The 57,671-nt window shown below is 32.1% G+C and carries 62 protein-coding genes, 5 tRNA genes and 1 other RNA gene (2 of these 68 cut by a window edge); 41 read left to right on the top strand and 27 right to left on the bottom strand.

Annotated features, from left to right (window positions below):
• The 3 genes from K345_RS0107320 to K345_RS0107310 all read right to left on the bottom strand — a co-directional run.
• Positions 1-62: transfer RNA gene (locus tag K345_RS0107320), tRNA-Gly, on the bottom strand; it reaches 10 nt to the left of the window's first position.
• Between the two features lie 18 nt (positions 63-80).
• Positions 81-152 (bottom strand) — tRNA-Gly (locus tag K345_RS0107315).
• Between the two features lie 19 nt (positions 153-171).
• Positions 172-243 (bottom strand) — tRNA-Gly (locus tag K345_RS0107310).
• A 146-nt stretch (positions 244-389) separates the two neighbouring features.
• Here K345_RS0107310 and K345_RS0107305 point away from each other — a divergent pair.
• The 16 genes from K345_RS0107305 (at position 390) to K345_RS20150 (ending at position 11,028) form a co-directional block, all read left to right on the top strand.
• Positions 390-623, top strand: coding sequence for a DUF3276 family protein (locus tag K345_RS0107305; protein WP_028973603.1), 234 nt, complete (start codon positions 390-392; stop codon positions 621-623).
• A 35-nt stretch (positions 624-658) separates the two neighbouring features.
• Complete coding sequence (locus tag K345_RS20160; protein ID WP_053228132.1) at positions 659-3,442, top strand: chromosome segregation SMC family protein; 2,784 nt, start codon at positions 659-661, stop codon at positions 3,440-3,442.
• A 53-nt stretch (positions 3,443-3,495) separates the two neighbouring features.
• Positions 3,496-3,840, top strand: a complete 345-nt coding sequence (locus tag K345_RS0107295; protein WP_156888339.1) for a hypothetical protein — start codon at positions 3,496-3,498, stop codon at positions 3,838-3,840.
• Between the two features lie 17 nt (positions 3,841-3,857).
• Complete coding sequence (locus K345_RS0107290; RefSeq protein WP_156888338.1) at positions 3,858-4,718, top strand: hypothetical protein; 861 nt, start codon at positions 3,858-3,860, stop codon at positions 4,716-4,718.
• Positions 4,719-4,781: 63 nt separating this feature from the next.
• Positions 4,782-6,116: a signal recognition particle protein gene (gene ffh / locus K345_RS0107285; protein ID WP_028973600.1), complete on the top strand. Its 1,335-nt coding sequence runs from the start codon at positions 4,782-4,784 to the stop codon at positions 6,114-6,116.
• A gap of 26 nt (positions 6,117-6,142) precedes the next feature.
• Positions 6,143-6,388 (top strand): 30S ribosomal protein S16, encoded by a 246-nt coding sequence (rpsP, locus tag K345_RS0107280; RefSeq protein ID WP_028973599.1) that lies wholly within the window; start codon positions 6,143-6,145, stop codon positions 6,386-6,388.
• A gap of 8 nt (positions 6,389-6,396) precedes the next feature.
• Positions 6,397-6,630 (top strand): KH domain-containing protein, encoded by a 234-nt coding sequence (locus K345_RS0107275; RefSeq protein ID WP_028973598.1) that lies wholly within the window; start codon positions 6,397-6,399, stop codon positions 6,628-6,630.
• The gene (gene rimM / locus K345_RS0107270; protein ID WP_028973597.1) at positions 6,630-7,136 is read left to right on the top strand and encodes a ribosome maturation factor RimM; all 507 of its coding nucleotides are present in this window, start codon (positions 6,630-6,632) and stop codon (positions 7,134-7,136) included. The genes K345_RS0107275 and rimM overlap by 1 nt, the downstream gene beginning before the upstream one ends.
• Entirely contained in the window at positions 7,133-7,861 is a 729-nt protein-coding gene (gene trmD / locus K345_RS20155; RefSeq protein WP_037571573.1) for a tRNA (guanosine(37)-N1)-methyltransferase TrmD, read from the top strand. Before rimM ends, trmD begins: the two co-directional genes overlap by 4 nt.
• Positions 7,854-8,231, top strand: a complete 378-nt coding sequence (gene rplS, locus K345_RS0107260) for a 50S ribosomal protein L19 (protein ID WP_028973596.1) — start codon at positions 7,854-7,856, stop codon at positions 8,229-8,231. The genes trmD and rplS overlap by 8 nt, the downstream gene beginning before the upstream one ends.
• Positions 8,231-9,022, top strand: coding sequence for a hypothetical protein (locus tag K345_RS0107255; RefSeq protein ID WP_028973595.1), 792 nt, complete (start codon positions 8,231-8,233; stop codon positions 9,020-9,022). The genes rplS and K345_RS0107255 overlap by 1 nt, the downstream gene beginning before the upstream one ends.
• On the top strand, positions 9,019-9,276 hold the full coding sequence (locus K345_RS0107250; protein WP_028973594.1) for an EscU/YscU/HrcU family type III secretion system export apparatus switch protein: 258 nt from the start codon (positions 9,019-9,021) through the stop codon (positions 9,274-9,276). The genes K345_RS0107255 and K345_RS0107250 overlap by 4 nt, the downstream gene beginning before the upstream one ends.
• A gap of 7 nt (positions 9,277-9,283) precedes the next feature.
• Positions 9,284-10,138, top strand: coding sequence for an HD-GYP domain-containing protein (locus K345_RS0107245; protein WP_028973593.1), 855 nt, complete (start codon positions 9,284-9,286; stop codon positions 10,136-10,138).
• 9 nt (positions 10,139-10,147) lie between these two features.
• Entirely contained in the window at positions 10,148-10,483 is a 336-nt protein-coding gene (locus K345_RS0107240) for a YraN family protein (RefSeq protein ID WP_028973592.1), read from the top strand.
• Between the two features lie 3 nt (positions 10,484-10,486).
• On the top strand, positions 10,487-10,633 hold the full coding sequence (locus K345_RS23110) for a hypothetical protein (RefSeq protein ID WP_156888337.1): 147 nt from the start codon (positions 10,487-10,489) through the stop codon (positions 10,631-10,633).
• Positions 10,634-10,635: 2 nt separating this feature from the next.
• Complete coding sequence (locus K345_RS20150; RefSeq protein WP_053228131.1) at positions 10,636-11,028, top strand: hypothetical protein; 393 nt, start codon at positions 10,636-10,638, stop codon at positions 11,026-11,028.
• A gap of 24 nt (positions 11,029-11,052) precedes the next feature.
• Here K345_RS20150 and K345_RS0107225 read toward each other — a convergent pair whose 3' ends face one another.
• Both K345_RS0107225 and K345_RS20145 read right to left on the bottom strand, forming a co-directional pair.
• Positions 11,053-11,757 (bottom strand): HEAT repeat domain-containing protein, encoded by a 705-nt coding sequence (locus K345_RS0107225; protein WP_028973591.1) that lies wholly within the window; start codon positions 11,755-11,757, stop codon positions 11,053-11,055.
• 34 nt (positions 11,758-11,791) lie between these two features.
• The gene (locus tag K345_RS20145; protein ID WP_053228130.1) at positions 11,792-12,364 is read right to left on the bottom strand and encodes a hypothetical protein; all 573 of its coding nucleotides are present in this window, start codon (positions 12,362-12,364) and stop codon (positions 11,792-11,794) included.
• Positions 12,365-12,448: 84 nt separating this feature from the next.
• On the opposite strand from K345_RS20145, the gene coaD reads away from it, so the two are divergent.
• From coaD to rnc, 4 genes are read left to right on the top strand one after another with little or no spacing between them, the layout of a single operon-like run.
• A complete protein-coding gene (gene coaD, locus K345_RS0107215) occupies positions 12,449-12,931 on the top strand; it encodes a pantetheine-phosphate adenylyltransferase (protein WP_028973590.1) in 483 nt (160 codons plus the stop codon).
• Positions 12,932-12,990: 59 nt separating this feature from the next.
• Positions 12,991-13,179 carry a 50S ribosomal protein L32 gene (gene rpmF, locus K345_RS22870; protein ID WP_083963680.1) on the top strand — a complete coding sequence of 63 codons (189 nt, stop codon included), beginning with the start codon at positions 12,991-12,993 and terminating at the stop codon, positions 13,177-13,179.
• 27 nt (positions 13,180-13,206) lie between these two features.
• Positions 13,207-13,440: an acyl carrier protein gene (acpP, locus tag K345_RS0107205; RefSeq protein WP_028973589.1), complete on the top strand. Its 234-nt coding sequence runs from the start codon at positions 13,207-13,209 to the stop codon at positions 13,438-13,440.
• A 17-nt stretch (positions 13,441-13,457) separates the two neighbouring features.
• Entirely contained in the window at positions 13,458-14,201 is a 744-nt protein-coding gene (gene rnc / locus K345_RS0107200) for a ribonuclease III (protein ID WP_245584608.1), read from the top strand.
• Between the two features lies 1 nt (position 14,202).
• Here rnc and K345_RS0107195 read toward each other — a convergent pair whose 3' ends face one another.
• Positions 14,203-15,543 (bottom strand): CCA tRNA nucleotidyltransferase, encoded by a 1,341-nt coding sequence (locus K345_RS0107195; RefSeq protein ID WP_028973587.1) that lies wholly within the window; start codon positions 15,541-15,543, stop codon positions 14,203-14,205.
• 56 nt (positions 15,544-15,599) lie between these two features.
• Between K345_RS0107195 and K345_RS0107190 the strand changes: the two genes are divergently transcribed.
• Both K345_RS0107190 and K345_RS0107185 read left to right on the top strand, forming a co-directional pair.
• Positions 15,600-16,217 (top strand): thiamine diphosphokinase, encoded by a 618-nt coding sequence (locus K345_RS0107190; protein WP_083963679.1) that lies wholly within the window; start codon positions 15,600-15,602, stop codon positions 16,215-16,217.
• A 92-nt stretch (positions 16,218-16,309) separates the two neighbouring features.
• Positions 16,310-17,842 carry a hypothetical protein gene (locus tag K345_RS0107185; protein ID WP_028973585.1) on the top strand — a complete coding sequence of 511 codons (1,533 nt, stop codon included), beginning with the start codon at positions 16,310-16,312 and terminating at the stop codon, positions 17,840-17,842.
• Here K345_RS0107185 and K345_RS0107180 read toward each other — a convergent pair.
• On the bottom strand, positions 17,820-18,647 hold the full coding sequence (locus K345_RS0107180) for a hypothetical protein (protein ID WP_028973584.1): 828 nt from the start codon (positions 18,645-18,647) through the stop codon (positions 17,820-17,822). The two genes, K345_RS0107185 and K345_RS0107180, sit on opposite strands and share 23 nt — an antisense overlap.
• Positions 18,644-19,519, bottom strand: a complete 876-nt coding sequence (locus K345_RS0107175) for an HAD family hydrolase (RefSeq protein ID WP_028973583.1) — start codon at positions 19,517-19,519, stop codon at positions 18,644-18,646. The genes K345_RS0107180 and K345_RS0107175 overlap by 4 nt, the downstream gene beginning before the upstream one ends.
• Before the next feature lie 445 nt (positions 19,520-19,964).
• Here K345_RS0107175 and K345_RS0107165 point away from each other — a divergent pair.
• The 17 genes from K345_RS0107165 (at position 19,965) to K345_RS0107090 (ending at position 39,708) form a co-directional block, all read left to right on the top strand.
• A tRNA-Thr gene (locus K345_RS0107165) sits at positions 19,965-20,038 on the top strand.
• A gap of 13 nt (positions 20,039-20,051) precedes the next feature.
• Positions 20,052-20,132, top strand: a tRNA-Tyr gene (locus K345_RS0107160).
• Positions 20,133-20,176: 44 nt separating this feature from the next.
• Positions 20,177-20,617 carry a YkgJ family cysteine cluster protein gene (locus K345_RS0107155; protein ID WP_037571570.1) on the top strand — a complete coding sequence of 147 codons (441 nt, stop codon included), beginning with the start codon at positions 20,177-20,179 and terminating at the stop codon, positions 20,615-20,617.
• 46 nt (positions 20,618-20,663) lie between these two features.
• Positions 20,664-20,858: a hypothetical protein gene (locus tag K345_RS0107150; protein ID WP_028973580.1), complete on the top strand. Its 195-nt coding sequence runs from the start codon at positions 20,664-20,666 to the stop codon at positions 20,856-20,858.
• 2 nt (positions 20,859-20,860) lie between these two features.
• Positions 20,861-24,859, top strand: coding sequence for an OmpA family protein (locus tag K345_RS0107145; protein ID WP_028973579.1), 3,999 nt, complete (start codon positions 20,861-20,863; stop codon positions 24,857-24,859).
• A gap of 6 nt (positions 24,860-24,865) precedes the next feature.
• Positions 24,866-25,888, top strand: coding sequence for an endolytic transglycosylase MltG (gene mltG / locus K345_RS0107140; protein WP_028973578.1), 1,023 nt, complete (start codon positions 24,866-24,868; stop codon positions 25,886-25,888).
• On the top strand, positions 25,885-27,678 hold the full coding sequence (gene dnaG / locus K345_RS0107135) for a DNA primase (RefSeq protein WP_028973577.1): 1,794 nt from the start codon (positions 25,885-25,887) through the stop codon (positions 27,676-27,678). The genes mltG and dnaG overlap by 4 nt, the downstream gene beginning before the upstream one ends.
• Positions 27,659-29,593, top strand: a complete 1,935-nt coding sequence (gene rpoD / locus K345_RS0107130; RefSeq protein ID WP_028973576.1) for an RNA polymerase sigma factor RpoD — start codon at positions 27,659-27,661, stop codon at positions 29,591-29,593. The genes dnaG and rpoD overlap by 20 nt, the downstream gene beginning before the upstream one ends.
• A gap of 14 nt (positions 29,594-29,607) precedes the next feature.
• Positions 29,608-30,399, top strand: a complete 792-nt coding sequence (locus K345_RS0107125; RefSeq protein WP_028973575.1) for a zinc ribbon domain-containing protein — start codon at positions 29,608-29,610, stop codon at positions 30,397-30,399.
• Between the two features lie 5 nt (positions 30,400-30,404).
• An RNA gene (gene rnpB, locus K345_RS22365) (RNase P RNA component class A) lies at positions 30,405-30,738 on the top strand.
• Positions 30,739-30,752: 14 nt separating this feature from the next.
• Positions 30,753-31,667: a tetratricopeptide repeat protein gene (locus K345_RS0107120; protein WP_028973574.1), complete on the top strand. Its 915-nt coding sequence runs from the start codon at positions 30,753-30,755 to the stop codon at positions 31,665-31,667.
• Between the two features lie 26 nt (positions 31,668-31,693).
• Positions 31,694-32,734, top strand: coding sequence for a rod shape-determining protein (locus tag K345_RS0107115; protein WP_028973573.1), 1,041 nt, complete (start codon positions 31,694-31,696; stop codon positions 32,732-32,734).
• Positions 32,735-32,739: 5 nt separating this feature from the next.
• A complete protein-coding gene (gene mreC, locus K345_RS20140; protein ID WP_053228129.1) occupies positions 32,740-33,591 on the top strand; it encodes a rod shape-determining protein MreC in 852 nt (283 codons plus the stop codon).
• Between the two features lie 2 nt (positions 33,592-33,593).
• Complete coding sequence (gene mreD / locus K345_RS0107105) at positions 33,594-34,100, top strand: rod shape-determining protein MreD (protein ID WP_028973572.1); 507 nt, start codon at positions 33,594-33,596, stop codon at positions 34,098-34,100.
• Positions 34,097-35,932 (top strand): penicillin-binding protein 2, encoded by a 1,836-nt coding sequence (gene mrdA, locus K345_RS0107100; RefSeq protein WP_053228128.1) that lies wholly within the window; start codon positions 34,097-34,099, stop codon positions 35,930-35,932. Before mreD ends, mrdA begins: the two co-directional genes overlap by 4 nt.
• A gap of 12 nt (positions 35,933-35,944) precedes the next feature.
• A complete protein-coding gene (gene rodA, locus K345_RS0107095) occupies positions 35,945-37,252 on the top strand; it encodes a rod shape-determining protein RodA (protein ID WP_028973570.1) in 1,308 nt (435 codons plus the stop codon).
• Complete coding sequence (locus tag K345_RS0107090) at positions 37,252-39,708, top strand: TIGR03936 family radical SAM-associated protein (protein WP_053228127.1); 2,457 nt, start codon at positions 37,252-37,254, stop codon at positions 39,706-39,708. The genes rodA and K345_RS0107090 overlap by 1 nt, the downstream gene beginning before the upstream one ends.
• Here K345_RS0107090 and mazG read toward each other — a convergent pair.
• The 13 genes from mazG to recA all read right to left on the bottom strand — a co-directional run bounded on the left by mazG (position 39,671) and on the right by recA (position 52,359).
• The gene (gene mazG, locus K345_RS0107085; protein ID WP_028973568.1) at positions 39,671-40,468 is read right to left on the bottom strand and encodes a nucleoside triphosphate pyrophosphohydrolase; all 798 of its coding nucleotides are present in this window, start codon (positions 40,466-40,468) and stop codon (positions 39,671-39,673) included. The two genes, K345_RS0107090 and mazG, sit on opposite strands and share 38 nt — an antisense overlap.
• Positions 40,469-40,542: 74 nt before the next feature.
• Complete coding sequence (locus K345_RS0107080; protein ID WP_028973567.1) at positions 40,543-40,818, bottom strand: hypothetical protein; 276 nt, start codon at positions 40,816-40,818, stop codon at positions 40,543-40,545.
• A 9-nt stretch (positions 40,819-40,827) separates the two neighbouring features.
• Positions 40,828-41,652 carry a hypothetical protein gene (locus K345_RS0107075; RefSeq protein WP_028973566.1) on the bottom strand — a complete coding sequence of 275 codons (825 nt, stop codon included), beginning with the start codon at positions 41,650-41,652 and terminating at the stop codon, positions 40,828-40,830.
• Positions 41,627-44,029 (bottom strand): CHASE2 domain-containing protein, encoded by a 2,403-nt coding sequence (locus tag K345_RS0107070; protein ID WP_028973565.1) that lies wholly within the window; start codon positions 44,027-44,029, stop codon positions 41,627-41,629. Before K345_RS0107070 ends, K345_RS0107075 begins: the two co-directional genes overlap by 26 nt.
• A gap of 45 nt (positions 44,030-44,074) precedes the next feature.
• The gene (locus K345_RS0107065; RefSeq protein ID WP_028973564.1) at positions 44,075-44,743 is read right to left on the bottom strand and encodes a tetratricopeptide repeat protein; all 669 of its coding nucleotides are present in this window, start codon (positions 44,741-44,743) and stop codon (positions 44,075-44,077) included.
• A gap of 14 nt (positions 44,744-44,757) precedes the next feature.
• Positions 44,758-46,275 carry a sigma-54-dependent Fis family transcriptional regulator gene (locus K345_RS0107060; RefSeq protein WP_245584606.1) on the bottom strand — a complete coding sequence of 506 codons (1,518 nt, stop codon included), beginning with the start codon at positions 46,273-46,275 and terminating at the stop codon, positions 44,758-44,760.
• Positions 46,276-46,285: 10 nt separating this feature from the next.
• Positions 46,286-47,983: a 30S ribosomal protein S1 gene (locus tag K345_RS20135; protein ID WP_037571567.1), complete on the bottom strand. Its 1,698-nt coding sequence runs from the start codon at positions 47,981-47,983 to the stop codon at positions 46,286-46,288.
• Positions 47,984-48,005: 22 nt separating this feature from the next.
• On the bottom strand, positions 48,006-48,650 hold the full coding sequence (cmk, locus tag K345_RS23580) for a (d)CMP kinase (RefSeq protein ID WP_028973562.1): 645 nt from the start codon (positions 48,648-48,650) through the stop codon (positions 48,006-48,008).
• Complete coding sequence (locus tag K345_RS20130; RefSeq protein ID WP_245584605.1) at positions 48,650-49,435, bottom strand: pseudouridine synthase; 786 nt, start codon at positions 49,433-49,435, stop codon at positions 48,650-48,652. The genes cmk and K345_RS20130 overlap by 1 nt, the downstream gene beginning before the upstream one ends.
• Positions 49,416-49,958 (bottom strand): SMC-Scp complex subunit ScpB, encoded by a 543-nt coding sequence (gene scpB, locus K345_RS0107040; RefSeq protein ID WP_028973561.1) that lies wholly within the window; start codon positions 49,956-49,958, stop codon positions 49,416-49,418. Before scpB ends, K345_RS20130 begins: the two co-directional genes overlap by 20 nt.
• Positions 49,927-50,691, bottom strand: coding sequence for a segregation and condensation protein A (locus tag K345_RS0107035; protein ID WP_028973560.1), 765 nt, complete (start codon positions 50,689-50,691; stop codon positions 49,927-49,929). The genes scpB and K345_RS0107035 overlap by 32 nt, the downstream gene beginning before the upstream one ends.
• A 35-nt stretch (positions 50,692-50,726) precedes the next feature.
• Positions 50,727-51,221, bottom strand: a complete 495-nt coding sequence (gene folK, locus K345_RS0107030) for a 2-amino-4-hydroxy-6-hydroxymethyldihydropteridine diphosphokinase (RefSeq protein WP_028973559.1) — start codon at positions 51,219-51,221, stop codon at positions 50,727-50,729.
• Between the two features lies 1 nt (position 51,222).
• Positions 51,223-52,359: a recombinase RecA gene (gene recA / locus K345_RS20125; RefSeq protein WP_037571564.1), complete on the bottom strand. Its 1,137-nt coding sequence runs from the start codon at positions 52,357-52,359 to the stop codon at positions 51,223-51,225.
• Positions 52,360-52,439: 80 nt separating this feature from the next.
• Between recA and K345_RS0107020 the strand changes: the two genes are divergently transcribed.
• Entirely contained in the window at positions 52,440-53,033 is a 594-nt protein-coding gene (locus tag K345_RS0107020) for a hypothetical protein (protein ID WP_028973558.1), read from the top strand.
• Here the strand turns inward: K345_RS0107020 and K345_RS0107015 are convergent.
• Genes K345_RS0107015 through K345_RS0107000 form a run of 4 tightly spaced genes read right to left on the bottom strand, consistent with a single transcriptional unit; the run spans position 53,020 to position 55,372 of the window.
• A complete protein-coding gene (locus tag K345_RS0107015) occupies positions 53,020-53,391 on the bottom strand; it encodes a MazG nucleotide pyrophosphohydrolase domain-containing protein (protein ID WP_028973557.1) in 372 nt (123 codons plus the stop codon). The genes K345_RS0107020 and K345_RS0107015 overlap by 14 nt on opposite strands.
• Positions 53,392-53,439: 48 nt before the next feature.
• Positions 53,440-53,790 carry a DUF4180 domain-containing protein gene (locus K345_RS20120; RefSeq protein WP_053228126.1) on the bottom strand — a complete coding sequence of 117 codons (351 nt, stop codon included), beginning with the start codon at positions 53,788-53,790 and terminating at the stop codon, positions 53,440-53,442.
• A gap of 51 nt (positions 53,791-53,841) precedes the next feature.
• Positions 53,842-54,417 carry a pentapeptide repeat-containing protein gene (locus K345_RS0107005; protein WP_028973556.1) on the bottom strand — a complete coding sequence of 192 codons (576 nt, stop codon included), beginning with the start codon at positions 54,415-54,417 and terminating at the stop codon, positions 53,842-53,844.
• A 31-nt stretch (positions 54,418-54,448) separates the two neighbouring features.
• Positions 54,449-55,372, bottom strand: coding sequence for a LysR family transcriptional regulator (locus tag K345_RS0107000; protein ID WP_211227846.1), 924 nt, complete (start codon positions 55,370-55,372; stop codon positions 54,449-54,451).
• Between the two features lie 86 nt (positions 55,373-55,458).
• Here K345_RS0107000 and K345_RS0106995 point away from each other — a divergent pair, with 86 nt between their 5' ends.
• Complete coding sequence (locus tag K345_RS0106995) at positions 55,459-55,851, top strand: rhodanese-like domain-containing protein (RefSeq protein ID WP_037571561.1); 393 nt, start codon at positions 55,459-55,461, stop codon at positions 55,849-55,851.
• A gap of 19 nt (positions 55,852-55,870) precedes the next feature.
• Here K345_RS0106995 and K345_RS0106990 read toward each other — a convergent pair whose 3' ends face one another.
• Together K345_RS0106990 and K345_RS0106985 are read right to left on the bottom strand one after the other, a co-directional pair.
• Complete coding sequence (locus tag K345_RS0106990) at positions 55,871-56,266, bottom strand: DUF2785 domain-containing protein (protein ID WP_028973553.1); 396 nt, start codon at positions 56,264-56,266, stop codon at positions 55,871-55,873.
• Between the two features lie 50 nt (positions 56,267-56,316).
• A protein-coding gene (locus K345_RS0106985; RefSeq protein WP_037571559.1) for an ATP-binding cassette domain-containing protein crosses the window boundary here: on the bottom strand, positions 56,317-57,671 show its 3' portion. The gene runs 100 nt beyond the window's last position; only the last 1,355 of its 1,455 coding nucleotides appear in the window; the start codon falls outside the window, past its right edge; its stop codon occupies positions 56,317-56,319.

Raw genomic sequence — 57,671 nt, 5'->3', positions numbered from 1 at the left:
CGGAATCGAACCGACATCATCAGCTTGGAAGGCTGAGGTAATAGCCATTATACGACAGACGCAAAAAATAAAATAAAAAGAGCGTCTGATCGGAATCGAACCGACATCATCAGCTTGGAAGGCTGAGGTAATAGCCATTATACGACAGACGCAAAAAAATAAAATAAAAAGAGCGTCTGATCGGAATCGAACCGACATCATCAGCTTGGAAGGCTGAGGTAATAGCCATTATACGACAGACGCACATCTCAATGACAGGAGGAAATATATCAAAAGGCTTTTATTTGGTCAATAACTAAATTGATTACTTATATCTCAAGGTTTAATTGTTGCCAACATTAAGAAAATAAGATAAAAATACCATATATTCAAAGATACGGAGTTACGGTATGGGAATCAGGGGAGAGGTGTTTTCAACAAAAACCTCGACGGGGAAGAGAACGTATTTCTTCAACATAAAAGAAAATCGACACGGTGATCTTTTTTTAAACATGGTAGAAAGTAAAAAACACGGTGATGAAAGTTTTGAAAGACATTCTATAATTGTATTTAAAGAAGATCTAACAGCATTTATGGATGGTTTTCAAAAAGCTATCTCATATATGGAAAAAGAGGAAGATTAATACATAAATAGATCTATAAAAATCTGGAGAGTTATTTGTTTTTAAAGCACGTTGAATTATTCGGTTTCAAATCATTTGCTGACAGGACAAAAATCGATTTTGCAGATGGTATTTCTGCATTATTAGGTCCTAATGGTTGTGGAAAAAGTAATGTAGTAGATTCTATAAAATGGGTTTTGGGTGAGCAATCATACAAAACCCTGCGTGCTTCAAAAATGGAAGACGTCATTTTTAATGGTACTCAAGATCGAAAAGCTCTTAATATAGCAGAAGTTACACTTACTATTTCTAATGATGAAGGCATATTAGACCTTGATATGCCTGAAGTTGCTATAAAGCGAAGACTTTATAGGAGTGGTGAAAGTGAATACTTTATTAACAATACCCCTGTCAAGCTCAAAGAACTAAGAGAGCTCTTTTTTGATACAGGGGTGGGTAAATCTGCTTATTCCATAATGGAGCAAGGAAAAATAGATCAGATATTAAGTAATAAACCAGAGGAACGAAGATATATTTTTGAAGAAGCAGCTGGTATTACAAAATATAAAATAAAAGGATCTGAAGCTGAAAGAAAGCTTCAACGTACCAATGATAATATTAAGCAGGTTGAATCTATAATATCGGAGGTTAAAAGGTCTCATGATAATTTAAAGATTCAGTCAGATAAGACTATTGAGTACCGAAAAGCGAAAGATAATATATTTTATCTAGAGTTGGACATACAATTACTTAGGCTACAAAAATTTTTGGAAGAGAAAAATAGCAAAGAGCTACAGCTTGAAAAAATATCAAAATTAAGAACTGATCTTAAAGATAAGATTATGAAATTAAGTGAGAATTTACAAAGTAATCAAGGATTAGTTAGTAAATTAGAAAATGACCTCATACAAAGCCAAAAAGAGTTATATGGTATAGATCTCGAAAAAAATAACATAGAAGCTCAAAAGAAGTACTTACAGGAAGAGCAGACGGATTTATTAAGGCGTTTGAGGCAACAAGATCTAAAAATCCAAGAGTATAATGATAAGTATTTAGAAATAAACAATGAGATCACAGCCAAAAATGAACAAGAGAAGTCTTATAAGGCAAGAATAGACGAAATACAAAAAAACATTCTATCATATCAGGAAAGTATTAATCAAAGTCTGCAATCAATCGAATTAAATAAAAATAAAATAAACGATGGTGAGAAATCTATTGTTAAGTTTGAAGATGATTTAGTTGAAAATGAAAATCGTCTTAGAACAATTACTGATAACATTGTGGCTAAATTAGAAGATGAACTCAACCAATCAGGTTATACTAGGGATTTGAAGCAAAACAAGCAAGAAGATGTTATAAAATCCATACAATCTTTGAGATTGAAATTAAAGTCAAGTATCGAAAAATTTTGGGATCAAGTTCGATTTAATAATATAAGTAATCAAAATGTTGAAGAGTTTGTTGGTACACTAAGAGAGCAAATTAATTTATTTGATCAAATTTATGATTCCTTTAATGCATATATTGCGATAGAACCATCATTGATTGATGATTTTTTATCACCTGAAAGTATATTTCATAGAAAAAAAGATTTAGATAATCTTATTTTTCAGATAAAAGACACAATTAATCAATTAAGAACTAATAATAAAAGCTTGGCAGAGCAAAATGTTATTCTATCAGAGCGCATTCTTAAAAATAGAAGTACTTTGGAAGAACTTAAGGTTAATCAAGCAAAAATTATAACCCAATCAAATTCATTAAAAGAAATAAGAGTAAATCTCGAACGTGATAGTGAGGAAACTTTAGAAGCACTAAATGAATCAAAAAAAATTAAAGGCACGGAACAGACAAAATATGAGTCTATAAACAATAAAATTGAAGAGCTTAATAAAAAACAACAAAAGGCATATGAGGATGAAAAAAAACTAAAGGATTTATTATTAACGCTTGAAAAGAAAATATCTCAACAAAATAGTGAATTGGAAGGCCGAGAGAAAGAATTAAATGATTGCAACATTGAATTAGCAAAGAATCAATCAAAATACGATCAAATATCAATGAGTCTAACACAAAATGCAACTGAAATTCGGAATTTAAATGATAATTTTAGAGAGCGATATTCCAGGGATTTGGATGACTTTACTTCTCGTCTTATAAATGAAATAAAAGATATGCCTAATCAACTCAAAGAACGGCTGGCAAATGAAAAAAATCATTTAAAAAGTTTAGGTCAGGTTAATTTGATGGCACCTGAAGAGTTTATAGAAGTTAAAGAACGGTATGATTTTCTAAATAGTCAAATTAATGATCTTATCAATGCTCAAGAAGATTTGAAGAGAATTACTTCAGAAATTCATAAAGAGTCTACACAAATGTTTCTCAGAACATATAAGGAAATAAAAAAGAACTTTCATCATATGTTTAGACAACTATTTGGCGGAGGCAGGGGAGAGTTAAAGCTAACTGATGAAGATAATCCTTTAGAGTCAGGCATTGAGATGTATTGTCAACCTCCTGGTAAAAAGTTAGAAAGTATAGATTTATTATCAGGTGGAGAAAGGTCCTTAACCGCTGTCGGATTACTTTTTGCTACCTACCTGGTAAAACCTAGTCCTTTTTGTATCTTAGATGAGATTGATGCAGCTCTTGATGAATCGAATGTTGGACGGTTCGTTAATATGTTAATGGAGTTCGGACAAACTAGCCAGTTTATTGTAATAACACATAATAAAAAGACTGTAGCTGGTGCAAAAACCCTATTAGGTGTTACAATGGAAGAGTCTGGTGTGTCAAAAACCATTGCAATAAGAATAGAAGGTGCTGAGGTCAGTTAGTGTTTAATATATCTAATGTCTTTAAATCTAAAGCTTTCAGGATATATGTTATTGTGGTTTTATCTGTTTCTGTAATTGCTTCAGTAATTACAGCATTTGTTATTATTATTGGTAGAGAAGAACAATCTAAGAATACAATAGTACAAAAGGACTTTAATAATCCTTTTTCTGCTGAGGAACAAGTTGTTCCTCGGGCTATAGTTTTATCGGATCTATATTTACCAAAACAAGAATCACAATTCTCATTAAGAAATCTTAAAGAATTCAGAGAACCTCATTTGCCATGGTCTAAGATAGAAACAGATCTGTATTGGATTGATCCAAGAGATGTGGGAAAAGATTATCTAGAAAAGGATTTTGATGAACAATGGCAAAACTACTTAAATGCTATTCCTTGATTTATTTAGCATTGTTGATGAGTGCATGTACCTCAGTTCCTATTGTTAGTGATACTATAATGTATGAAAGTATTGAATTAGGCACAATTAAGCTTACCCCTTGTCCTGTTCCACCTGTTGAAATTAGTGAAAATATTTATCCTGCTTCTTTTCCTTGGAATATCTTTGATCCCATTCTAATTCCATTTGAAGAAAATAATGTAATTGCTTTAAAAGATGAAAAGCATTTAAAGCAACAGCCTATGTTAACGAAAGTTCCCTATATAGCTGAATCTCCCGATAGTGGGGGCAACTCAAAGGTTTTGAAAACAGTAACTACTCAAATTACAGATCCTGTATCAATTACTTTAGAGGGGGAGGCTTGGACAATTTCAGATTTAGATGGGGATAATGACGGATTGGTCTATGATAATACCAGGATACAGAATGGTAAAACAAGTTTTAACTTCTTACCTAAAAAGGTCGGACAATACAAATTAAGCTTTCAGCAACAAGATTTGTCTACAGGAACCATAACTGTTAAAGACTTTGAAATAATCGTGATAAGATCTACGGATAATTCCAATGACCGTTTTAATAATGATACTACAAAAGTGAAAACATCAGTACTTCTATTCAGTAGTACTGATGAAAAGAACTTAATAAATATCAGTGATCAGTATCCAATAGTTGTAAATATCTCAATAATTGGAATGGAGAAAGATAGCACCGTGTATTATTATGCTAAATATCTTGAAGAAAATGATAAACTAAGAAATATATATTTATCTTATGCCTTATATGGTCATCTCGTTAAAACTTTTCCTCAGTCACAATACTATTTTCAATCAAAGGAAAGAGTTAACTATCTAGAGCAACATTATTTCATGATTAGATAGTGTTGACACTATGGTGTTAAAAAGTCTATAAAGTCACTAAAACTTTTTGGGATTCAGGGGATAATGTTAGAACGCTTAACTGATAAATTTAATAGTCTAGTTCGAGATCTTAGTGGTAAGTCTAGTATTACTGAGAAAAACATTGAAGATGCCGTAGAGGAAATTAAAATAGCTTTATTAGAAGCTGATGTTAATCTTCGGGTTGTTAGACGCTTTGTTAATAGAACTATAGAAGAAGCTAAAGGTGAAGCTGTTCTTAAGTCAGTTAATCCTGGACAACAATTTATTAAAATTATTCATGACAAAATAGTGTCTTTTCTTGGAGACTCTAAACAGGATCTTGAACTTAAAGGTCCAGATACACTTTCTGTTGTCTTGTTTTTGGGTTTACAAGGTGCTGGTAAAACTACAGCGACTGTTAAACTAGCTAAACGTCTAAAGACTGATAAAAATAGAAAGGTCCTAATTATAGCAGGTGACCTAGTAAGACCAGCAGCAGTTGAACAACTTAAAACATTAGCTTTTTCAGTTGGAATAGATGTTTATAGTGAAAATGGTAGTACTGTTAAAAAAGTCGTGACTAATGGTTTAAAGTTTGCCAAAAAAGAACTATATAATACTGTGATTATTGATACATCAGGTCGACAACAAATTGATTCATCCATGATGAGAGAACTGAGTGAAATAAAGAAGATCTCTAATCCTGATGAGTCTTTATTTGTCGCTGATGCAATGACTGGTCAGAGTGCTGTAGAAATTGCTAAGACCTTTAATGAAGAGATCGGTATAACTGGTATTATTCTTAGCAAATTTGACTCTGATGCACGTGGTGGTGCTGCTTTATCTTTGAAAACAATCACTAAGCGACCAATAAAATTTGTTGGTACTGGTGAAAAAATAGATGATTTAGAACCTTTCTACCCAGATAGGATCGCATCGCGAATACTGGGGATGGGAGACATAGTTTCTTTAGTTGAAAAAGCGAAGGAGTCCGCTACGGCGGAAGAAGCGGCCTCTCTGCAAAAAAAGATTGAAAAGGCTACCTTTACCCTCGAAGATTATCTTGATCAATTTAAAAGAATCAAGAAAATGGGTAGCTTGAAGTCAGTTATGCAAATGCTACCAGGTATGTCAAATGTAGACATAGAAGGTCAAATCGATGAAAAAGAAATGAAGAAAGAAGAGGCCATAATTCTTTCAATGACTAAATCAGAACGAAACAATCATAAAATTCTGGGACCTTCAAGGAAAAAACGTATTGCTAAAGGTAGTGGTACTAATGTTTTTGAAGTGAATAAATTGCTTAAGAAGTTTGAAAAAACCAGAAACATGATGAAGAAGATGGCAAAAAACAAAAAAATGCAAAACCAAATGATGTCTCAATTTGGTGGATATTAGTCGAAGTAATTCTGTAGGAGGAAGCTGTGGTTAAAATTCGATTGAAGAGATTCGGGGCAATAAGAAGACCCTATTATAGAATTGTAGTAACTGATTCTCGTAATCCTCGTGATGGTAAGACTATTGAAGAAGTAGGATTGTATCATCCAATTGAAAAGGAAAATCAATTAGTCATTAAGGAAGATCGTGTTAAGGAATGGCTTAGTAAAGGAGCTCAACCCACTAAGACTGTTAAAAGACTTCTTAATAAAGAAAACATAACCGTTAAATAGGGGCTCTTATGGAGAAGGATCTTGTAGAGTTTATCGCTAAATCGTTAGTTGATGAGCCTAGTGGTGTTAACATAAATGTCATTCAAGGGGAGAAATCAACTATTCTAGAACTCAAGGTCTCTCCTGAAGATATCGGTAAGGTGATAGGTAAACACGGTAGGATTGCGAAGGCTGTTCGTACAATTCTTAGTGCTGCTGCTACTAAAACCGGCAAAAGGATAGTCTTAGAGATTTTAGATTGATGGAAAAACTAGCGATTGGAGTAATCCGTACTTCTCATGGAATTAAAGGTTTCATGAAGGTACGGAGTTTTTCAGGAGAAACTGAACATTTTAATTCTATTGACACTTGTGAAATAAGAAACAAGTGGGAAACTAAGTTCATGGAAATTGAAACTTCAAAAAGTAACGGTAATGATATATTAATCAAGTTCGTTGGAGTTGATAGTCCAGAAGAAGCAAGAAAGTACTCTAATTGGGAAATATGGGTTGATAGGGAATATGCTGTACCTTTAGATGATGATGAATTTTATCTCTCTGATGTTATTGGATTTAGTATCATCTGTAATGACAGGATGATAGGTAAAGCTAAAGCATTCATTGAAGGGGGATCTTCAGATTTACTTGAAGTTGAAATGAATGAGATTGAAAATGAGTCTAAAATAATTCCTTTTTGTTCACCATTTATAGGTAAAATCGATTTCACTAAAAGAACGGTAGAAATACTGATTGATTGGGTATTGGATTGAAAATAACAGTACTGTGTTTATTTCCTGAGATTATTGAATCATTTTTTAGCAATTCTATTATGAAAAAGGCTGTTGAAAGAGAACTTATTTCCTATGAAATCGTTAATATTCGAGATTTTGCTTTGGATAAACATAAAACCTGTGATGATACACCATTTGGGGGAGGTGCTGGTATGGTTTTAAAACCAGAACCTATTGCCAGAGCAATTGAGTCTGTTTATTGTGATAACAGTCGAATTATATATGCATCTCCATCTGGGAAACAATTTAACCAACAAATGTCATATGATCTTTCGAAGGAAGAACATATAGTCATGATTTGTGGAAGATATGAAGGAATCGATCAGAGAATCATCGATAAGTATGTAGACGATGAGATATCCATTGGGGATTATGTTATATCTTCAGGTGAAATCAGTTCGCTGGTGATAATTGATTCTTTCTACCGGCTAATTGATGGTGTGATATCACAAGAGTCTCTAGTTGATGAAAGTTTTACGGATAACTTGTTAGAATATCCACATTATACAAGACCGCAGAATTTTGTTGGAATGGCTGTCCCTGATATTTTGGTAAGTGGAAATCATGCCAAAATTAATGAGTGGAGATACAAAAAACGTCTACAAAAGACTTGGCAAAACCGTCCAGAACTTTTAAAATCACTGGACGTTTCTAAAGAAGATCTATTAAAGATGATAGATGATACGGGAGGAACTGATGAGTAATATCATTAAATCTATTGAAGCTAAGCAGTTAACAGATAAAGGTGATAATTTTAGAATTGGTGATACTGTAAAGGTTCACTTTAAAATTAAAGAAGGAAATACTGAGCGTATTCAGATTTTTGAAGGTTTAGTTATAGCCAAGAAAAACGCTGGGATTCGAAAGACCTTTACTGTAAGAAAAATAAGCTATGGTGTAGGTGTTGAACGGGTATTCCCATTGCACTCACCCAAAGTTGAGCTTATCGAAGTATCTAGATATGGTAAGGTTAGACGTTCAAAACTTTACTATATTAGGGATAGAGTAGGTAAAGCTGCTAAGGTAAAGGAATTGATTAGGAAAAAAGAGCGTAACACTTCAGTTAATGCTTAATGAAATCGATTTCTTATAGAAAAATTGAATCCAAAGGAACCAGCTATGATAGAGAATCTATCAAGTCTGGTTCTTTTTTTTCGTTTAAGGTGATTAAAAAATTAGAAAAAAATGCATATATCATTATGATTAATAGTAGACAACTGCAATTAAAATCAAAAGTAACATTAAATATTAATCAATTCTATAGGGCTGAGTTTAGGTCTGTTAATGCAAATATCGGAGATAAAGTTGTTCATGTAATTGACTCTTCAATTCTGTTTGATGATAAAAATATTAAATCTAAGATATCTTTTGGACTAAAACCAGTAATAGCAAAAGATGAGTTTTTAATTTATGGTTATAAATTATTTGATCAAGCAACAGTAAGAACAATTCAACTCTTATTACCTTTTTTGGGAAGGTCCATTTCTCGAAGTCTTTACAATAAGAGTTTTCGTAAAGTAAAATTAATTAAAATTAAAAATGGGCATTACTGGATGATTAGAAAAATAGAGTTTGAAGTAGATTCACTAGCTATAAATGGTTGTATAAAAAGTCTATTAGATACAGAAACTGGAAAAATATCCTACAGTATTTTTAGCTTCATTGATGTGAGACTTGATTTCTATGTTAATAATAAGATAGTAAAATTATATTCAGATCTTATTATAAAAAAGGAATTTCTTGACAATATTAATACACAACTAGCACTAATAGGATATAGTTTCTATCACTATTCGAGGATGAATTGGAATGGATACTATGATTTAAGTCAGATTAATTTTCATTCAATTAATACATTAATATGATTAAAAGCAAAGCTGTTGCCATAAAATATAATAGTTCTTGGCCTTCTCCTATGATTATTGCAAAAGGAGAGAATAATGTTGCAAAAAAAATTACGGAAATTGGTAGCAAGAATAGTATTACTATTTTACAAGATGGAGATACTTTAGAAAAAATCTATTTATTACCTATAGGTGAATATGTTTCGCAAGAGTATTTTGGTGTTTTTGCAGAAGTGCTTTCTTTTGTATATAGTATAAAAAAAAGTTCGGAGTAAGCCTATTATGTTTGATGGTACTGTTATCGATGCATTAAGTCTATATAGAGATATAATCGATAAAAAAAATGTAGAGAACGACAGAATAGTAAATTTTGTTTCCACAAGTATAAATAAAATTAAGTCTGATACCAATACATGGTTAGATAATGTCTTGAATTATAAAGTTAGTATGCATGTTGGTAATACGTCATTAATTAACTCTTTCATACTTTCTATTGCATTAGGTATAAAAATAAATCTTAGCTATGAAAATCTAATAAAACTAGGAATTAGTAGCTTTCTACATGATTCCGGTATGGAACGCCTACCTGATGTACTATCAATTAAAAATGATTCAACCTTGGGAGAAGCCACTAAGAAACAAATTGTCAATCATCCTATTATTTCTTTTAAAATAATAAAGAATGAATTACGATTGGCTACTGATGTTGCAGGTGCTGTATTATCTCATCATGAACAATGGGATGGGTCTGGCTATCCCCATCATCTATCTGGGAATAACATAAATATATATAGTAGAATTATATCGATAACAGATTCTTTTGATTCCATGATATCATACAGATCATACAAAAGTAAGATAATTGGGTATAAAGCAATCAAACAACTTTTAGAAAATAGCTCTACGCAGTTTGATCCATCATTAATTTCTGAATTTATACATATGCTGGGAGTTTTTCCCATTGGTAGCTATGTTGCCATGAAAGATAACAGGATAGGTAAAGTAATTGACATAAACTCAGAGAATTTATTACGACCTAAAGTATTAGTCAGTAACATAAATGGCCTTGATGAAATAATTGATTTAAGTATTGACAAAGACAATTATATTTTAAAAGCTATTACTGGTGAGGAGTGATTAAAATAAGTGGTCATAGGACAATGGGGTGAGGAAATAGCTTCAAAGTGGTTAGTGTCCAAGGGCTGTAAAATAATTAAAAGAAACTTTAGGTCTCCTTATGGAGAGGTCGATATTATAGTAAGTGATGGAGATGAAATTGTTTTTGTTGAGGTAAAAACATGGAATACTTTAACTGAGTATGATCTTGAGTTTTCCATTTCAAAAACTAAACGTGATAGAATAATAAAAACAGCGAAGTTTTTCTTGGTTAAATATAATCAAGAGCCTTGGGTGAGGTTTGATGTTATTTTTATCAATGGAGATACCATTAAACACTATAAAAATGCATTTTCGGAGTTCTGAGAAATGGTTAGAATCGCAAAAAATACTGATCCTGCTAAGTTGGCTGAGCTAAAGAAGAAGATTCATGAATCAGGTTATCTCGATGAAGCTATACAACGCATAGCCCAAACCCTTACCAAAACAATCTTGTATTATAAAGAGGAAAAGTGACTGTGAAAGATAAGTCTAATAACACGAATAGAAATAGAAAGAAAGCTCCAGGAAAGAAAAAAAAGGGAATTCAAAATAGTAATTTAAATATTGAGTCTGTTAATTGTTATGTTTGTGGCAAACCAATTAAAGAGATTATCTCTGCTATTGCCTACGGACCTAATGGTGAGGCTACTCACTTTGATTGTGTATTGAAAAGATTACGAGAAGAAAAAGATATTAAGGAAGATCAAAAAGTTCAATATATTGGTAATGGTATGTTTGCTATAACAGAAAGAAAGAAAAGTACTCCTGAAAATCCTTTAGAATTTAATATTCTTGAAAAGATAGTTGTTGAAAATAAAGAAATTAAACCAGAATGGCGAATAGATATTCGTGATAATACAGTAGGGTAAAAAAAAAGAGGCATCAGCCTCTTTTTATTGCATTTTTCGTAATTTATCTAATAGTGCCACAGCTTTTGATTTAACGTCTTTAACATAATTTCCTTGAGCAATTAATATAATAGACTCATATACATTTGAATCTGTAATTCCGCCTTGCTGTTCGGCTATTTTTTCGTATGCTAATAGGGTAGCAAAAGCAAGGTTGTTATCAGGTTCGGTATTATTTTGTTTTCTTAAGGCCTCTGCGATAACATCAAAGGCTATTCCCTTTTCATCTACACCAATTTTACCAATTGCATATACAGCTTCAGAAATTACAGTTGGCTCATCATCATTACGAATCATTTGAATCAAATTACTTCTAGCTGCTTCTCCACCAATATCTCCAAGTAGTTTTGCAGATTCTTTTCTGACCATAGGGTAATTATTACTTAAGCGTCCTTGTAATCTCACTTCTTTTGTTGTCCCTTCTGATCCAAGTTCTCTTAACACATCAATAACATCAAGACTATTCCCTGATACGTCCCCTCGGTCGACCATCTCGCGTATGTTGTTCAGTGCCAACATTTTCATTTCTCTTGAATCCTGATTAGCTTGTGTTGCGATAACCTGTACTTCGATGGTTGACTGTAAATATAAATCTTCAATTGTTTGTTGATTATTAGTATCTTGAGCGTACATTGTTCCATTAATTATGGTTATACATAAAAAAAATTGAAAAATGAAAACTTTTCTCATGACTTCTCCTTGTAATATAAATAGTAAAGACTAATTACCTAATTTTCCATGTCCCATTGATTTCTTCTAAGCTATATAAAATAACAGCTGAATTATCGATGTACATTATGGCTTTTACACTATCCTTGTCCACAAAAAGTATCTTATCAAGCCTAACATTGCTTCTGGAAGGCATTACCACCCACTTAAAATAGTCCTCTAAATCTTTGAGTACTATATTATATTTTTTAAGTATCGGTTGATCAGAGTATTCTTGCAAGGTTTCTGGGTTGCTTTTCTCCTTGATAAAATCATTTGTTAAGTTTTTTTTCCATTCTGAAAAATTACCATTTTCTATGATTGTATTCAAATTGGTAATCAGTTCAGAAATTTCGTTAAACGTATCTTCATATACTTGATCTGACACCTGAAATTCAGGGTTCTCATCTGCTTGTGATGAATTGTTCATACTGGAATTTTCAGATGTACCGTCATTATATCCCTGTTCATTCTTTATATCAGGAACATTATCTGAAATTTGAGATAAATCATAATTGTTATCTGACGAAGAACAGTTGTTCAGGATAAGAACAGTTAATACAATACTTATTTTTATAAAAGTTTTCATAATCAAAGTTTATCCAGTAGTCATATTTTTGTCAAAAGCTATTTCTTGACCTTAACCAGTATATATATTATCGTCTTTACTATTATGATAAAAGCAGTTCTACCAGGATCTTTTGATCCTCCAACAAATGGACATATAAATATTATCGAAAGAGCCGCAGCTATATTTGATACTGTGGACGTTGTGATATCAGTGAATACAAATAAAAAGTACTTGTTTTCTGCAGAAGAACGGTTTGAAATGTTAGATGAGCTTACAAAAGTCTACCATAATGTTTCTGTCCATCTCTGGAATAAACTTATAGTGGACTATGCAAAAAATGTGGGTGCAACGGTCTTGGTTCGTGGTGTAAGAGCTTTCACAGATTTTGGATATGAGTTTGAATTATCTATGTTGAACAAAGACTTGGATCCTGACATTGAAACTATTTTTTTACCAACAGATCCCAAATATTTTGTATTACGAAGTAGTGCAATAAAAGAATTAACCATTTTAAATTCTGATATATCAAAAATGGTTCCATCCTTGGTAGAAGTTGCATTAAGAGATAAACTATTAGGATCTTGACAATTTACAAGGTATGCTGTAAATTGCGTTGACAATATGGATTAAGGGGTTAGGATAAGATGGCAGTACCTAAGTATAAGACATCGAAAGCACGAACACGGAGAAGACGTTCAATAAATATGGCAAAGACCGCCCCCAATTTGGTTAACTGTTCAAACTGTGGAAACAAAATTCTTCTCCATAGGGTGTGTCCCAAATGTGGATTTTACAGAGGCAAACAAATTTTAGAGCCTGAAGATATGGCTTAAGAAATTTAATTTAGGAGTTAGAGACTTATGGACGAACTTTTTGATAAAGTAAAAAAACTCATAGCAGAAAAGCTTGAGATTGAAGAATCCAAAATAGAATTAGATTCTAAATTTAGAGAAGATCTTGGTGCAGATAGTTTAGACACATATGAATTAGTTTATGCTATTGAAGAAGAAATGGGTATATCCATTCCTGATGAAAAGGCTAACGAATTTGAAAAAGTTCGTGATGCTGTTGAATACATTCAATCTCAGCAGTAGAAATCAGTACTGTAAAAGTGAATATTTTCGGAAATCATTCTTTAAATGCAGCTTTAGTGACACTCGATAGAAAAAAAGAATTGAGTCTTTTCGAGAAACACGCTGAGATTAGGTTCAGGAGATTAGAACTCCTGAACCTTGCTTTTTCACATCGTTCTTATGCAAATGAAAATCCATCAAAGACTGATAATAATGAAAAATTAGAATTTCTTGGTGACTCTGTTCTTGGATTAGTAGTCGCTGATTATCTTTTCCAGATATTACCGGATAAGGCAGAAGGGGATTTAGCCCGCATAAAATCTTTTGTCGTGTCAGAAGACAGTTTGGCTATAATCGCTAAACAATTAAAAGTTGATAATTATATACTGATAGGAAAAGGTGAAGAATACTCAGGCGGCAGAAATAAAAAAGCAATTTTGGCCGATGCTATGGAGGCCATTTTTGGTGCTTACTATTTGGATTCTGGTCTTAAATCATGTCGGAAATTCATTCTAAAGCATCTTATCCCGGAAATTACTAAGGTTCTAGAAAATAAACATAAAAAAGACTATAAAACCCTGTTACAAGAGTTTGCACAGAAGAAGTTCAAATCATATCCTAGGTATGCATTAGTAAAGAAAACAGGTCCCGATCACAATAAGACATTTTGGATTCAGGTTTCTGTAGGTGGAGAGATTTTTGGTCCTGGTACTGGAAAGAATAAAAAAGAGGCAGAACAAAATGCTGCTGGCATGGCATATAAAAGTTTTTTTAAACAGTAAACTATTTCTTGAAATACATTTCTTTTGCTAGTTTTAACAAATTGTCTATATAATTTTGACTTGGATCATCCAATACAACATCTAATAATTCCTTAAGAATTTTACCCATATCCTTATTCTTAGGAATATTTGCAAATTCATAAAGATCATTACCAGTAATATTTAAGTCTCCGACCGTAAAAGCAGCATCTTTTGTTTTAACTTTATTTATATGGTTCACAAACTTGTTTATATTATTATCTATGGAATCCGTGTCAAAACCTTTTATATCTGCTCTTTTTAATTCAAGTAGATCGTCTATATTTTGAATACCAACTCTCGAGATAAAACGACGGATAGCTTGATCACTTAAGTCACTAGAATAATTGAACATATGATGTTTTATTAAGTGATTTACTTTATTGATTACATGATTTGGATATTTTAATCGTGTTAAAATATTTTTTGCAATATCAGCTCCTATTAATTCATGGTTATAAAATGTAATTCTCCCTTTAGAATTTAGTTTTTGACTATCTACTTTTCCAATGTCATGAAATAATACGGCCAAACGAATTTCCAAGATATTTTTACTAGCATCACAACTATATAGACAATGATGATAGACATCCCATCTATGGTACTCATTTTGTTTGATTCCATAACAATTGAATAGTTCTGGTAGTATTTCTTTGAGAATTCCTGTTTTTCTTAATAAATCTAAACCATAGCTAGGTTTTTGTGATAATAGAATCTTTGAAAACTCATCACGTATACGTTCATAGGATATATTTACAATATTGGAAGCCTTATTACTAATTCCGACTAATGTTGCTGATTCTATTGAAAAGCCAAGTTGTGATGCAAATCTGCAGGCTCTCATTAATCTTAAGGAGTCTTCTTCAAATCTATCTACTGGATTACCTATAGCCCTGATTAATTTAGATTTTATATCGAGCAATCCAGAATTGGGATCATAAAGTTTTAAATCCTTCAGATCGATGGCCATTGAGTTAATAGTAAAATCTCTTCTTCTTAAGTCCTCGTTTAAATCACTAATATATTTGATACTTTCAGGTCGTCTGTTATCTGTATATTTACCTTCGGATCGAAACGTCGTTACTTCATATTGGTCACACCCAAATAAGATTGTAACAGTGCCATGTTGAATCCCAGTAGGAATTACTCGTTTAAACATTCTCATAACTTCTTCTGGAGTAGCATCTGTTGTCAGATCATAATCTTTTGGGTCTAATCCCAGAACCATGTTACGAACAGCTCCCCCAACTAAATATATGGAATACCCATTTTTGTGAAAAATTTTACCAAGGTTTAATAAGTTATCATTTAGTTTCCATATCATTTTGTAAAAATAAATGTAACATTGACTTCATGTCAATAAGACTGTTATAACAACTTATGAAACATAAAGGAATAGTGATTTCAGGAGGCCAAGGGCCTGACAGTCTTAATTTCGATTTATCTCAATATAAAGTAGTGGCAGCAGATTCTGGTTACGACTATGCAAAAAAGTATAATATAAAAGTTGACTTGATTGTAGGAGATATGGATTCAATAGCTGAATTGAAATCTGTTGAAGAAAATAACGATATTAAGATTATGAAATTTATAAAGGATAAAGATTATAGTGATACTGAATTAGCTATCAAATATCTATATAAATATTCTGATCATATCGAATTATTGTGTGGTGATTTGGGTAGAATCGATCATTTACTTAATAATCTTGCAATGTTTGAAAAATACTTCAAACTTAAAGCTTGGTATGGTAATTGTTTTACAGCTTTAAGAGTGTCTAAGGGAATTAGTAATTTAAATTTTGAATTAAATACTGTTATTTCTTTATTTCCAATCAGTAACAAAGCTATGGTAACATCGAGAGGATTAAAATGGGAATTAGAGCAAAGACTGTTGACAAAAAAAGATTTTAGTCTAAGTAATGTAGTAAAAGAAAGTAGTTTAGTTATAAAAGTTTTAGAAGGAGAAATCCTATTAATCGTCCCCAAGAATTTATAGATAATCAATTAAAAAAGTATTTTACAACACGTAGTGAAGATGGTTGCATTTTTGTATCAATTGATAAAGAAGAGACAGAACGTAGACTTCTCTTGGATTATCGAAAGATCACACCTATAAATAAGGCAAAAATTGAAATGCGTTCTGTTATTGAAAGTAAAAGTAAGTTGGAATTATTCAAACAGTTTCAACTCAAGGAGATATTACACAATATAAATAGAGATTATAGGTTCATCGATGAAAAGAATAATGTGCTAACAGATGTATTTTTCAATTACATTATAAATCTTAAAAATAAAATCCTAGGTCTATACAATGTTTTTTCTCTGATCTTCAATAATAGTAATATATTAGACTTTTTGGACTATATTCTTCAAATATATATACCTGAAGGTTTTAAGTCATTTGATAGTATTATATCTAGAGAATTTAGAGAGCGTGTCGATCTTTTGCATGAAAGTGAGGAAAATATTCGAATCCTATTACAGGATCAACTTGATATCTATGCAGAATCAATTTCTTCAACAAGCAGTTTTTCTAAGCTTGTTGAGACAATTGAAGTTCTTAATGCTATAAAGTATTTAGTATTTTTTGATTATGGTTTTTTTGATAATCGTGAGTATGTTCGTAATATAAGTCTAAATAAGTATGAAATTATAGATAGTCTAGAAAAGCTTTATTTTGCCCTCTACGTTGCAAGTAGGTATAAGGTTAATAAAAAGAATATTGATAAATTCATTAGTGTTTTGTATCGGTATGTAGTGAATAAAAAAGGAAAATTAAGTTCAAGTAACTTAGATATTGATGGCAGTATGATAAATGATATCATCATAAATTCTAGAACTGCTTTGAATACACTGCCTTTATTGAATTTGCTCCAATATATTAAAAAGCAGAATTACTATAAAGCGTATATATATCCTCCTAGATTAGATATTAGAAACTATTTACATGATAAAATTCTAAGAAATAATATACGAAACATCGATTTATACTTGCTGAGTCTTAAAGATCATAAAATACAATACAAACTAGATGAGTTATTTAATTCTAAAAAGTATATAAAACTAAATAATTATATCTTATGGGATCACGCATTCGGAATAAGTGAAGTTAGTTTGAATGAATATTCTAGAGTAAGAACTCTTACGTTTATCTACAATTTTCTTAATCATATATATAAAGGAAATATAAGAAGTGTCCTTACATCCTTACATTCTTACTTTCCATTTGAATTTCATTTTAATGAATTAAGAGATCGTATTGATACAATAGAGGATAGAATCAGGCAATTTGATTTAAATATTTCAATTGAGAATGTTTATGGAGTTTCTATTGAGACTCATTGGGACATGTTAAAACAAAGTGTTTTATATCGTTTGAGTTTTAATAGATTTGTTGACGAAAAAAATAAGGAAGCAATTAAATTTATTGATTTAGCATCATTGGCTATAAGTGATTTAAAAGACAGTTTTGAATCACTTATTAATGCTAAAAGCAAACCTCGTAAAATAGTACACAAAGGTGAGCTATTAGATTTTGACTTACTTGTTCGGGAATCGCTGTTAATTATGTATGATACTCTAGAATTATTAAACTTATTTATAGATCTTGACTCATATTAAGAAGTTCTTGATAGAAGGTTTTTCCAATAGTGTCATTTTTCAGTTGTAGAAATTCCATTATTTTGGGGTTTTCTATAATGAAACCATTTATTTTCTTTAAATTGTCTATTAATTGATCAGCATAGATGTCTTGTTTAATAGATGTCTCAGTTTGCGCATCTATAATGCCTTTTCTCGTATCCAAATAGGATAAATATTGTGTTTTTATTTTATTATACAATTCGAAATCTGGCATTTTTATATTTTTTATAGATAAGTATTCAACAGATATATAGGGTAAATCTTTTTTCATATGAGATATTAGTTCTCTTTTTGCTATTGAACTGATATCTGCTTCATTATTGTAGTTTCTTATAACAAAGTCAGCACTCCTATCCGCGAGTATATCTAGTTGATTAGACAAATAAGTCCCAAGGTTATCAGGAGTAATTCCAAGATTAGTTAATTCATATAGTTTAACGGAATTAGGCTTGAGTGAAAGTGATATGTCAAAGCTATATTTAAATGTTTCAATACTATTACTGTATTGGCTATATAGTTCTGCTGAGGGTAACTCCCCTTTGTAATTATAGTCTTTTCTATAGCTTGATATATCATATTGATAAATAATAAAATTATTAGGTATTACTTTCTGCCAACGCCATAGTAATCTTTCTTTTGTATGATCTTTTTTTTCAATTCCACTAGTTTTAGAATAAAAAACTAAACCTTCATTTGGAATCATATAAGGATTAATCCAACCTAAAATAAAGATGGTACAAGAGAGTATGGTTACAATTATAAAAACTATTATTATTTTTTTCATTCATTAATCCATTTAGATAAATAATTAAGATCAGATATGATACCATCAGGAATTATATGTTTACAACGTGGATCCTTCTTTCGTAATCTCAATGACCTTTTGTCTCCTGCAAATAGTATCCCTTTAAAACCTAAATTTTGGGCTGTATATATATCATTTAATATATCATTGCCAATATAGCAGACATCGGAAGAATGTATGCCTGTATTGGCAAGTTGCTCTATTATATCTTGAAAAATGCATAAGGATGGTTTACTTATTTTTTTTATATAAGACCATGTAACTAAATTGTTATCAAAACCAATTTCATCTATTTTTTTTTGAAATAGATACTCCAGAATAGGTTTCGTGTAGAATTGAGCATTACTTACAATCCCTAAACGTATATTGTTGTCTTTTAAAATGCTAATTGTTTTATCTGCATCTGGCATTAAATATACTGGATTATTAAGACATTCATAAGTCATAGCAATTTGTTTTAATATATCTCTTGGAAAATTTCGTTCAAAAGTAGAGTTAAGAAACTGTTTCCATATATCTAATATATCCACTTCAGGATGTAGAATCCCTTCATTTATTCTTTCTTTATGATTTTCTTCAATTAAATGTCTAAAAGTATGCGTGTAATCAATATTTTTTATAGGTAGACCATATCTGTTAAGGACTTCATTCATTATAGAAGTCTTCGACTTTATTGTGGTACCAACTTCACCTGCTCTTGATATGAGTAGTGTGCCATATATATCAAATAATACCACTTTGGGTTTAAATTTCAAATTGATAGTATTATTGTAATATGTACCTATAGGCTTGAGTGGTGATATAGATTCTTCGAAAATTTTGGTATATAAAGTATTATCGATGTTAGACATATACTAACATTGTGTAACAATTAATATGCTTTGGCAATTGGAATAGGTATTTTGAAGATAAATAAAAGTATATATATAGTAATTAAACGGTCTTTTTTTGTTTGTTTCTATTTCAACCTGTCTCTTTTTATTTATTATGCGACAGGTAATTGGCAGAACTTTTTGGATGTTACTCAATTTATGGTATTAGATGCAATTAAATATTTAAGTTTTTTTAATGTTATGTTTTCTTTAATATTTCTTATACTTAAAGATAGTGATGAGAATTTTCTTATTCATATTTTAAATATTTTAATACTTTTTATAATAAATCTTATGCTATTTATTATTGCTATGTTTATTGAAAGTCTTCATTTAATGTAGCTGTATTTTTTTTGTTAGTCTATCCTGTTGACAACAATACATCGCTTGTGTATATTACGCATCGTCAGTTATTTAATGATTTGCCGACATAGCTCAGCTGGCCAGAGCACGTGACTTGTAATCTCGGGGTCATCGGTTCGAATCCGATTGTCGGCTTTCATAATAACACGGGGAGGTTCCCGAGCGGTCAAAGGGGGCAGACTGTAAATCTGTTGCTTCGGCTTCGAAGGTTCGAATCCTTCTCTCCCCAAAAAGTCCTCTCAATAGAGAGGACTTTTTTTTTAGGGAGTTATTATGTCTGATAATGTATTTTACAAAGATGGACTGCATTTTTCATGTATAGGTTGTCATGCTTGTTGTCGCCATGATCCTGGCTATGTTTTTCTTACCGAATCAGATATTCAAAGAATGCTTGATTATCTAAATATTCCTTTAAAAAAATTTCTAGATACCTATTGCCGTATTGAAGTAATTGGCCCCTTTAAACGAGTTAGCTTAATAGAAAAGGCTAACTATGACTGTATATTTTGGAAAGACGGATGTACCATATATGATGCAAGACCTTTACAATGTCGTTCGTATCCTTTTTGGAATAGTGTAATGCAAAATCGAGCCTCCTGGGATAATGAAGGAAGTAATTGTCCTGGAATCAATAAAGGTACCCTTCACGACAGAAAAGAAATAGATGCTTGGTTGGAGTCCAATCTATCTGATCCAATAATTGAAATTGATTAGTTTTTTGCCTATTCTGTGTATATATTAAAGTAGTACGGAAGATTATATGTCAGATGATTACAAAGATGGTTCTATTTACTTGAATCGACAAGAAATAATATTATTATATAGACATCTAAAAATTGTTGATTCTAGAGATTTAGATGAAGTTTATATGAAGTTAGAGTCGTTTTTATTCGATAATTTTACCATTTCTGAAATAGAAAAAATCCAAGAAGATTGTGATAATAAGGGAGTTTGAAATTGAAGAAACTGTTCACCTTTATTTTATTAATTGGAATATCAATTAATATATTTGCCTTTGATTCAGGAGGGGAGAAAGTTTATGACCTTTTTGCCCCCTTATTGTTGGGAAGCTCCCAAAATTCTACACAAGAGTTTTCACCGCAAACAGATCTTTTAAATCCTGCCTTAAGTGCTGGGCGTCAAAGGACTGTTTTGGATGCAAGCTATATTGGATTAGTAGGTACCGACAGTAGTTTAGAAAAATCTGGGTACTCAGGACATGTTATAAATGTTGGAGGAAGTTTTCCAACAAAATATGCTGTTTTTGGTGGTTCTGTTCACTATCTAACATCTGAGCTTACAGGTTTAGATATTGGATCAGCTGGTCTAATTCATTTTAATGTTAGTAAAGATATTTTTTCAGATTTCTATGTAGGAACAGGATTGGATATAGATCTTGGAGCTGGTGAAACTTTTGATTGGGGATTAGGTTTAGATTTTGGAGTTTATCATCTCCCTATGACGCTTTTGGGTATTGAAGATGTTTCATGGGGAGTTTCCTTACTTAATTTAGGAAAGACAATTACCAGTTCAAATGATCCATACCCAGCTCCTTTTACATTACAAGGTACGGTTGCTTTACCTATTTATAATGGTGAAAAGACAAAGATTGATTGGAGTAATACTGTAGCTTTGCCTTTTGCTCAAAATATTGCTTATACTACAGGAATAGGACTTAATTTAGGTGATGACCTAGAAATAAATACAAGTATCAAATTTGACCTAAGAGAAACTATTGATGGCTCCACCCCTTGGAGAACTATTATACCTTCTTTAAGTTTACGTTATTCTTATACTGCAGGTGACAACGAAAATGAGGATGTATGGAAGAATAGTCAATATACGCCTAGCATCGGATTTGCACCATTAAACAATCATATTTATGCAATAGGTGTAGGAGTAAATATCCCTGTTGGTGTCTTTGATTCGAAAGGTCCTGATGTTGATATTGATTACCAAGATATAAATTACATAAGTCCAAATAATGATGGAATAAATGATGCTGTAGAATTTCCATTCGGATTAAAAGATAGTCGCTATATAAAAGAATACAAATTTATTGTAACAGACTCATTAGGGAATATAGTTAGGACTATTGAAAATAAAGAAGATCGTCCAGAAAGCATAAATCTAGAAAATCTATGGAATAGGTTAGTTTCTGTAAAAAGCGGCATACCTATTCCTGAATCGCTTCGTTGGGATGCCTATTCAGATACAGCAGGTATTGTTGAAGATGGTACATATTATTTTCATGTAATCGCAATTGATGATAATGGGAATACTACTGAGTCTCCAAAATATGAGATAAAAGTGGACAATACCCCTCCTGATGTAAAAATTGAACCAATAACAGATATAGATTTAATTTTTAGTCCCAATGGAGATGGAAATAAGGACTCTTTATTAATCAAACAAACAGGCTCAGTAGAATCTAAATGGTTTGGTAAAATAGTTTCTTCTAATGGTACTGTTGTTAAAGATTTTATTTTTAATAATGAACAACCAAGTGATCTTGTTTGGGATGGGACAAACAACGAAGGATTAACAGTACCTGATGGTGTTTATGCCTATCAGATTAGTTCTATTGATAAAGCCGGTAACTCTACAGCTGCATCAGTGAACAATATAATAGTTAATACAGAAGTAACACCTGTGGTGTTATCCATAAATTCTGCTTACCTATCTCCCAACAACGATGGTCGGTTTGATACATTAAGTTTCTTGCTAGATATTCCCGTAAAGAATGGTATCCGTGAATGGAATATCAACATATATGATGATCAAGACAATTTAGTACAAACTATTGATAAAGAAGAATCAAAAACTTTAGAGATATTTGAATACAATGGTCTTGATGATAAGGACGAAATACTTCCTGAAGGTAGCTACTATGGCAAACTTCAGGTATTTTACGAAAATGGTAATGCACCAGAAAGCAAAAGCCCTTCCTTTTTGGTGGATGTAACACCTCCAAAAGCATCTATTAAATTGTCTGGAGCACCTATATTTAGTCCAAATGGAGATGGGAAACGTGATACCATTGTTATTTATCAAGATAGCTCATCAGAAGAAGAATGGTCAGGGAACGTAATAAAAGATGGGACAGTGATATTTAATAAAGTTTGGCTGACCCAAGCTGATGACAAATTTGAATGGGATGGTAAAACTAATGCTGGTCCTTTAGCAACGGATGGTTTGTATTCTTATTCTCTTTCTGCCTATGATAAAGCAGGTAATTATACAACTAAAATAATTGATAATATCGAACTCAACACAGAAGAAACTGATATTCTGTTATCAATAGATAAAGGCTCTTTTTCTCCTAATAATGATAATGTTAAAGATGATCTAGTGTTTTATCCTAAAGCAAAATTAGAGACTGGAATATCTGAATATCGATTAGATATAAAGAACAACAAAGATATTGTTGTAAAAACATTCACCGGCAAGAATAATCTTCCAGAAAATATAGTATGGGATGGTTTCGATAATAGCGGAGCTAAGTCTTTGGATGGTGTTTATTTTGCTGAGTTACAAGTTTCTTATGTGAAAGGTGATACTCCAAAGTCTAAATCACCTAATTTTTCCATAGATACTATATATCCTCAAATCGAAGTAGATAGTTCCAACCTTTTATTTAGTCCAAATGGGGACAATAATAAAGATTCACTTCATATAGAACAGACTTCTTCCTTGGAGGAAAAATGGACAGGAATAATCAAGACTTCAAAAAATGAACAGGTCTATACTAAGACATGGAAAGGAACAGCAGTTGATTGGAGTTGGCCAGGTATTGATAATAGTGGAAATGTGCTAGATGATGGTATTTATACTTATGAGATTGAAGCTGAAGATAATGCTGGAAATAAAACGATTAAACAAATTAAGAATATTCAAATTGATAATAGAAGAACAAAAGTTTATGTGACAGTTAGTGCTGATGGTTTTAGTCCAAATAATGATGATGTATATGATACAATTACACTAAATACTCTATTTTCTGATCCTGTTGGGTTGGAATCTTGGTCGCTCAAGCTTAATAATTCAGAAGGCGTAACCATAAAGACTTTCAGTGGACAAGATAATAAAGTAAATAAATTCATTTGGGATGGAAAAGGTGATGACGGTACTATAGTTGATGATAGCTATACTGCGGTTTTTGAGGCAATATATTTTAAAGGTGATAAACCAATGATGAAATCTACGCCTTTTACTCTGGACTCGACAGCCCCAGCAATCAAACTAAGTATGTCTCCAATACCTTTTAGTCCAGATAATGATGGTGTGGAAGATGAAGCTGTTCTTAAGTTAGATATTAAAGACGCTTCAAATATTAAAAATTGGAATTTGGATATTTTGGATCCCGAAGGAAGAATTTTCTATACCTTCTCAGGTATTGGTATGCCATCATCTGAATTGATATGGAATGGTAAATCGTTGGATGGTGAACTTGTACAGGCTGCAACAGATTATACAGGCTCGTTTAAGATTTCTGATGTTTTAGGAAACAAAGCAAGTCAAGAATTATTAATTCCAGTTGATGTATTAGTTATTAAGGATGGTGATAAATTGAAAATTGCCATTTCAAGTATTACTTTTGCACCTAACAGTCCCTCCTTGTCATCAGAAGGTTCGCACAGGAACAATAATGAAAAGATACTTCGTCGACTAGCAGAGATTCTTAAAAAGTATGGTCAATATAATATTCAAATTGAAGGCTATGCTGTAAGTGTATTTTGGGCTGATCCTGTAAAAGCGGCAAAGGAAGAAAAAGAAGAATTAATACCTCTATCAACGTCTAGAGCTGAAGTAGTAAAAAAGGCCTTAGAAGATCTGGGCATAAAAGGTTCTAGAATGACTGCAGTAGGATTAGGAGGTGCTAATCCTATAGTACCTCATGCTGATTTGGAAAATCGTTGGAAAAATAGACGGGTAGAATTTATCTTAATAAAATAGAGAATTATGAAGAAGATATTATATGCGATTATTTCTGTAATCATTGTTTTGATACTTTTATTATTAGTTACTATAGGAGTTGGTGTGTATTGGAATACACCAACTCGCATTTCTGATGAAGACTTTGTTTATATTATATATGGAGGAGAATCCTTCTCGAGTGTTGCACAGGATTTAGAAGATAGAAACTTAATAAAGAATCAATATTTATTTAGAATATTAGGTAAAGTTTTAAATTCAGAAAATAAACTACGTTCTGGAGCTTTTAAGCTATCGCCTAAGTTAAGCACATGGGATAATTATCAAATCCTTATTAATGGTCCTCAAGAAATGGTTCAGATAACAATACCTGAGGGTTGGACTATAAATAAAATCGGGAAACTATTAGAAAGAAAAGGCATTACTGATTATATTGATTTTAAGACTGCTGTTTCAGATCCTGTTTTGCTTTCTGAATTGGGAATAATTGATAAAACGGCTGAAGGGTATTTATTTCCTGATACATATAAGTTTGTCCCAGGCCAAGATGCTGAATCTGTTGTTAAGTTTTTAGTTAATGAGTTTTACTCGAAAATATCATCAATCTATCCAGATTGGAAAAATTTATCGCAAGATGAATTAAATAAGCGTTTAATATTAGCCAGCGTTATTGAAAGAGAATTTCGAACCCCTTCAGAAGCACCTAAGATAGCGAGTGTATTTTATAACAGACTTGAAAATGGTATTGCATTAGAATCTTGTGCAACAATTGAATATGTTTTAACTGAAATTGAAGGTAAACCTCATCCTGAAAGGATTTTCTATCGTGATTTAGAGATTGATAACCCGTATAATACATACAAGTACAAGGGACTTCCTCCAGGCCCGATTTCTAATCCTGGTTTAGTATCTTTGAAAGCAGCATTCTACCCAGAAGAAACAAACTATCTTTTCTTTGTAATCGAAGATCCTTCAGAAGGAAGACATCGTTTTTCAGAGACATATGATCAACATTTAAGAGCAAAGAGTTTATACTTAAAGAAATTATGAGGATACCTGAAAATAAAATAGAAGAAATTTCTTCAAGTGTTGATATAGTAGATGTAGTCTCTGAATATGTATCTTTGAATAGAAAAGGTGATCGATACTGGGGGTGTTGCCCATTTCACAATGAAAAAACTCCTTCTTTCACTGTAACACCTTCAAAAAATTTATATTATTGTTTTGGCTGTGGTGCTAGTGGATCCATTTTTACCTTCTTAATGAATATTGAAAATATTACTTTTGTAGAGTCTGTAGAAAAGTTGGCTCAAAAAGCTCACATTGAAATAGGCACATATAACGAGTATTATGAAAAAGATCAAAAAGATAAAAATGCATTATTGGATTTAAATAATAGAGTAGCTGGAAGCTATCATTATATTCTTTTAGAAAACAAAGATGGTAAAGAAGCTCTTGATTATATTAAAAATGATCGTCTCGTTACAGAAGAAGTTATTAAAAAATTTAAAATTGGTTATGCTCCAAAAGACAGACATTGGCTTTTTAGTTTCTTAAAAAATAAAAGCTATAGTAGTGATTTTCTTAATAAAACTGGACTATTTAGTAAAAAATACCCACAAGTCAGTTTTTTTTCTCATCGCATAATTTTTCCAATTCACAACAGGATGGGAAATGTAATTGGATTTGGTGGTAGACAATTAGAAGAATCAGGTCCTAAGTATTTGAATAGTGCAGAAAATGATATATTTCATAAAAGTAAAGAGTTGTTTGGTCTTTTTTTTGCGAATGATGCTATTAGAAAAGAAAGAAATGTATACTTAGTAGAGGGCTACTTTGATGTTATATCATTGCATTGTGCTGGCGTAGAAAATGTTGTAGCCCCACTGGGCACTTCTTTTACAGAAGATCAGGCAAAAATATTGAAAAGAATGGTCTCTGAGATAAAGATTTTATTCGATTCTGACCTAGCAGGTCAAAATGCCGCAATAAAAGCTGCTAGTCTATGTGAATCTCTAGAAATTAAAAATTCAATAATTGTGTTTGAAGGTGGTAAGGACCCTGCTGAGGTTCTAAAAAAAGAAGGTCAAGAGGCATTGAAAAAAAAGATAAAATATTCTATAAATACTGTTGAGTATCTAATTAGTATGATGCATGGGTTATCTTCTAAAAGAAATTCCGAAGAGTGGTGGGAAAAATTAAAAACAGCCTTTGCTTATATTAAGCAAATACAATCTGAAATTCAAAGAGAAGAGGCTATAAAATACCTAAGTAATGGAATTGGGGTTTCTGAAGAAGCATTAAGAACTGACTATAATAAATTTTCAAATGACAGGGGAAATAAACAAAGGCATATACCTAGGACTAAGCATATTTCCAATAACAGCAAGCATATTAACAAGGATGATAGATTCCTTGTTTTTTTAGTATTGGCAAAACCTGAGTTATTCAAAGTTGTTAGAAGGGACATTGTAGCAGAAGATATTATTGATGACGAAGTAAGAGAATCTTTCTTAACTTTTGAAGAAGCTTTCCGTATAGGAACATTAACTTTAGACTTATTGATTGAGCAATTACCGAGCTCTGATTTAAGAGAAGAAGCAATTCGAAAGAGTGCGCAAGGTGAGTTTGAAGTTAATCCTGAAAAAATAATCCATGATATAATTAATAGAATAAAGCTTCGGAGCATTAAAAAGAAGAGAAGTACAATTGAGGATTCGTTGGAAAAAGTAAACGATTTTTCTAGTGATCAAGCTTTACAATTGCTTCAAGAAAAAATGTTTTTAGATTCAGAAATTGAGAAACTGAAGGTGAGGGCTAATGGGGGAACTGCAGAATGATCCTGCTATAAAGAAATTATTAGATTTTGCAAAATCAAAAAAGCAGGTTACATATGAGCAGATTAATGATCTGTTACCAGATTGGATGGTAAATTCTGAGAAAATAGAAGAAGTTATAAGTCTTTTAGAAGATAACGATGTAGAGTTGACTGATAAAGATTCTAGTGTTATCTCAACGGAAGAAGCAGATGATTCAGAGACTTTTGACGAAGAGGTTCTTGATGAAGTTATTCCTGAAGAAATTGATGATGAAGTTATCTCTGAAGATTTAGAAGAAGACGATGAAGTTATCTCTGAAGATTTAGAAGAAGACGATGAAGTTATCTCTGAAGATTTAGAAGAAGACGATGAAGTTATCTCTGAAGATTTAGAAGAAGACGATGAAGAGGAATCCGATTCTGAACCAGAAAAAAAACGACTAGTATTTAATGACAAAGATTCGACTGTTGATGATCCTATACGTCTATATCTGAGAGAAATCGGTAAAGAAAAATTACTTACAGCTGAAGAAGAAGTGATTTTAAGCAAGAAGATGGAAGATGGTGAAAATATCATCAAAAAAGTGATTAAAGGTTCGGGAATGATTATTCCTGAATACTATCTTCTTGCTCAAAGAGCTTTCAGTAAAGCCGACCCTCGTGAAATGAATCTTTCTAAAAAGGAAATCTCTGAATTCCTCGCAGAAAGAAGAAGGTTGAATCAGTATTATAGGGAGCCATTAAGACCTTTACTTACAAGTTTGAAATCCTATATGGAATCAAAAGAAAAAATAGTTTCCATGGGAGGAGATATATACTCCGATGAAAACTTGTTTAAGCAAAGAACAAAGCTCATTGAAAAGATAAAGACAATTGAGATGCATCAGGAAGAAATTCTGATGCTATCAGAAAAGTATTATAATGCTGCAAAGAAAATCCAAAAATTAAGAAAAGAACAAACAAAAATAGAGCGTCGTCTTGGTGTTTCCAATATGAAAGAACTGAGAAATTTAGGTAGACAATTAGCTATTCCTTCGAAGAAAGATGAAGTAGAAGAAAGTATTGGCCTTCGCGCTGACATAATTAAAGAGAAAATACGACAAATACAAATTTCTGATAAAAAACTTCAACAGTTGGAAATTGAGTTTGAGAATAGTATTGATGATATACTAAAAATGGCTGAAGAAATTTCATATGGTAAGACAATGATGAAAAGCGCTAAAGATAAGCTGATTAAAGCCAACCTGCGTTTAGTTGTTAGTATTGCTAAGAAATATACCAATAGAGGCTTACATTTCTTTGATTTAGTTCAAGAAGGAAATATTGGATTAATAAAAGCTGTAGAAAAGTTTGAATATCGGAAGGGGTATAAGTTTTCTACATATGCGACCTGGTGGATTAGGCAGGCAATTACTAGATCTATATCTGATCAGGCTAGAACCATACGAGTACCTGTTCATATGATAGAACAGATAAATAAAGTTGTAAGAGAATCTAGACAATTAATGCAGATTTTGGGTAGAGAACCAAATGATGAAGAAATCGCAGAACGTTTGGGATGGAGTGTTAGCCGGGTTAAGTCTGTTAAGAATGTTGCTAGAGAACCTATTTCTCTTGAGACTCCAATAGGAGAAGAAGAGGACTCTTTATTAGGTGATTTTATTGAAGATAAAGATGTTGAGAATCCAGCAAATCAGACTGCATTTAAAATCTTGCAAGAACAATTACAAGACGTCTTGGAAACACTTCCTCCAAGAGAACAAGAAGTTCTTAAAATGCGTTTTGGTTTAGAAGATGGTTACTCTCTTACGCTTGAAGAAGTAGGTCTATACTTTAATGTAACTAGGGAAAGAATTAGACAGATTGAAGCAAAAGCACTGAGAAGATTACGACATCCAAAGAGAAGTCGTCGACTTAAAGATTATTTGGAAAATTAAAGAGGGGAAAAACCGTGACTGATGTTTTTGAAAAACTAAAATCTTTACAAGATATATTGAGTCGTAAATTTGAAATTGAAAATGAGCTTTCAGAAATACCAAAAGCTCTTGAAACAAAGAAGGAACTTTTAAGCCGGTTGAAAGTTGGTTACATTGAAAAGAATGATCGATTAAATGCAATAAAAACTAATATTCGAAAGTTACAGTTGGATATGGCTGCAGTTGAAGAAAAAAGAGAAAGTCTTGAAAAGCAAATGGATCTTATCAAAACACAACGTGAGTATGAAGCTCTTGATAAGGAAATCCAGGATGCAGGAGATAAAGAACAAACTTTACGAAAAGATATTCAACGAGAATCTAAGGTTCTTGAAGAGTTATCAAAATCTATCGAGAGAGAAGAGTTATTAATTCATCAACAGGAAGGTGAACTCGATGAAGAAAAACAAAGAATTTTGGAAGAAAGTAAGGGAAAAGAAGACGAGTTAGAAAATCTTAAGGATGAAGAACAAGAAATTGTTCCTGGCATGGACAGTGAAATAATCTTTAAGTTTGAAAGAATAATTAGAAATAAGTCTGGATTAGGTATTGTGCCTATCAAAAAGGGTACATGTTCTGGTTGTCATATGTTACTACCTGCGCAATTTGTGAATGATGTACGTGGTGGCGAAGGTATATTGTTCTGTCCTTACTGTAGCAGAATATTGCACTGGGAACAGAGTGTTGCCGACGAAGAAGTGATGATTGAAGGTATTTCAGAAGAAGATGCCGGAGGTTTAGCTGACTTACTTGAAGATGATGATGATTAATATTTAAGACTGGTCGGTCTACCGCTTCTTATTAGAAGAGGAAAGTCCGGGCTCCATAGGGTATGATGCCGGATAACATCCGGAGCTTCATTGAAGTATAGATAGCGCCGCAGAAAATATACCGCATATTAGTATGTAAGGGTGAAAAGGTAGGGTAAGAGCCTACCGCATTAATGGTAACATTAATGGCAGGGCAAGCCTCATCAGGAGCAAAACCAAGCAGTAACTGGGTGACCCGCTTATCAAGGTTACGGGTAGGTCGCTAGATCTTATATGTAAATATAGGGATAGATAGATGGTAGACAATTACAGAACCCGGCTTATAGACCAGTCTTTTTTCATAGAAGGTTAAAATGATAAACCAAAGAAGAAGTGTTAATACAAGACGTAGCTTATTTGTCTTAATAATTATTGTTCTATTTGTTTTTTTGGTAATTGGTATTTCGTTTTTTATTTATAACCGTTCAAAAAAAGATTCAGACAGTTCTACTTCTATAGTTGAATTATGGAATCAAAAACAGTATAAACAAGTATTAGAAAAAACAGAGGATCAATTGGATATTCATCCCCTTGACCCTATAGCTTTATTTTTCAATGGTATAACAAATTATTATATTGGAATTAGTAAAAACAATACTGAGGATCAGTTATACTATATTAATAAATCAATTTTTAGTCTCAATAACTCTCTTCTATCGTTACCTAATAAATTAATCGCCCAAGCTCATTACATATTGGGTAAAGCATATTTTCAAAAGGGTAAATTCTATTCTGATTTAGCAATTAAACATTTGAATTATTCAAAAGAAAAGGGTTATACTGCAGATGACTTGTTAGAGACAATTGGTATTGCTTATTTTAATGCTGGTTCCATGAAACAAAGCTTAGATTATCTATTAAATGTGGATAAGTCAAAACCTACTGGAATGCTTGCATATAAACTGGGAGAGATATATAGTTCTCTTGATAATACAGAAATGGCTCTATCCTATTATGAAAAGTCTATAGAACGATCAAATGATTTTTCTTTAGAGGAGAAAGCTTATTTCGCTAAGGGATTGGTTTATTTTAATCTTAAAGATTGGAGCGAAGCAAAAAAAGCTTTATTAAAGGTTATTGAATTAAATCCTAATAATATTGAGGGACATTTTACTCTAGGTGAGATATATAATAGTGAAGGTAATAGAGTTAAAGCTAGATCAGAATGGTTTAAAACTTTTAGGCTTGATAACAATCACTATAAAGCAAGATTAAGATTGTTTGGATAGTTAATTTTTATACTTTTGGGGGAGTTATGGGTCTCGGTAAATTTTTTGAGACATTTTCATCCGATATTGGAATCGATTTAGGTACATGTAATACACTTATTTATATAAGAGGCAAAGGGATAGTAGTTTCCGAACCTTCAGTTGTAGCTGTTGAACGTGGTACTAGGCAAGTTGTTGCTGTTGGGACTGAAGCAAAAAGAATGTTATGGAAGACACCAGGTGATATTATTGCAATAAGACCTTTGCGCGATGGTGTTATCGCTGATTTAGAAAGTACAGAAAAAATGATCCGATATTTCATTGGAAAAGTTTTACCTAAAAGATGGTTTGTTAAGCCTAGAATGGTTATCGGAGTTCCTAGTTGTATCACAGAGGTGGAACGGAGAGCTGTAGAAGAATGTGCCTACAAGGCTGGGGCTCGTGATGTTAAAATTATAGAAGAGAGTTTAGCTGCTGCTATAGGAGCTGAAATCCCAATTTTTGAACCAGCTGGACATATGGTTTGTGATATTGGTGGAGGAACAACTGAAATATCCGTAATTTCCCTTGGTGGTATGGTTGTGACAAATGCAATAAGAATTGGTGGAGATGAGTTTGATGAAGCCATTATTAAGCATGTCAGAAGTGTACACAATCTTATCATTGGAGAACAAACAGCTGAAAAGTTGAAAATGGAAATTGGTAATGCGACCCCTGAAAAAAAGATAGAAAAAATGGAAATAAAGGGGACTGACGCTATTACAGGATTGCCACGACGATTAGAAATTGACTCTGTTGAAGTGCGTGAAGCATTACAAGAACCAATAAGTGTTGTCATTGAAGAAGTTAAACGAACTCTAGGACAAACACCTCCTGAATTAGCTGCGGATATTGTTGAACGTGGTATCGTTATGACAGGTGGAGGATCTTTATTAAAAGGTTTACCTAAATTGGTTGCTAAAGAAACTGGTGTTCCTGTCATATTGGCGGAAGATGCGTTACTTTCAGTTGCTCTTGGTGCTGGCAAGTACTATGAACATGCAAAGGATCAATCAAATTCTAGGAATATATATAACAGTATTGGATAGAATTAGTGCTTAATATAAAACAATTTCTCAAACAACATAAAAAGGGTGTCACATTTTGCACCCTTTTGTTAATTTCAGTGATTATGCTTTTATCAAATAAAACCAATGTTTTAAATATACCTAAATACGTCGGAATTAGTGTCTTTTCACATATAGAGGCTGCTGTTTCTAATAGTGGAAGCTTTTTTACATCAACTGTGGGCAGTATAAGTGAACTAAAGAATCTTCAGAAAGAGCATACTGCTGCATTAGAAAAATTACAGTATTATTCTACTCTAGAAAGAAATTTTCTTGAATTAAAACAAGAAAACAAAGCTTTAAAAGATTTATTAAAATTTTCTGAAGAGATTAGTTTCAAAAACCTTCCTGCAAAAGTAATAGCAAAGGATCCATCTGTAAGTTTTACAAGTATTACGATAAACAAAGGGACAAGTGATGGGGTTATAACAGATTCTCCAGTAATTGCCTTTAGTGGTGGCTATTATGGTTTAGTTGGGAAAGTTATGTCAGTAGGTAGAAATTCATCTATAATTCAACCAGTAACAAATTCGACTTCTTATATTGCTGCTCGTTTACAAAAAAATAGGTTTGAAGGACTGGTCCATGGACTATCAAGTAACGACGACATATTGCAAATGGATTATGTTAGTAAACTAGGCAAAACACAAATCCAATATGGAGATTTAGTTATCACGAGTGGAATGAGTTCTTTATTTCCAAAAGGTATATATATAGGTAGGGTTAGATCTATCGATGATCTAGAATATGAAAGTTCATTAAAACTATCAATAGAACCAATAGTAAGTTTTGGTTCTTTAGAATACGTATTTGTTTTAATCGAAAAAGGAACTGAATAGTCATGTTTAAGAAAATATTAGTAACGATACTACTGATGGGACTATTTGTTTTTTTTCAGGTATCAGTTTTATCAAATGTTTTTGAATTGAAGACTATACCCAATTTAGTCCTGATTACACTTGTATATTTTTCTTTTAGTAAAGGAAGTTGGGTAGGTCAGATTTCTGGTTTTATAATAGGAATACTGTTGGATGTTATAAGCCTTGCACCTCTTGGATATTATGCGATTTTATTAACATTGACTGGATATATAGCGGGTATTTTTAGTAAGTTAATGAATTCTGATAAACTATTATTTCCTATGATAACAATCTTTATTAGTTCAAATTTATTCTTACTACTTGGAAATGTAATTCTAATTGTCTTTAGATTTGATAATGTTTTAAGCTGGCCAAATAATCTATATTATTGGAAGGTTATTGGATTAAATACAATTTTAGCACCTATTTTATTTGTTATATTTTCATTTATTGATAAAAAAGTTTTACCAGAAAGGCAGTCTCTCTGATAAGTAATACAAATAAAAATTTTGATACATTAAGAATTGTTGGTGTTACTTTAATTATATGTATTGTGTTTTGTATGTACACTATGCGATTGTATTCTTTACAGTATGTTCATGGTCAACAATACTTGGATAAATCTAAAGAGGTGTCTTCTCGTTCCAGTATTATACCTAGTAAACGGGGAGAAATATTTGACCGTAATAAAGATTACCCTCTAGTAACTAATATAGACAGTTTTGTCTTACAACTAACTCCAGCAGAAGTAAAAGATGATGAATGGAATGGATTATTTAGCAATTTAGCTGATCTTTTAGGTATTTCTGAACAGAAGTTAAATGAAAGAGTTCCTGATAATAGTCGTCACTATTTTAAACCTATTGATATTAATACAGGAACTAGTTATTCGACTATAACGCAGATTGCAGAAAGAATTAACGAATTTCCTGGTGTGTCATGGATAAATCGTCCAAATAGAAACTATTTAGATGTAAGATCTTTATCACATATTCTTGGCTATGTAGGTAAAATAAATAGTGAGGAATTACAGGTCTTATATAACCAAGGTTATGAAGTTGATGATGTGATAGGAAAGAGTGGCGTTGAAAAAATATATGATCAAATACTTCGTGGTAAATCAGGTTATAGATTAAGAACTGTAGATGTTAGAGGTCGTGACATTGCAAATTCAGAGTCTGAAACAGTTCCTCCATTATTAGGTAATAGTGTTAGTCTAACTATTGATAGAGACATTCAGGACTTAGCAGAAAAAGCTCTTGGAGATAGAATGGGTGCTGCAGTAGTGTTAAAACCGGCATCAGGGGAAGTTCTTGCGATGGTTTCTTATCCATACTATGATCCAAATTTATTTAATAGAGAAAATAGTTCTGAGATTTTCAATAAATTATCTCTGGATTCCCGATATCCTTTTTTGAATAGAGCTATACAATCTAGTTATGCTCCAGCATCAACTTTTAAAATTGTCATGACGGCAGCATTATTACAAGAACAGGCTTTTGACCCTCTTAAGAAGGTAGTGTGTACGGGTACATATGTTGTAGGTAATAGAACTTTTCATTGTTGGTTTCGTACCGGTCATGGACCTGTAAATATGGCAGAAGCATTGGCGGAATCATGTAATGTCTATTTTTATACCATGGGAAATGAGTATCTCGGTTACGAAAACATTATTAACTATTCAGGTTATTTTGGTCTCGGACAAACAACTGGTATTGATTTACCAGGAGAAATAACTGGAAATGTCCCAACTCCAGCGTGGAAAGAGGATATTTATCATACCCCTTGGGTTGGTGGAGATACAGTAAATATGTCTATTGGTCAAGGTTTTACAACGGTAACACCTATTCAAATGGCTAACGTGATGGCTCTCATATTGAATAAAGGTACAATATATAAACCACATGTATTAAAGGAAGTATTAGATCCTGTTACAGGAGAAGTACTTCAGGAACTCGAACCTGAAGTACTTCATGAGGCACCAATAACGAAAGAAAATTTGGAGACACTACAAGATTATCTCCGAGGTGTTGTTGTTAACGGTACACCTAATGTTGTAATAACAAATAGGGCTGTAAAATCAGGAGGAAAAACTGGTACAGGACAAGTCGGTATTAAAGACAGAGAAACTTCTTGGTATGTAGCATTTGCCCCTTACGGAGTCCCAGTAGAAGAACAATTAGTGGTTGTTACCATGGTAGAAGCTACTAACGAATGGGAATGGTGGGCACCTAAAGCTGCTGATATAATTTTACAAGGTATTTTTGCCGATCAAGATTATGATGAAGCTGTTAAAGCTCTTAATGCTTGGTATATGTGATGTGGAGTTCAAGTGAAAAGCAAGTCTCTTTTTAGTATAGATGTTTTATTGTTACTTGTGAATTTATGTTTGGTTGTTATAGGTATATTATTTATATATTCTAGTGGTATTACTAGTGCTGGGGTAAATGTTTCCAATGAATATCTAAAACAGATATTTTGGTTTGCTCTGGGTATTATAGTTTTATTTTTCCTATTGTTTTTTGACTATGACAAGCTAAAAAACATATCTCAATATTTATATTTTTTCTTTTTATTTATTCTTGTTTTAACACTCCTTTTTGGAAAGGTGGTCAATGGAGCAAAATCATGGGTAGGCTTTATGTCTTTAGGAATTCAGCCTTCTGAGTTTGCCAAACTAGCTACCATTTTATATTTAGCCACATATATGAGTAACAATACTGGTAAAATTAAGAATGTTAAAACACTTTTAAGTGCATTTATGATAACTAGCAGTCCTATGTTATTAATTTTAATACAACCTGATATGGGAACAGCTTTAGTTTTTCTCCCTATATTCTTTTTTGTTTCTTTTCTGGCAGGAGCAAGATTTCATCATCTGTTTTTTATTTTTGCAATTGGACTTATTACCATCTTTTTAGGAGTCTCTCCCGTATGGTTTAGGATGACTTCAACAGAGATGCCTGTAATTTTAAATGTAATTATTAATATGAAATTATTTATGATATTGCAATTGACTTTAGGGGCTTTGCTGATTATATGCTTATTTGGTTTTTTTCTTCTGAAGCATAAATTGTTTTATTGGTTTGCATATGTAATAGTTATTGTAATGATATCATTATTTGGTAGCCTAGCTATTCAAAAAGTATTAAAAGATTATCAAGTACAACGACTAATTGTGTTCCTCGATCCTGAAGTAGATAGACTTGGTGCTGGTTGGAACATTATACAATCAGTAACAGCAGTTGGTTCTGGAGGACTAACAGGGAAGGGCTTTTTAAAAGGAACTCAGTCTCATTACCGTTTTTTGCCACAACAAAGTACCGACTTTATATTCTCTATATTATCTGAAGAATGGGGCTTTGTTGGTGGAATTATCGTTTTCATACTTATAATGATTATTCTATTTCGCGCCATTTATATAGCTAGAAACGCAAAAGATAAATTTGGTGCGTTTATTGCTATAGGGATTATGGGAATGATATTTTTCCATGCTATGATTAATATAGGTATGACTATAGGTGTTATGCCTATTACTGGTATTCCATTAATATTTGTTTCATATGGTGGTTCCTCATTACTAACAGGCTTTATTGCCGTGGGTTTACTACTAAGTATTCACAACAGGCGATATAGATAGTGCTGCATTGGATTGATCTAAAAAGCATATTACCAAAAGTAGAAAAACCAGGACGATATGCTGGTGGTGAACCTGGAATAGTTATCAAGAAGGACCCAAAGTACAAAGTAGCCTTATGTTTTCCAGACCTTTATGAAATAGGAATGTCTAATCAAGCAATTAAAATATTGTATTCAATATTAAATGATATAGAAGACGTTCAATGTGAGAGAGTTTTTTGTCCGGCACCCGATTTTGAAAAAGAATTGAGGAACCAGCATTTAGCTCTTTTTACATTAGAATCAAAGACTTATGTAAACGATTTTGACATATTAGCTTTTTCTATTGGTTATGAATTATCTATTACAAATATATTCACAATACTTGCCAGCTCTAATATTCCATTATATTCAGAAGACCGTACTGAAAATGATGTTATAGTTATTATTGGAGGCCCCGCTGTAACGAATCCATATCCTTATAGTAAATATATTGATGCTGCTTTTATAGGTGAAGCAGAAGGAGAATTACCAAATCTTATTGAGAAGATGAAAGAATTAAAAGAACAAGGAGGCTCTAGAACTGAGCTTATTGGATTACTTAGGAGTCATAAGTCCATATGGTTCCCAGGTAAAACGGAGAAAACATATAAGTCAATTTGGAGTGATTTTGCTTCAAATAAACATACAATAAAGTTTCCTATGGCAACATATAAACCTATACAGGATCATGGAGCTGTGGAAATAATGCGAGGCTGTCCTAAAGGGTGTAGATTTTGTCATGCTGGGATATTTTATAGACCTTTTCGAGCAAAAAGTTATGCAACTATTGATAAAGAAGTCTACTATAATATTTTTAAGAATGGGTATCGTGATATTACTTTAACCAGTTTGTCTACAGGAGATTATCCAGGAGCTGTAGATCTAATATCAAAGCTTAATAAAAAATATAATGCTTTAGGTGTAAGTTTTGGATTACCAAGTTTAAGAGTTGATTCGTTGAGTTTACCTTTAATAGAAGAAGTTTCTAAGGTAAAGAAAAGCGGTTTAACATTTGCAATAGAGACACCAAAAGTTGAGTGGCAACAAAACATTAACAAACTTGTACCAATTAACAAAACAATTGATTTGTTAATAATGGCTAAAGATCGTGGGTGGAAGTTAGCTAAGTTTTATTTTATGATTGGACTACCAAATACAGACGACACCGAAATAGAAGAAATTGCTAATTACTTAATAAAGATCCATGAAGCTGTCAAGATTAATATAAATGTCAATGTGGGTGTATTTATTCCAAAACCACATACGGTATTTGAAGACGCTGTTCAGTTAGAACCTCAAAAGGCTATAGCAAAATTTAAACAACTCAAATATTTATTGAAGAGATATCCTATAAAAGTACATTATCATGATCCCTTCCAATCAATATTGGAAGGGATCATAGCAAGAGGGGATGAAAAAGCTGGAGATTTATTTTTAAAAGGCTGGAGTAGTGGGGCCCGATTAGATGCATGGGACGAATACTATAATTATCCAATATGGAATGATGTTATAAATTCTGCAACTTGGAACGTGATTGAAGAAACATGTAGGCCTTCCAATAGTAAAAAATGGAAAGACATAAGTATTGGTATAACAAATAAGTTTTTGTCTGATGAATTAAAGAAGTCTAAAACATGTCAAATGACAGATATGTGTGCTGATAGTTGCAGTCATAATTGTGGAGTTTGTAAGAAAGATGTAAATATAGCAAATCCCGATTTATCAGAAATTCCCCTTATAGTTTCACCAGCTTTACCACCTATAGGACTATCAGAACAACCTAAAACATTTTTGATAAATTATACTAGAATGAAGGAATCATCCATCATTAGTCACCTAAATTTATTAAATATTTTCGGAAAAATGTTTCTTAGATCAGGGTTTACAACAGTTATGACGGAAGGTTTTCATCCAAAACCGAAGGTACAATTTGCACGTCCTTTACCTATAGGTATAGAGAGTAGTTCTGAATGGATGATAGCTGAACTAAAATCTAATATAGATTGTGAAGTTTTAATTCAACTATTAAATAAAGAAACGCCACATGGAATGTATTTCAAAGGAGTTTTTGAGATATATAAAGATCCCAAAAGAAAAACACCTTCATTAATGGCAATGCACAGAGAATCTATATATGAAATTAAATTTAATAAGAATAACGAAATAGCAATTTTTAAAGAATCATTAATTCAGAATTGGGATTTTGATGTTGAAAACTTTTCTATAAATTCGTCCAATAATATCTTGGGTATACATCAATATGTAAATAAACAAAAAGGAAACCCAATAAAATGGTTAAAGAGTTTTTTTGGTGAAGATTTTTGGAATAGACATTTTGAGATTATAAAAATTGATGATTTAACAGAAGAAAGTAAAACCTATCCTCTGAATTTTAATATTATTGATTTTTCGACTCATTCCAAAGGGAATCCATAGTCGAAAAATTTCTTTCGTTTAAATCAAGTTGAAGCTCTTTAAATTTTTCCTCTATAAATTTAAAACGAGTATGGAACTTTTCAGTACTTTTATTAAGGGCTAACTCTGGATCTATATTTAATTTTCTAGATAAGTTTACAACAGTAAATAGAAGGTCGCCCAATTCTTCTTCAATATTTGCATTGTCATTGTTGGAAATTCCTTGCTTCAATTCATCAATTTCTTCATATAATTTATCCCATACTTCATCATTATTTTTCCAATCAAAACCGACTTTTGCGACTGTTTTTTGCGTTTTATAAGCACGTTTTAGGGAAGGGAGAAATGATTTTACTTTATCTAAGATTGAGTCTTTTGGTTTTCGTCCTTCTACATCAACTTTGATTGCTTCCCACTGTTTAATAACATCATTGGCATTAGTTATAGATTCATTATTACCAAAAACATGAGGATGCCTGCGAATTAATTTATCAGAGGCATTTTTTATAAGTGAAGAAATGTTGAACTTTGATTCCTGTTGATACATATAACCTATAATCATCAAGACGAAAAGATTATCACCTAATTCTTCATTGATATGAGTTGAATCTTCTTCATCAATTGCATTTATTACTTCATGAGTTTCTTCAAGTAGGTCCGATCTTAATGAGTACGGAGTCTGTTTTATATCCCACGGACAACCAGTAATGGGATCTCGTAATTTTTCTATTACATCAAGTAATTTAATAAACTCATAACTTGCTTTTTCTTTCCAAGACATTTATTTTCCTTTAAGTAGACCAAATATACATTATATTGACAATAATGATTATAATTCAAAACATCAGTTATAACTTATTTTTCTTTATTTGCATCAAAAAATATCAAACTAGCAATAACTGAAAATATTATGGCTGGTACAAAATAAAACTTTGCTAATTCAAGATGATCCTTTACAAAAATAATTAATATAAAAGAAAATATTGTTCCACCTGCAAAAGCTGATAGAACTGCGATAATTAAGTTTGCTATAAAATTCTTTTTCTCTTTTTGAATAATGTATGTAAATAAAAAAGCGTCTAATGATCCGACTAAAAGATACACTAATATTATTGTTATTAATTGTTGCATTTGACTCTCCTAATAGGAGACCTCAATAGTCCCTACATATACTAAATTACTTCTGACAAAAGAAAAGTTTTCTTCTGATCGACCAAGTGAATCTGCAAAGAATATTATAGCATAATCCTTTGTTGTACTAGTTATACTACTGTCAATATCATCAGCCATAGTAGTTGAATTACGATAAATGAAATCGTTAGTAAATTCAAATAGTTTGATATAACCATTATTTAAATCTTTTGTCGCAATATACCTATTCTGACGATCTGAAAAAGTAAAATTAGTCCACCTAATAAGCTCATATTCAGAGATGAGGTTTTCAGATGCTTTATATAACACATCTAGATTTACAATTCTATCTGAATCTGTAGTATAACTGTTTTCAAAATCAATAACGATACGCAAGTCTTGACTTGGCCATGAATTTTCTATTAACCAGGTATTATAATTAGTATAAAGATATCCCTTATCATCAGGCTCTTTTGTTTTGTCATCAGTTGGTAATCTAGGTAAAAGCAGTACTTTTGAATATTTGCCATTTTTAATTAACTCATATAATGAATTTGTACCATCATAAAAATCTATTTCATTGTCCAAATAATCACTGTTTGTATTAACTAAGCTTTGTTTTACAATCTTATAAAATATTTCATATCCAACGAGGTCAACACCAATGGTTGATAGATTGCTATCATGTATAAAGGATATTTTTTTACTATTTGAGGCATACTTTGAATAATCCTTTACAGGATTCCCAATAAATTCATCTTGAGGTAATCCACAACTAATGTGAAATAAAACACTAATAATAGTTACACTAATTTTTAATCTTTTTAGGCACATCTAGTCCGTCCACAAAATCAATTAATTCATATATTAATACAGGTTTGTTTTTACCTTTAACTCTTATATTATCTAACTCTCTTACAATAGCAGTGTCTTTTATAAGTGAATATGTATATTCACTTATGATTACATTTGTCAGATATTGTTTATTGGTTCCTTCAAGCCTCGCTCCTAGATTAACATTATCACCCATTAAGGTATAGTTCATCCGTCCTTGTGATCCCATATTCCCTACTGTCATAATACCACTATTCAGCCCTATTCCTATGTCGATACGTTTGTCTTCCGGCCAGCTCTCATTTAGTTCTTTAAGGACAGCCATCATACGTAAGGCACATTTACAGGCAAGTTCTGCATGATTTTTTTGAGGAATTGGAGCTCCCCAAAAACACATAATTTCATCACCAACATATTTATCAAGTGTTCCCTCATATTCCAAAATTAGATCAGTCATTGAAGCTAAGTATTTATTTAAGTGATTGACCAACTCTTGTGGTGATAGACTCTCTGATAAAGTAGTAAAACCTCTAATATCGGAAAATAGAACTGTTAACTCCCTATCCACACCACCTAGTTCAGGCATTTTTGTATTTACTAATTCTTTAACCACTTTTGGACTTACATATTGACCAAACATCGCTTGAATTCTTTTTTTATCCTTTTCTTCTGTCATAACCCTGTAGATTGTGACCATAGTAAATGAACTAATAATCGCTATTACAGGTACAGTGAAATTAATTAGTAAATTTTGGGTTTCGAAGAATATAGTAGTAGCTATGAAAAGAATAAATGCATAGAGAATACTTATGAAAAAAGCAAGTATAGTTGATATACGAGAAGATATAATAGAAATAATTAGAATTGTTAACGCAAGTATTATCTCATTAATCCAAAAAGGAATGGGTCTTAGAAAGTTATTCATCAATATGGTATTTAATGCATTAGCATGAAGTTCCACTCCATACATTGGTCCATAAGGAGTATATTTTTCGTCCTCTGCAATTCCTTTTGTAAAAGCACCCATCATAATAATTTTATTGTCTAATGCCATTGTCCTGGGCCATCTTGAAGAATCAACACCTCGAATACTGCTAATGTACCCTGCTAGAGATCTTATATTATATGTTTGATGCCCAGTGGAGAACTCACTAGACGCAGGTCCCATGTAATTAATAGTCATATCACCTTTTTTATCAATAGGGATTTCTATAATTGATATATCTTCATATACTGCAGCCTTTAAAGTATTACCATCCTCATCTATTATAGGTGATTCTCTCAATATCCTATAAGGAACCCATGAATTCGATTCTTTATCCCACATTTGTGGATTGTTGATACTAACAACTTCACCTAATGTAACATGTACATCGCTTAATTTTTTATTAAAATAGTTAAGAGCCAAGGATAAGGTGATAGAAGGAATATAGTGTTCTTCGAATCTACGGATATAAAATTCTTTTCCATCAGGCTCTCCATCATTGTCTGTGTCTATTAATTTATATTGACTACGTTCCATAATTTGTTGCTTTAACAAATTAAGATTATTTAATTCAGAATTTGATATAGGGATAACTCTATTATCAAAATCATAATATGCTAAATATTCGTTTTTTTTAAGATTTATGTTGACATCAATTTTCGATAATTCAAACTCATCATTCAAGAAAGCAATTCTCGCAACAATTCTTTGTTTACGATAAAGATCATCAGAATCAGACACAAAGGAAGCATGTCCGTAGGCATAGGAATTTTTGACAAATGGAAGTAACGGTACTGTGACTCCATAAAATGTTTCAAAACTATTAGATACATTTTTTATATCTTCAATCTCACCATAATTATCAAACAAAACATCCATTCTGGATTTCATTAGTTTACTATCATCTATATTTAGAGGTAGATAGTTTATATCTATCTCTGAAAAAACTTTACCGTTTTCCTTTATTCCTGCTGCAAACAAACCATCATTTCTAGCAGGTGTACCTTTATCAATGAAAAATACATCCAGGAAGACGCTATTCTCTCTATGAGTTACATCTCGTATTCGAGATAAATTGGTTAAAAAGTTTCCATATTGATAACGAGGAAAAGGCCAAGTGCCTACCCTGTTAAGGGTGTTTGAATCTAAAGCTATGATTTGTATATCACTATTAATATTATTATTTAAATTACGTTTTACAGAACCTTCTTGTTCTGATGTTGATTTTATTATATTTCTAACCTGGAAACAAAAATCATGGTAATGCTTTTCAAGTTCTTTAGGAATAGTTGTATAATGAAGTAATAAATTACTTATTAAAAATATGAAAAGTGCAATAATGAAAGAAAAATTTTCAGTCTTCAAAAAACGTAAAGTCTTACTTTTTTTCATATTAAGACCACCTTAAAAAACCGGCTTTTTAGCCGGCTATATACTCTATTTGATCTTAATTATACGTTCCTTGGCGAGCTTTGTCCAATCACTATTAGGATACTTTGTTTCTAGAGATTGATATATTTCAATGGCTTCTGGCGTCCTATTAAGCTTTTCCAATAATCGTCCTTTATTGAACAATCCATGAATTTTTTCAACAGCTTCATCGTCATAACTCTCTAACTGATCTAATATTTCTAGTGCTTTATTCAGATCCCCATTTTGTTCATAAGCAACAGAAGCGTTGAATAATGATAAAGTGGTTAAATAAGATGATTGAACATTAGCAGTCTCTAGATAAGTATCTGCTGCTTCTGACCAATTTTGTAGATCAAAATACACTTTTCCTGTTAGAAATAATAATCGCTGTTTAGGCCATTTACTTAATGACTCAGAAGATTCAAGATTATTTATCTCTTCTATAAGGTTATTAAGTTTAGCTTCCTTATCACTTGCTACTTGTAGAGTCTGATATTCATTTTCAATCACTTCTACTTTTGCAATTTGTGTGTCAACAGAATCCTTATGATATGAATCATAAACTGCTAGACCAATTACAGCAGCAATTAGGAGAACTAAAACGATAATGAAGAATACTCTATTCTTTTGAAAAAAAGTAATCAATCCGCTTATAAACTTTTGTTTTAGTGTTAACTCTTCATTCTGATGCATCCAACACCCCTCTTCTATTTGTGAATATCTAAATCTTTAATTAGTCTTGATAAATAAGTTCTTTGAACATCAAGGGTTTTTGCAGCTCTTGATATGTTTCCCTTACTACGGCCAAGAATCTTAGTTATATAATATTTTTTAAACAAATTTAAGGCTTCTTTTAAAGTTTTTCCACTATATCTATCATTATCATTATTATCTTCCAACATCAAATCATCTGGTATTATTTCTGAGGTATTGTCATTTAATATGATAGCCCTGTTTAATACATTATATAGCTGTCTTATATTACCAGGCCAAGAATATTTTACTAAATAATCAACAGCATCATCTGAAATCCTTTTTATCTCAATATCCATATTCTTGCAAATTTTTTCTATAAATATTTCTGTCAAATATTCTATATCTTCAGGTCTATCTCTTAAAGGTGGTATTTTGATTGGAAAAACACTTAATCGATAATACAAGTCATCACGAAACAAACCCTTAGTTGTTAATTCATTTAGATTTTTATTGGTGGCTGATATTATCCGTATATTAATATGTCTACTTTCAATACTACCTACAGGTGTAAACACTTGTTCTTGTAGAACACGTAATAGCTTTGCTTGCAAATCAATTGAAATATCACCGATCTCATCTAAAAATAAAGTACCACCATCTGCAAGAGCAAATTTACCTACTTTACTATTAACAGCACCCGTAAAAGCACCTCTCTCATGTCCAAATAGTTCACTTTCCATTAAGTCTTTAGGAATTGAGGCACAATTAATAGCAATAAATGGACCTTGCCTTCTTGGGCTTTTATCATGAATCGATTTGGCCATTACTTCTTTGCCAACACCACTCTCTCCAGATATAAGAATGGATCCATTAGATTGTGCTATTTTATCTATAGAATTGAATAATTGTTCGATGGCATAGCTTTTAAAAAAATATTGTTTGTCTTCGGAATTGCTTTGAGGGAACTGTCTTTTGAATTCATTATATTCGGTATATAGTTGGTTGTATCTTCTATTATTAACTAAAACCATTGCTGCTTGATTTGCAAATATTTCTAGCCAAAATAAGTCTTCATTATCAAAAGTCAAATTACTTTTTTTATTTAGTATTTCAATAACACCTATACACCTATCTTTTATTCGCATAGGTACTGCTAAAATATTTCTTGTTCTATAACCACTGTCTTCATCAATGGAGCCGGCAAATCGTTTATCTTCACTTACATTATTGACAATTAAACTACGATTTTTTTGAGCGACCCAACCTGCAATACCTTGTCCAAGTTCTAGAGTAAATTTCTTAACATCCTTTCCTTTAGGACCTAAAGCAATTTCAAAATATAATTTCTTGTCTTGATGATTAACTAATAAAAGGCTTGCAGCTTGTCCTTGGATTAGCTGCATAGAAGAAGAGAGTACACTTTCTAATAGCATACTCTCTTTTATTGTTTGACTATTTATTTGCTGATTAATTTCGATTAAGGTTTGAAATTTATCAGGATCTATATATCGATTATTGTCCATATTCATGGATTAATAATTAATCATTATCCTTATTAAGGAAAGCAGCCATAGTTGTCTTTGGCTCTTCTTCATCTTCGTGAATATATTTTGAGATCTCAGCTCTTTCTTGCTTTCTCTTCAACTCACGAATAGACAACGATAGTCTTTGTCTACCAGGACTAATTTCAGTTACAATGGCTTTAATACTATCACCTTCAGATATTCCTGATAAAGCCTCTTCCACACTGACTTCTTTTGGATCAGCTAATTGGTTTTTATTTATTAACCCTTCAATTCCATCGCTTACTTTTACAAAAGCACCAAAATCAGTTTTTGAAGTTACGACACCTTCTATCTCAGAACCTTTAGGATAATTCGCTGCTAAAGATTGCCAAGGATCATCTGATAACTGTTTGATTCCTAATCGAATTCTTCTATCATCTGCAGATACTTCTGTAACGACAACATCAAAGCTTTCACCAACTTTTAGAACTGCACCAGCATTTTTATATCGCTTGGTCCAGGATAAATCTTCTACAGGCAAGAACCCATCTATCCCTTCTTCTACTTCTAAGAAGGCCCCTGCATTTGTAATTTTTTTAACAACTAAACTAAGCTTTTTACCTGCTGGATAGTTTGCTTCAATATCGTCCCAAGGATTAGGTAGAACTTGTTTAACACCAAGTGATATTCTTTGACTTTCAGAATCGATACCAAGTATTTTAGCATCGATTTTATCACCAATCTTCAGCAATTCTTTAGGATGCTTTATTCGCTTTACCCAACTCAACTCTGATACGTGTGCTAATCCCTCAACACCTTCTTCTAATTCAATAAAAGCACCAAAATCAGTAAGTTTAGTAACAGTTCCTGTTACAACATCGTCAGTTGAATACTTTCTACTAATATTACTCCAAGGATCTTCAGTGAAATGCTTTAAGCTTAAGTTAATCTTTTTATCTTCAGAATCCAATTTTATTACTTTTAATTTGACTTTTTGATTCTTACGAACATAGTCTTTAGGACGGGACACATGTCCCCAACTCATATCATTTATATGTAAAAGGCCATCAAAGCCACCTAGATCAATAAAAGCGCCAAAGGAGGTGAAACTTTTTACAGTTCCTTCAACTTCATCACCTTCTTGAACTTCAGTAAAAAACCTTTCTTTTCGTTCTTCTATTTCTTTTTCAAGCCAGTCTCGTCTTGTTACAACAATGCTGGTTCGCTTGTCTTGGCTATATCGTTCAATAGTAAACTTACTTTCTAAACCGATATATTCTTCAGGATTCTCTACTCTTACTACATCTGTCTTAGATACTGGTAAAAAAGCAGTTAATCCCAAACCTAAATCAACTTCAAATCCACCTTTGATTGATTTAGTTATTTTCCCATCAATAGGAGTTTTTTCTTTATGAGCGTCTTTAATGTTTTTCCAGAAATACTTTAAATCTGCTTTCTTCTTTGATACAACTATCTGTCCATTGGTTCCTTCTTTTTTAACAAGAAGAACCTCTACTTCTTCACCAACACTGGGGATCGTTGTAAATTCATCAATTGATATCTTACCTTCTGATTTATAACCGACGTCAATAAATACGTTCTCAGAACCGACTTGAACGATAGTCCCTTTTATCATCTGCCCTTCTTCCAGGGTGTCGAGTGATTTTAGGTATTGCTCCTGTAGTTCTGTCTGGTTAAAGGTTTCATCGACTTTGGGATCGTTCTCAGTCATAACTTCCTTAATACTCCTAATACTAACTCAAAAGTTCTTTTATATGTGAAGTTACTTTCGCACAAACTTCATCTATGGTCAAGTCCGAAGTGTCTAAATATATAGCACCCTCAGCAATTTTCAAACTTCCTACTTTTTTGTTTTTATCTATTTTATCTCTTAGTGCAATGTTGTCTTCAATTTCACTTAAAGACAGACCACTAATACCTTGATTATACCTTCTTAAAGCTCTTTTTTTTATAGAAGCATCTAAATAGAACTTCAATTCTGCATCAGGAAAGACCTCTGTAGTCATATCACGACCTTCGATAATAATGCTCATAGAATGACTTATTTCTCTTATTCTCTCATTCACAAATGTTCGAATAGGAACAATTGATGATATTTGAGCCACATGAGAATCCACCTCATCAGTTCTTATTAAATCCTCTATATTGCTTCCGTTCAAATGTAAATTATGTTCTATAAAATCTAAAACAACATTATCTTGCAGATAACTGTATATATCTGTGACAGCCTTCCAATCTATTTTATTTGACAAAAAAAAATAAGTTATACCTCTATAAAGACTTCCACTATTTAAATAGAATATATTATTAAGTTTAGCTATCTTATTACAAATTGTACTTTTGCCTACACCAGCTGGACCATCCATTGCAATAACCATTAATCAGAACTCCTACGCTGTTTTTTTATAAATTTAGGATTTTTCCTTTTCCCTTCAGCAATATCAAGCAAATTTTGTACTTCTGTTTGCTTCAAAAATCGAAATTGACCAGGAGATAAGCCTTTTAATTGCAGATTCCCCAAACGGACACGGTGTACTCTTTTGACAAAGATGTTTTTGGAGAGAAAAACGTTTCTGATTTCACGATTCTTACCCTCTTCCAATATTAAGTTAACTTGTCTTGAGCCACGTAATTCATAATCCTTTGCTTTATAACGAGTACCATCGATTAAAATACCGCTTTTAAATTGCTCCATTAATTCAACAGGTATTTCCTTCTTGGTGACAACAGTATATTCTTTTTCAACATTATAACGGGGATGAATCATTTTTTCGTTAAAGCTACCGTCATTTGTAAAAATCAATAAACCACTTGTTAGATAATCTAAACGCCCTACATTGTACAAACGCTCGGATATAACTGGTTTTATTAGATCTATGGCTAAAGGTCTGCCACTAGGATCAGCATTACTACATAAATATTTAGTCGGCTTATGTAGAAGCAGATAAATAAATTTCTTTTTAACATTAATAGGCCTGCCATCAAATCGAATCTCATCATCTAAACTAACTCTATGGCCAGGTTTCTTAATGGTACGACCATTGACAGTAATACGACCAGATTCAATGATATCAATAGCGCCACGACGAGAAGCTATTCCTGCGTGAGATAGGTATACTTGTAATCGAACTTCATCATTCGATTCATTTGGGATCGAGCTCAAATTTTTTCATCTCCAATTCATCAAGTTTTGGTAAGTCTGCAATGCTATTTAATTTAAAACTTTTAAGAAAATCTTTTGTTGTACCATATTGAACAGGTTTTCCGGGGACATCTTTCTTACCCACTTCCTTAACAAAGTTCTTTCCCATAAGCATTCGTATCATATTACCTGATGATACACCTCTAATACTTTCTATTTCCGCTCTAGTTATTGGCTGTGAATAAGCGATGATAGAAAGAGTTTCCATTGCAGCTTTAGACAATTTGTCATCATTCTTCTTACCATAATGATCTTTTAGATAATTGAGAAGATCACTTTTTGGGGCGAATGTATAACCTCCAGCTATCTCAACTATCTCTAAACCATGAGAGCTATCTTTATAGATATTCTTTAGTTGTTGCAATACAGAAACTACTGCTTCTTTTGGAATTCCAGCTATTTTTGCAATGTTTCTTTCATCAATTGGTTCATTCTCCAAAAAAAGTATCGCTTCAACTAATGCTGTTTCCTTCTCCAATTGCATCCTCTTTACCCAAATATTTCTTTATTCGTATATCTCCAAACATTTTATTTTGAAAAATACTTATTCTTTTCATCTTTACCGATTCAAGAATGGCTAGGAACGAACAAACTATGTCCATAATAGAACCGGGATTAATAATAAGATCTTCAAAAAAGAATTCGCCCTTTGTATCGAGAAATTCGTTTATCAAACTTATCTTTTCATTAATTGAAACTTCTTCATAGAGATCAATAATACGTTCAGATGACAAGCTTTTCATTATTACAGAAAATGTCTTGAGTAGATCCCATACTTCTAATTTTTCCCACATAGTATCTTCTTCTTCAAAAGGAAAAATCTTTTGTTTCTTTTTTCTTTCAAGACTTACTTCGACTAGCTCTTCTTGCTGACTCATTAATTCAGATAACTTTTTGAATTTTTGATGTTCGATTAATTTAGCGACTAATTCCTGTCTTGGGTCTTCTAATTCATCGTCTAAATCTATTTCTACAGGAAGAAGCATCCTGCTTTTTATAAAAAGCAGGGTTGTTGCCATGATATAGAATTCAGTAATGTTATCCATATCAATCTGAGTCACTAAATCTAGATGTTGAATATATTGTTCTGTAATTTCTTTTATAGGAATATCATAAATATTAACTTCATTCTTTTTTATAAGGAATAGTAGAAGATCTAATGGCCCTTCGAACTCATTAACAGAAAATTGTTGTTTATCAGCAAGACTATTAGCCATTACCTGTCTCCTTAATAATATACGAAGTAAATATTTTATAATGTCTCATTCAAACAGTAAACACCTTGATCCGGTAATCGTGTTAGTATATCAACTAAATATTCATTAGTGTTAGGATCTTTGATTTTCCCATCCAATTCAATTGCAGGTTTTAGTACAAACTCTCTATTAATATAATCCATGTGTGGTACAATTAAATTTTCCGTATTTATTATTTCATTTCCCCAGAGAATGATGTCTATGTCCAGAGTTCTAGGCCCTTTTGGATGAATTTGCTGAGCCCTATGCCTACCTAATTGTTTTTCAATATTCTGTGTTTCCATTAGAAAGTCTTTGGGAGACATGTCTGATTCACCCATCACACAAATATTATAGAAATCATCTTGATCACTATAATATAAGGGCTTTGTCGTATACAAATAACTTACCTGTATATTGTAAAGAAAGCTGTCCAATTTCTGAACAGCTTTCTTCAATATATCTCTAGAATCACCCACATTACTGCCTAAGGATAAAAGAACTTTTCTCAAGTTAAAATAACTCCTCAGTATCCTTTGCGGTTGTAGTCTTTTTTTTAGTTTTCTCAGTTGTACTGTCAGAAGGTTTCTCATCTTTTACAGGTTCTTTTATGATTTCCTCTTCTTTTGAAGGCCATATTCTATTTCTCAAATCAGTAAATATTTTATCTGCAATTTCAGGGTTGTCTTCAATAAATGATTTTGCGTTTTCACGACCTTGTCCAATTCTCTCATCACCATATGAATACCAACTACCCGCTTTTTGTATAATGTCATATTTCAATGCCCCATCCAATAAGGATCCCATCTTACTGATTCCTTTACCAAACATGATTTCCATTTCTGCTTTTCTAAAAGGAGGAGCGACTTTGTTTTTTACAACCTTGACTCTTACTCGGTTACCAATAGCGTCTTCAGTACCCTTGGCCATAGTTTCGATCTTTCTAACATCAAGACGTACGGAAGAATAGAATTTCAAGGCTTTTCCTCCTGTAGTTGTTTCAGGATTTCCAAACATTACCCCAATTTTCATACGTATTTGATTAATAAATACCAAACAAGCCTTTGATTTAGAGATAGTTGCTGTTAGTTTTCTCAGGGCCTGACTCATTAACCGAGCTTGAAGCCCAACATGAGAATCACCCATATCTCCTTCAATTTCAGCCTTAGGTGTTAAAGCGGCCACAGAGTCTACAACAATAATATCTACAGCACCACTCCTTACTAGGGATTCTGCTATTTCTAGAGCTTGTTCACCTGTATCCGGCTGACTCACCCACAGTTCATCTATATTTACTCCCAAATTTTTAGCATAGACAGGATCTAATGCATGTTCTGCATCAACAAAAGCAGCAATTCCACCAGCCATTTGAGATTCAGCGATAGCATGTAAAGCTAAGGTAGTTTTACCAGAAGATTCCGGGCCAAATATTTCAACGATTCTACCTTTGGGGTATCCTCCTATTCCTAAGGCTTCATCTAATAAAATTGAACCAGATGGGATGGCTTCTATTTTTTGGCTAAGGGCTCCACTGCCCATCTTCATGAGTGACCCCTGTCCAAATTGCTTTTCTATCTGTAGTCTGGCCGCTTCAAGTGCTTTTTCTTTTTCTGCTAGACTGGGAGTCTTTGTTACTTCCTTTTTTGCCATACCTTTACCTCTTATTTGCTTTACACCCTTTTGTTTTATTTTGATTGAAAAAAAAAGGATTATATTGCAAAACAATATACATGGAAGATATTTTACGGGTCAAGCAATCCTTTAGGACTTATCTAATGTTTAGTATTTTTTTTACTATTTTACCCTATTCATGGTCTCTTCCGAGTGATCCAATAACCCAATATTTTGATAAACTAGTCTATGAAGATAAGATTTCTTTTATCTCTTCTGAAATACAATCAGCTAACAGTTTATATTGGTTTGATTATCTTACCTCCCATTATAATGAATTAAAGGATTATGAAAACAACTATTTAATACAATTAATAATTAGTGATACAGTTTTCTTCAACACATCTGAACCACACATTGCAGATATTATGCTTGATAATAAGTTATATCTATGGAGTGGTATATGTACTAGTTATTTGGAATCTTCTTTGAAAACTGAAAAGGCAAATCGAAAGCTAATAAACAATATAGGAGAAAAACTTTTTACACAGATTACAGAAAAAGAAGGCTACCCTGTTCAAGATAATCATAGAGAAATCTATATTTATGTAGAATTGACAACAAAGCTATACCCTCAAAACTTCTACAGAAGTAAAATTCTGGGAAGCATTAGAGATAAAGCTTTATTAAAGTCGTTATCTATTTTTTACTAGAATATTCTTGTTCTAGACGAAGTTTCTGCTTATTTTTTATTTCTTTCCATGTTTGCCCAGATTCCAATCCACTTATACGTTCATCATATTTAGAAAACACTCTTTTGATCACAGAATCCAGTGTAATGCCTTTTTCTTGTTCTAAGCACATAATGATATTTATATAATCCCACAATATATCGCCTAACTCATCTTCTAAAAAACACAATCTATTACTTACGATCTCATCGTTTACTTCTTCAAGTTCACCTCGTAATTCATTCATGTAAACGGCAGAACTACTAACCCAATTTGTGTGTTCATCTAAGGCCATCTTTCTTTTAACAAGATTAACCAATTTATCTATTATATCTTCCATTGAAAAAAGTATAATAAATAAATGACTGAAAGAATAGCCAGCTAATACTTAGCTGACCATTAGATTCATGGCTTCTTCTGGTTGACTTGCAAATACTATTTGGCCATTCCGATTACTTTCATAAATAAAGTCATGCATACTACCAGCATCAAAATCTGTGTGATCACCAATTATACCAAGACGAACACCATAATTACTGACTTTTTGTAATAGCTCACCTGCCATACCACTATTCAAATCATAAAACTCTTTTGCCAATTGGTTACGGTGAATTAAAAGATTTGAAGAACCTGCATTTGCCATAATATCCAAGAAATCAGAAGTATCATTGATTTCTAAATTATTGGATGATAATTCCGCAAAAGTTTTATCATTGTGTTGATAATAAACAAACTTCATGAAATCTCCTTTTCAAAAATCTTATCATGGCCTTGTTTAAGTTGGCTATCTTTATTTTATTTTAATCCCAAAAGGAGCTAGCAAGTTAAGTGCTTCTGGAGCTTCAAAAACGGCTTTTTTGACATTATTCGTTAGAGGATTAATTTCATATCCTGATGCACCTGAAAAGTCCGCTTTTTCAATATTAGTATTATGAAACAGAACATTACGAAATGATACAGCTTTAAAACTGGAAGCTGTTAATACAGTATTCTGAAAATAGCAATCCCTAATTTGGGACTGATCAAAAAATATCTTCTTCAATATCATATCGGAAAAATTACAAAGCTCTAAATGACAGGCATTAAAACTTATATCAATGGCCAAGGAGCTACACTGATTAAATTTTATTCCCATAAGTTTTGATTCATTAAAAGCGACATCTATAAGCTTTGCATTCCTAAGTTGAGTGTTACTTAGGTTGCAGTTAACAAATTGACATGTTTCAAAACTTGAATCATCAAGAATTGCATTGCTTAAGTTGCAATTTATAAATTTACAATTATTAAATTCGTGGTTAGCCATATCCTTAGCACTAAAATTTTCTTCTGTGAAGTCAATATCATTATAATAAAGTTGCTCTATCAATACCTTCTCCTAGTTAGTTTTAATTTTCAGATTACACAAATTGTTTCATTAAGCTGTGCATAAAAAGCTTTATTTTAGGATCATTAATATTATTATTCCTCGTTGCGAAATAAAGTTGAGAATAGATATCACTAGGGAGGCTCCATTGTACAAGATAATTATTATCAATTAAAGCCTTAACTTCATCTTCCAACAATAAGGCTGGACCTACTCCTTTCTGTATTAAACTTAATTTTGTTTCTTCCTGTTCTATAAATATTTTTTTATTGAGAGATAACCCCTTTTTTTTAAAAAGTGACTCAGTTATCTCTTGGTGAGGACAATATCCATCTGAGCAAATCCACGTCAATCGAGACATTTCCTCCCACGAAAGCTCTTTATCTTTTTTAAAACGATGAGGAAGAACAAATACAAGTTTTTTAACATCAAGAGCTGTTAGATTTAGAGAGGAAATATTGGGATTCTCAAAAAGGAAGCCTCCATCAAGTTCATTATTTTGCAGTCCATCTATAACTTTTCCAGAACTCAAGTTCTTTAACATAATTCTTATATGACTAGAATCATCTAATTCTTTGATTACCTCAGAAAGTCTTAGACAATCTATAGGTGCATTTATTCCTATAATTAAATCACCTGTAATTGTATTTGTGATAAGACTAGCTTCGGCGTAAAGCTTATTAGTTGAAGATATGATTTCACGAGCTCTGAGGAGTATGCGCTTTCCAGAATCAGTCAGTCTCATACCTCGAGATTGACGAGTAAATAACACTATCCCTAATTCCTCTTCTAATAATTTAATATGTCCACTTATTGTTGATACTGTACTATTAAGATTAATGGCTGCTTTATGTATGCTACCTTGTTCTGCAACTGCTATAAAGGAACTCAATCGATATATATCCATAATGACAAAGATAACATTATTCCTATCAGATTGTCTGTTCAATAACATCATAACCATGGTTCAGAATATATGAATTCTCATTAATAAATTTACTCTATATCCTCAAACTATATTTTGTAACTTTTAGGAGAAGAATAATGACTCAGATAGAATTTTATAAACTAAAACTAAGCCATGAGATAGATGCTTCTGATTTATATAACCTCATTCAGAACAAGGAAAATATATTAGTAGTAGATGCAAGAAGTGAAGAACACTACACCCAAGAACATATCCCAAGTGCCATCAATATTCCTCACCGCTTAATGAATCCAAAGAGTGTCAGCCACTTAGATAAGAGTGCTCTATTAGTTTGTTATTGTGATGGTATAGGGTGTAATGCCTCAACAAAAGGATCATTAAACTTAGCAAAGCTTGGTTTTAAAGTAAAAGAACTATTAGGAGGTATTGAATGGTGGAAGTTTGATGGATACGGGACTGAAGGCTTGAAGGCGACCAAGGAATCAACAGTTCCCAAATGCTCATGTTAAGCATGTCCTAGCGCTAGTACTAACATCTATAATTTAGTCCCGCATCCATTTTTTTGAGTTGGATTAATAAAATAGATGTTAGTTCTTCTTTGACAACATTATTAATGAATGTTTGCTTATCATACCTATAAGAATTTCTTGCCAGAATGGCTAACACATTTTCCATCAATTTTGCATCTATGAATCTGTGCCTCACTATATCCCCAAAAACATCAGCTTGATGAGATATAGCATGAGCCCATCCATGATTTAATATATAACCTCGATAATCGTTTTCTCTTTCAACATAATTAATAAATTTAGCTATATATAAATCTTGATCGTAACTAATGATCGCCCCAATTATTAATATGGAAAAGGTTCTTTTAAATACATTTTGCTCATCAGTTGTATTTTCCAGTAAATTATTTCCCATATTTATCAATTGATTTGAAAGCAAATACCCCTTTTTATTCCTTCTTTAATTTATCTGGTTACTATAGCTGTATATCCTCCAATGTCAGAGGGAACTAATGTTAAATGCTTCTTTATTCCTCTTACCTGATAAAGAGGATCATGACTGACATACAATATTGTTGTTTCATTTTTCATAGCAATATTATTAAGTACTTTTAAAATAAAACTCGAATTTAAATCATCAAGACCTTGGCAAGGTTCATCTACAATCAATAATTCTGGTGTCTTTATAATGGCTCGAGCGATAAGTACGACTCGTTTCTTACCTTCCGATAATCGATGAAAAGACGTATTGTGCAAGTCACTTATCTCAAATTGATTGGCTATTTTTTTGGCTAATTCTGTTTGGAATGTTGTAGGTTGTGTATATAAACCTATAGAGTCATACAATCCAGAAATAATAACCTTGAGAACAGATTGACGTACTCTATGATTTCTTTGTAAAGCTCCAGAGACATAGCCTATTTTCTTTTTGATATCCCATATGGTTTCTCCACTGCCTTTAAGCTTTCCAAACATCCTTATTTCTTGCCCATAGGCTTTAGGATTATCAGCTTCTAATAAGCTTAATAAACTAGATTTACCACTGCCATTTGGACCACTTATTTGCCAATGTTCACCTTTGTGCACAACCCAACTAATATTAGATAGAATTGTATCTTCATAGTATTTGAGATTAACATTATTCATGTAAATAATTTCTTCTGAAATATTTTCTTGAGTATTATTGGAATATTTTTCTTCCACTAGGGATGATTTATCTGATTCTGAATAACCAACATCCTTTTTAAGATCTTCTAATGTATCAAACTCTTTTAATCCTGAAGAAGTTAATAAGAAGTATCTGGCCTCTGTAACTGGTATATCATCAAAACGACCCGTTATAACAACTAAGGCCTCTGTATGATTTTTAATATCTATAAGTTTATCTTTTATATAAGTTCTGCTATTTATATCCAAACCGGTTACTGGTTCATCTAATATTATAAGTTCTGGTTTAGATAATAGGGACTTCACAAGCATAAGTTTACGAAATTCACCTGTTGATAAAAATTTAAGGCCATGCCCCAAAACAGGTTCCAGTTGATATGAGGCAATTAGATCCTTTATTTTTTCATCTGGATAATGAGAGCACTCATAGAGAATATCTCCAATAGTCCTCCCCTTATCAGTCAAACCATCTTGATAGTCTGAAGCATCATTGTAACGTTCTTGTTCTAGGAAGCGATTTTCCTCAGCTGTAGATACTACTGCTGAATGTTTTGTTAATATGGTATCGCCGAAGGACCCTTTGTAATGGCTTGAGAAATAATCCGCCAATAGGGTTTTTCCAGATCCATTTTGACCATATATGAAAATAAGGT

The sequence above is a fragment of the Spirochaeta cellobiosiphila DSM 17781 genome (assembly GCF_000426705.1).
In the GTDB taxonomy this organism is placed as follows: domain Bacteria; phylum Spirochaetota; class Spirochaetia; order DSM-17781; family DSM-17781; genus Spirochaeta_E; species Spirochaeta_E cellobiosiphila.
This window is presented reverse-complemented; position numbering and strand designations above follow the sequence as displayed.

Bases quoted from the DNA above. Each gene is read 5' to 3' on its own strand.
- coaD (WP_028973590.1), top strand. From the start codon at position 12,449: ATGATAAAAGCAGTTCTACCAGGATCTTTTGATCCTCCAACAAATGGA.
- K345_RS0107190 (WP_083963679.1), top strand. From the start codon at position 15,600: ATGAAACATAAAGGAATAGTGATTTCAGGAGGCCAAGGGCCTGACAGT.
- K345_RS0107150 (WP_028973580.1), top strand. From the start codon at position 20,664: ATGTCAGATGATTACAAAGATGGTTCTATTTACTTGAATCGACAAGAA.
- ffh (WP_028973600.1), top strand. From the start codon at position 4,782: ATGTTAGAACGCTTAACTGATAAATTTAATAGTCTAGTTCGAGATCTT.
- scpB (WP_028973561.1), bottom strand. From the start codon at position 49,958: ATGCAATTGGAGAAGGAAACAGCATTAGTTGAAGCGATACTTTTTTTG.
- K345_RS0107060 (WP_245584606.1), bottom strand. From the start codon at position 46,275: ATGAATATGGACAATAATCGATATATAGATCCTGATAAATTTCAAACC.
- K345_RS0107155 (WP_037571570.1), top strand. From the start codon at position 20,177: ATGTCTGATAATGTATTTTACAAAGATGGACTGCATTTTTCATGTATA.
- K345_RS0107115 (WP_028973573.1), top strand. From the start codon at position 31,694: ATGGGTCTCGGTAAATTTTTTGAGACATTTTCATCCGATATTGGAATC.
- K345_RS0107245 (WP_028973593.1), top strand. From the start codon at position 9,284: ATGTTTGATGGTACTGTTATCGATGCATTAAGTCTATATAGAGATATA.
- recA (WP_037571564.1), bottom strand. From the start codon at position 52,359: ATGGCAAAAAAGGAAGTAACAAAGACTCCCAGTCTAGCAGAAAAAGAA.
- dnaG (WP_028973577.1), top strand. From the start codon at position 25,885: ATGAGGATACCTGAAAATAAAATAGAAGAAATTTCTTCAAGTGTTGAT.
- K345_RS0107070 (WP_028973565.1), bottom strand. From the start codon at position 44,029: ATGAAAAAAAGTAAGACTTTACGTTTTTTGAAGACTGAAAATTTTTCT.
- K345_RS20135 (WP_037571567.1), bottom strand. From the start codon at position 47,983: ATGACTGAGAACGATCCCAAAGTCGATGAAACCTTTAACCAGACAGAA.
- K345_RS0107290 (WP_156888338.1), top strand. From the start codon at position 3,858: ATGAGTGCATGTACCTCAGTTCCTATTGTTAGTGATACTATAATGTAT.
- acpP (WP_028973589.1), top strand. From the start codon at position 13,207: ATGGACGAACTTTTTGATAAAGTAAAAAAACTCATAGCAGAAAAGCTT.
- K345_RS20145 (WP_053228130.1), bottom strand. From the start codon at position 12,364: ATGAAAACTTTTATAAAAATAAGTATTGTATTAACTGTTCTTATCCTG.
- K345_RS0107000 (WP_211227846.1), bottom strand. From the start codon at position 55,372: ATGATGTTATTGAACAGACAATCTGATAGGAATAATGTTATCTTTGTC.
- K345_RS0107120 (WP_028973574.1), top strand. From the start codon at position 30,753: ATGATAAACCAAAGAAGAAGTGTTAATACAAGACGTAGCTTATTTGTC.
- rplS (WP_028973596.1), top strand. From the start codon at position 7,854: ATGAGTAATATCATTAAATCTATTGAAGCTAAGCAGTTAACAGATAAA.
- K345_RS23110 (WP_156888337.1), top strand. From the start codon at position 10,487: ATGGTTAGAATCGCAAAAAATACTGATCCTGCTAAGTTGGCTGAGCTA.
- rpmF (WP_083963680.1), top strand. From the start codon at position 12,991: ATGGCAGTACCTAAGTATAAGACATCGAAAGCACGAACACGGAGAAGA.
- K345_RS0107015 (WP_028973557.1), bottom strand. From the start codon at position 53,391: ATGGAAGATATAATAGATAAATTGGTTAATCTTGTTAAAAGAAAGATG.
- K345_RS0107075 (WP_028973566.1), bottom strand. From the start codon at position 41,652: ATGTGCCTAAAAAGATTAAAAATTAGTGTAACTATTATTAGTGTTTTA.
- K345_RS0107305 (WP_028973603.1), top strand. From the start codon at position 390: ATGGGAATCAGGGGAGAGGTGTTTTCAACAAAAACCTCGACGGGGAAG.
- K345_RS0107275 (WP_028973598.1), top strand. From the start codon at position 6,397: ATGGAGAAGGATCTTGTAGAGTTTATCGCTAAATCGTTAGTTGATGAG.
- rimM (WP_028973597.1), top strand. From the start codon at position 6,630: ATGGAAAAACTAGCGATTGGAGTAATCCGTACTTCTCATGGAATTAAA.
- rpoD (WP_028973576.1), top strand. From the start codon at position 27,659: ATGGGGGAACTGCAGAATGATCCTGCTATAAAGAAATTATTAGATTTT.
- mreD (WP_028973572.1), top strand. From the start codon at position 33,594: ATGTTTAAGAAAATATTAGTAACGATACTACTGATGGGACTATTTGTT.
- K345_RS0107195 (WP_028973587.1), bottom strand. From the start codon at position 15,543: ATGATATGGAAACTAAATGATAACTTATTAAACCTTGGTAAAATTTTT.
- K345_RS0106995 (WP_037571561.1), top strand. From the start codon at position 55,459: ATGACTCAGATAGAATTTTATAAACTAAAACTAAGCCATGAGATAGAT.
- mltG (WP_028973578.1), top strand. From the start codon at position 24,866: ATGAAGAAGATATTATATGCGATTATTTCTGTAATCATTGTTTTGATA.
- K345_RS0107020 (WP_028973558.1), top strand. From the start codon at position 52,440: ATGGAAGATATTTTACGGGTCAAGCAATCCTTTAGGACTTATCTAATG.
- K345_RS0107080 (WP_028973567.1), bottom strand. From the start codon at position 40,818: ATGCAACAATTAATAACAATAATATTAGTGTATCTTTTAGTCGGATCA.
- K345_RS20120 (WP_053228126.1), bottom strand. From the start codon at position 53,790: ATGAAGTTTGTTTATTATCAACACAATGATAAAACTTTTGCGGAATTA.
- mazG (WP_028973568.1), bottom strand. From the start codon at position 40,468: ATGTCTTGGAAAGAAAAAGCAAGTTATGAGTTTATTAAATTACTTGAT.
- K345_RS0107250 (WP_028973594.1), top strand. From the start codon at position 9,019: ATGATTAAAAGCAAAGCTGTTGCCATAAAATATAATAGTTCTTGGCCT.
- K345_RS0107035 (WP_028973560.1), bottom strand. From the start codon at position 50,691: ATGGCTAATAGTCTTGCTGATAAACAACAATTTTCTGTTAATGAGTTC.
- K345_RS0107180 (WP_028973584.1), bottom strand. From the start codon at position 18,647: ATGAAAAAAATAATAATAGTTTTTATAATTGTAACCATACTCTCTTGT.
- K345_RS0107255 (WP_028973595.1), top strand. From the start codon at position 8,231: ATGAAATCGATTTCTTATAGAAAAATTGAATCCAAAGGAACCAGCTAT.
- K345_RS0107225 (WP_028973591.1), bottom strand. From the start codon at position 11,757: ATGAGAAAAGTTTTCATTTTTCAATTTTTTTTATGTATAACCATAATT.
- K345_RS0106990 (WP_028973553.1), bottom strand. From the start codon at position 56,266: ATGGGAAATAATTTACTGGAAAATACAACTGATGAGCAAAATGTATTT.
- cmk (WP_028973562.1), bottom strand. From the start codon at position 48,650: ATGGTTATTGCAATGGATGGTCCAGCTGGTGTAGGCAAAAGTACAATT.
- K345_RS0107175 (WP_028973583.1), bottom strand. From the start codon at position 19,519: ATGTCTAACATCGATAATACTTTATATACCAAAATTTTCGAAGAATCT.
- K345_RS0107065 (WP_028973564.1), bottom strand. From the start codon at position 44,743: ATGCATCAGAATGAAGAGTTAACACTAAAACAAAAGTTTATAAGCGGA.